The sequence below is a fragment of the Campylobacter concisus UNSWCS genome, from assembly GCF_000466685.1.
In the GTDB taxonomy this organism is placed as follows: Bacteria; Campylobacterota; Campylobacteria; order Campylobacterales; family Campylobacteraceae; genus Campylobacter_A; species Campylobacter_A concisus_A.
Genome location: NZ_ANNG01000003.1, coordinates 1 through 57671 on the forward strand (window position 1 = coordinate 1; position 57671 = coordinate 57671).

Annotated in this window: 49 protein-coding genes and 1 pseudogene (1 of these 50 running past the window's edge); 18 read left to right on the plus strand and 32 right to left on the minus strand. The window is 39.4% G+C overall.

The genetic code is table 11. From position 1 onward, the window contains the following. Window positions 1-311: 311 nt before the first annotated feature. From UNSWCS_RS00075 to lpxD, 3 genes are read left to right on the plus strand one after another with little or no spacing between them, the layout of a single operon-like run. The gene (locus UNSWCS_RS00075) at window positions 312-2006 is read left to right on the plus strand and encodes an acetolactate synthase large subunit (protein WP_235044373.1); all 1695 of its coding nucleotides are present in this window, start codon (window positions 312-314) and stop codon (window positions 2004-2006) included. A 2-nt stretch (window positions 2007-2008) separates the two neighbouring features. Next, window positions 2009-2470 carry an acetolactate synthase small subunit gene (ilvN, locus tag UNSWCS_RS00080; protein ID WP_223155267.1) on the plus strand — a complete coding sequence of 154 codons (462 nt, stop codon included), beginning with the start codon at window positions 2009-2011 and terminating at the stop codon, window positions 2468-2470. Next, entirely contained in the window at window positions 2470-3423 is a 954-nt protein-coding gene (gene lpxD, locus UNSWCS_RS00085; protein ID WP_021086839.1) for a UDP-3-O-(3-hydroxymyristoyl)glucosamine N-acyltransferase, read from the plus strand. Before ilvN ends, lpxD begins: the two co-directional genes overlap by 1 nt. A 176-nt stretch (window positions 3424-3599) precedes the next feature. On the opposite strand, the gene UNSWCS_RS00090 is transcribed toward lpxD, so the two are convergent. Further along, on the minus strand, window positions 3600-5138 hold the full coding sequence (locus UNSWCS_RS00090; RefSeq protein WP_021086805.1) for an inorganic phosphate transporter: 1539 nt from the start codon (window positions 5136-5138) through the stop codon (window positions 3600-3602). A 130-nt stretch (window positions 5139-5268) separates the two neighbouring features. Between UNSWCS_RS00090 and UNSWCS_RS00095 the strand changes: the two genes are divergently transcribed. Both UNSWCS_RS00095 and UNSWCS_RS00100 read left to right on the plus strand, forming a co-directional pair. Beyond that, on the plus strand, window positions 5269-6171 hold the full coding sequence (locus UNSWCS_RS00095; protein ID WP_021086773.1) for a phosphatase: 903 nt from the start codon (window positions 5269-5271) through the stop codon (window positions 6169-6171). A 30-nt stretch (window positions 6172-6201) separates the two neighbouring features. After that, the gene (locus tag UNSWCS_RS00100; RefSeq protein ID WP_021086769.1) at window positions 6202-6633 is read left to right on the plus strand and encodes a GatB/YqeY domain-containing protein; all 432 of its coding nucleotides are present in this window, start codon (window positions 6202-6204) and stop codon (window positions 6631-6633) included. Between the two features lie 476 nt (window positions 6634-7109). Here the strand turns inward: UNSWCS_RS00100 and UNSWCS_RS12700 are convergent. The 16 genes and pseudogenes from UNSWCS_RS12700 to UNSWCS_RS00180 all read right to left on the minus strand — a co-directional run. Further along, window positions 7110-7787: pseudogene (locus UNSWCS_RS12700) on the minus strand (methyl-accepting chemotaxis protein); the annotation flags it as partial. Window positions 7788-8367: 580 nt separating this feature from the next. Further along, window positions 8368-8868 (minus strand): PAS domain-containing protein, encoded by a 501-nt coding sequence (locus UNSWCS_RS00110; RefSeq protein WP_021086788.1) that lies wholly within the window; start codon window positions 8866-8868, stop codon window positions 8368-8370. Window positions 8869-8895: 27 nt separating this feature from the next. Next, window positions 8896-10131 carry a type II secretion system F family protein gene (locus tag UNSWCS_RS00115; protein ID WP_012001751.1) on the minus strand — a complete coding sequence of 412 codons (1236 nt, stop codon included), beginning with the start codon at window positions 10129-10131 and terminating at the stop codon, window positions 8896-8898. Beyond that, window positions 10128-11879, minus strand: coding sequence for a GspE/PulE family protein (locus UNSWCS_RS00120; protein WP_021084618.1), 1752 nt, complete (start codon window positions 11877-11879; stop codon window positions 10128-10130). Before UNSWCS_RS00120 ends, UNSWCS_RS00115 begins: the two co-directional genes overlap by 4 nt. Continuing rightward, window positions 11879-12418, minus strand: coding sequence for a hypothetical protein (locus tag UNSWCS_RS00125; RefSeq protein ID WP_009293846.1), 540 nt, complete (start codon window positions 12416-12418; stop codon window positions 11879-11881). Before UNSWCS_RS00125 ends, UNSWCS_RS00120 begins: the two co-directional genes overlap by 1 nt. Continuing rightward, window positions 12415-13290, minus strand: coding sequence for a CDC27 family protein (locus UNSWCS_RS00130; protein WP_021086789.1), 876 nt, complete (start codon window positions 13288-13290; stop codon window positions 12415-12417). The genes UNSWCS_RS00125 and UNSWCS_RS00130 overlap by 4 nt, the downstream gene beginning before the upstream one ends. Beyond that, window positions 13283-14110 carry an ATP-binding protein gene (locus tag UNSWCS_RS00135; RefSeq protein WP_021086796.1) on the minus strand — a complete coding sequence of 276 codons (828 nt, stop codon included), beginning with the start codon at window positions 14108-14110 and terminating at the stop codon, window positions 13283-13285. Before UNSWCS_RS00135 ends, UNSWCS_RS00130 begins: the two co-directional genes overlap by 8 nt. Next, entirely contained in the window at window positions 14103-15629 is a 1527-nt protein-coding gene (gene mshL / locus UNSWCS_RS00140) for a pilus (MSHA type) biogenesis protein MshL (protein ID WP_021086812.1), read from the minus strand. The genes UNSWCS_RS00135 and mshL overlap by 8 nt, the downstream gene beginning before the upstream one ends. Continuing rightward, entirely contained in the window at window positions 15607-16017 is a 411-nt protein-coding gene (locus UNSWCS_RS00145; RefSeq protein ID WP_021086822.1) for a hypothetical protein, read from the minus strand. The genes mshL and UNSWCS_RS00145 overlap by 23 nt, the downstream gene beginning before the upstream one ends. Continuing rightward, window positions 16017-16664 (minus strand): hypothetical protein, encoded by a 648-nt coding sequence (locus tag UNSWCS_RS00150; RefSeq protein ID WP_021086813.1) that lies wholly within the window; start codon window positions 16662-16664, stop codon window positions 16017-16019. The genes UNSWCS_RS00145 and UNSWCS_RS00150 overlap by 1 nt, the downstream gene beginning before the upstream one ends. Beyond that, window positions 16661-18184 (minus strand): hypothetical protein, encoded by a 1524-nt coding sequence (locus UNSWCS_RS00155; RefSeq protein ID WP_021086837.1) that lies wholly within the window; start codon window positions 18182-18184, stop codon window positions 16661-16663. The genes UNSWCS_RS00150 and UNSWCS_RS00155 overlap by 4 nt, the downstream gene beginning before the upstream one ends. A 59-nt stretch (window positions 18185-18243) precedes the next feature. After that, a complete protein-coding gene (gene era / locus UNSWCS_RS00160; RefSeq protein WP_021086775.1) occupies window positions 18244-19113 on the minus strand; it encodes a GTPase Era in 870 nt (289 codons plus the stop codon). After that, window positions 19110-20432: an HslU--HslV peptidase ATPase subunit gene (hslU, locus tag UNSWCS_RS00165; RefSeq protein WP_021086799.1), complete on the minus strand. Its 1323-nt coding sequence runs from the start codon at window positions 20430-20432 to the stop codon at window positions 19110-19112. The genes era and hslU overlap by 4 nt, the downstream gene beginning before the upstream one ends. 8 nt (window positions 20433-20440) lie before the next feature. Further along, a complete protein-coding gene (gene hslV / locus UNSWCS_RS00170; protein WP_002940451.1) occupies window positions 20441-20974 on the minus strand; it encodes an ATP-dependent protease subunit HslV in 534 nt (177 codons plus the stop codon). Next, window positions 20975-21421 (minus strand): 50S ribosomal protein L9, encoded by a 447-nt coding sequence (rplI, locus tag UNSWCS_RS00175; protein WP_021086217.1) that lies wholly within the window; start codon window positions 21419-21421, stop codon window positions 20975-20977. It lies immediately after the preceding gene. 23 nt (window positions 21422-21444) lie between these two features. Further along, window positions 21445-22668, minus strand: coding sequence for an argininosuccinate synthase (locus UNSWCS_RS00180; protein ID WP_021086801.1), 1224 nt, complete (start codon window positions 22666-22668; stop codon window positions 21445-21447). Window positions 22669-22884: 216 nt separating this feature from the next. Between UNSWCS_RS00180 and UNSWCS_RS11610 the strand changes: the two genes are divergently transcribed. From UNSWCS_RS11610 to UNSWCS_RS00215, 6 genes are read left to right on the plus strand one after another with little or no spacing between them, the layout of a single operon-like run. Then, entirely contained in the window at window positions 22885-24981 is a 2097-nt protein-coding gene (locus tag UNSWCS_RS11610) for a TonB-dependent receptor domain-containing protein (protein WP_021086794.1), read from the plus strand. Beyond that, a complete protein-coding gene (locus UNSWCS_RS00195) occupies window positions 24975-25802 on the plus strand; it encodes an alpha/beta hydrolase (protein WP_021086807.1) in 828 nt (275 codons plus the stop codon). Before UNSWCS_RS11610 ends, UNSWCS_RS00195 begins: the two co-directional genes overlap by 7 nt. A 33-nt stretch (window positions 25803-25835) precedes the next feature. Beyond that, window positions 25836-26081: an RNA-binding S4 domain-containing protein gene (locus tag UNSWCS_RS00200; protein WP_002940508.1), complete on the plus strand. Its 246-nt coding sequence runs from the start codon at window positions 25836-25838 to the stop codon at window positions 26079-26081. Then, a complete protein-coding gene (tsaE, locus tag UNSWCS_RS00205; RefSeq protein WP_021086803.1) occupies window positions 26081-26479 on the plus strand; it encodes a tRNA (adenosine(37)-N6)-threonylcarbamoyltransferase complex ATPase subunit type 1 TsaE in 399 nt (132 codons plus the stop codon). The genes UNSWCS_RS00200 and tsaE overlap by 1 nt, the downstream gene beginning before the upstream one ends. After that, window positions 26472-27200 carry an LPS export ABC transporter ATP-binding protein gene (lptB, locus tag UNSWCS_RS00210; RefSeq protein ID WP_002940487.1) on the plus strand — a complete coding sequence of 243 codons (729 nt, stop codon included), beginning with the start codon at window positions 26472-26474 and terminating at the stop codon, window positions 27198-27200. Before tsaE ends, lptB begins: the two co-directional genes overlap by 8 nt. A gap of 3 nt (window positions 27201-27203) precedes the next feature. Beyond that, entirely contained in the window at window positions 27204-28454 is a 1251-nt protein-coding gene (locus UNSWCS_RS00215) for an RNA polymerase factor sigma-54 (RefSeq protein ID WP_035142336.1), read from the plus strand. Here UNSWCS_RS00215 and UNSWCS_RS00220 read toward each other — a convergent pair whose 3' ends face one another. Further along, window positions 28455-29213, minus strand: coding sequence for a hypothetical protein (locus tag UNSWCS_RS00220; protein WP_021086770.1), 759 nt, complete (start codon window positions 29211-29213; stop codon window positions 28455-28457). Between the two features lie 117 nt (window positions 29214-29330). Here UNSWCS_RS00220 and UNSWCS_RS00225 point away from each other — a divergent pair, with 117 nt between their 5' ends. Further along, entirely contained in the window at window positions 29331-30065 is a 735-nt protein-coding gene (locus UNSWCS_RS00225) for a hypothetical protein (protein WP_021086825.1), read from the plus strand. Here the strand turns inward: UNSWCS_RS00225 and murG are convergent. After that, entirely contained in the window at window positions 30057-31079 is a 1023-nt protein-coding gene (gene murG, locus UNSWCS_RS00230; RefSeq protein ID WP_021086790.1) for an undecaprenyldiphospho-muramoylpentapeptide beta-N-acetylglucosaminyltransferase, read from the minus strand. The two genes, UNSWCS_RS00225 and murG, sit on opposite strands and share 9 nt — an antisense overlap. Next, window positions 31076-32236 carry an FtsW/RodA/SpoVE family cell cycle protein gene (locus UNSWCS_RS00235; RefSeq protein WP_009293817.1) on the minus strand — a complete coding sequence of 387 codons (1161 nt, stop codon included), beginning with the start codon at window positions 32234-32236 and terminating at the stop codon, window positions 31076-31078. The genes murG and UNSWCS_RS00235 overlap by 4 nt, the downstream gene beginning before the upstream one ends. Window positions 32237-32327: 91 nt before the next feature. On the opposite strand from UNSWCS_RS00235, the gene murI reads away from it, so the two are divergent. Beyond that, window positions 32328-33116, plus strand: coding sequence for a glutamate racemase (gene murI / locus UNSWCS_RS00240; protein ID WP_021086786.1), 789 nt, complete (start codon window positions 32328-32330; stop codon window positions 33114-33116). 70 nt (window positions 33117-33186) lie between these two features. Here the strand turns inward: murI and UNSWCS_RS00245 are convergent, their stop codons facing one another. From UNSWCS_RS00245 to pbpC, 8 genes are all read right to left on the minus strand, one after another. Beyond that, on the minus strand, window positions 33187-33777 hold the full coding sequence (locus tag UNSWCS_RS00245; protein WP_021086797.1) for a DedA family protein: 591 nt from the start codon (window positions 33775-33777) through the stop codon (window positions 33187-33189). Window positions 33778-33933: 156 nt separating this feature from the next. After that, entirely contained in the window at window positions 33934-34713 is a 780-nt protein-coding gene (locus tag UNSWCS_RS00250; RefSeq protein ID WP_021086831.1) for a MetQ/NlpA family ABC transporter substrate-binding protein, read from the minus strand. Window positions 34714-34788: 75 nt separating this feature from the next. Then, a complete protein-coding gene (locus UNSWCS_RS00255; RefSeq protein WP_021084583.1) occupies window positions 34789-35571 on the minus strand; it encodes a MetQ/NlpA family ABC transporter substrate-binding protein in 783 nt (260 codons plus the stop codon). A 258-nt stretch (window positions 35572-35829) separates the two neighbouring features. Then, the gene (locus UNSWCS_RS00260) at window positions 35830-36504 is read right to left on the minus strand and encodes a methionine ABC transporter permease (RefSeq protein ID WP_021086223.1); all 675 of its coding nucleotides are present in this window, start codon (window positions 36502-36504) and stop codon (window positions 35830-35832) included. Then, window positions 36504-37460 (minus strand): methionine ABC transporter ATP-binding protein, encoded by a 957-nt coding sequence (locus UNSWCS_RS00265; protein ID WP_035143299.1) that lies wholly within the window; start codon window positions 37458-37460, stop codon window positions 36504-36506. The genes UNSWCS_RS00260 and UNSWCS_RS00265 overlap by 1 nt, the downstream gene beginning before the upstream one ends. Then, the gene (locus UNSWCS_RS00270) at window positions 37457-40084 is read right to left on the minus strand and encodes a valine--tRNA ligase (protein ID WP_021086821.1); all 2628 of its coding nucleotides are present in this window, start codon (window positions 40082-40084) and stop codon (window positions 37457-37459) included. Before UNSWCS_RS00270 ends, UNSWCS_RS00265 begins: the two co-directional genes overlap by 4 nt. Before the next feature lie 121 nt (window positions 40085-40205). Further along, window positions 40206-45329 carry an alpha-2-macroglobulin family protein gene (locus UNSWCS_RS00275; protein WP_021086830.1) on the minus strand — a complete coding sequence of 1708 codons (5124 nt, stop codon included), beginning with the start codon at window positions 45327-45329 and terminating at the stop codon, window positions 40206-40208. 1 nt (window position 45330) lies between these two features. After that, on the minus strand, window positions 45331-47499 hold the full coding sequence (pbpC, locus tag UNSWCS_RS00280) for a penicillin-binding protein 1C (RefSeq protein ID WP_021086833.1): 2169 nt from the start codon (window positions 47497-47499) through the stop codon (window positions 45331-45333). 65 nt (window positions 47500-47564) lie between these two features. Here pbpC and UNSWCS_RS00285 point away from each other — a divergent pair, with 65 nt between their 5' ends. Genes UNSWCS_RS00285 through UNSWCS_RS00305 form a run of 5 tightly spaced genes read left to right on the plus strand, consistent with a single transcriptional unit; the run spans window position 47565 to window position 54634 of the window. Continuing rightward, window positions 47565-49598 (plus strand): ATP-dependent helicase, encoded by a 2034-nt coding sequence (locus UNSWCS_RS00285; RefSeq protein ID WP_021086829.1) that lies wholly within the window; start codon window positions 47565-47567, stop codon window positions 49596-49598. A 53-nt stretch (window positions 49599-49651) separates the two neighbouring features. Further along, complete coding sequence (locus tag UNSWCS_RS00290; protein ID WP_021086785.1) at window positions 49652-50848, plus strand: efflux RND transporter periplasmic adaptor subunit; 1197 nt, start codon at window positions 49652-49654, stop codon at window positions 50846-50848. After that, window positions 50849-52777: a MacB family efflux pump subunit gene (locus UNSWCS_RS00295; RefSeq protein ID WP_021086826.1), complete on the plus strand. Its 1929-nt coding sequence runs from the start codon at window positions 50849-50851 to the stop codon at window positions 52775-52777. It abuts the gene before it with no gap. Between the two features lies 1 nt (window position 52778). Then, complete coding sequence (locus UNSWCS_RS00300; RefSeq protein ID WP_021086814.1) at window positions 52779-54125, plus strand: TolC family protein; 1347 nt, start codon at window positions 52779-52781, stop codon at window positions 54123-54125. Between the two features lie 17 nt (window positions 54126-54142). Then, complete coding sequence (locus UNSWCS_RS00305; RefSeq protein WP_021086784.1) at window positions 54143-54634, plus strand: hypothetical protein; 492 nt, start codon at window positions 54143-54145, stop codon at window positions 54632-54634. Window positions 54635-55554: 920 nt separating this feature from the next. Here UNSWCS_RS00305 and UNSWCS_RS00310 read toward each other — a convergent pair. The 4 genes in view from UNSWCS_RS00310 to UNSWCS_RS00325 are tightly spaced (each overlapping or abutting the next) and all read right to left on the minus strand, a layout consistent with a single transcriptional unit that may run on beyond the window. After that, on the minus strand, window positions 55555-56052 hold the full coding sequence (locus UNSWCS_RS00310) for a SixA phosphatase family protein (protein WP_021086783.1): 498 nt from the start codon (window positions 56050-56052) through the stop codon (window positions 55555-55557). Further along, entirely contained in the window at window positions 56049-56861 is an 813-nt protein-coding gene (locus UNSWCS_RS00315) for a ferritin-like domain-containing protein (protein ID WP_021086798.1), read from the minus strand. Before UNSWCS_RS00315 ends, UNSWCS_RS00310 begins: the two co-directional genes overlap by 4 nt. Next, window positions 56848-57423 (minus strand): rhomboid family intramembrane serine protease, encoded by a 576-nt coding sequence (locus UNSWCS_RS00320; protein WP_021086817.1) that lies wholly within the window; start codon window positions 57421-57423, stop codon window positions 56848-56850. The genes UNSWCS_RS00315 and UNSWCS_RS00320 overlap by 14 nt, the downstream gene beginning before the upstream one ends. Next, on the minus strand, window positions 57407-57671 hold the final stretch of the coding sequence (locus UNSWCS_RS00325) for an NlpC/P60 family protein (protein WP_021086816.1). Its footprint extends 416 nt past the window's final position; only the last 265 of its 681 coding nucleotides appear in the window; its start codon lies off the right edge, out of view — the gene reads right to left on this strand; it ends in the stop codon at window positions 57407-57409. The genes UNSWCS_RS00320 and UNSWCS_RS00325 overlap by 17 nt, the downstream gene beginning before the upstream one ends.

The window sequence follows — 57671 nt, forward strand, 5'->3', positions numbered from 1 at the left end:
TGGCTGGTTGGCTGGTTGGCTGGTTGGCTGGTTGGCTGGTTGGCTGGTTGGCTGGTTGGCTGGTTGGCTGGTTGGCTGGTTGGCGTCCCTCCGCTTTTTTCTAAATTTTGCTCCAAATTTGCCAAATTTATCAAAATACTAAAAATAATATGCATAAATATATGTAAAATATTTTGTATTTTTTGCTTTTTTAACTCAAATTTTTTTCAAAAAATTTAAGATAACGCCCAAATTTCGCTAAAAAGTTAAAAAGGATTTAAAATGCTTTGGGATATAATTTGCGATAAATTTATCAAAAGGCTAAAGTGATGATAAAACAAATTTCTGGTTCACAGATGATAAGCGAAGCCTTGCACGAAGAGGGCGTTGAGATAGTTTTTGGCTATCCTGGCGGTGCAGCTTTAAATATCTACGACGAGACATATAAACAAACTTATTTTAAGCACGTCTTGGTTCGCCACGAGCAAGCAGCCGTTCATGCAGCAGACGGATACGCTAGGGTTAGCGGCAAAGTTGGCGTGGCTTTTGTGACAAGCGGCCCTGGCTTTACAAACGCAGTCACTGGTCTTGCCACAGCTTATAGCGACAGCATCCCAGTTGTGCTTATAAGCGGTCAAGTACCAACCTTTATGATCGGCACAGATGCCTTTCAAGAGATCGATGCAGTCGGCATTTCACGCCCCTGTGTCAAGCATAACTTCTTGGTTAATAGCGTCGAAGAGCTACCTCGCATCATAAAAGAGGCGTTTTACATCGCAAGATCAGGCCGCCCAGGACCAGTTCATATCGATATCCCAAAAAACGTCACTTCAAGGCTTGGTGACTTTGTCTATCCAAAAGAAATTTCTATCCCAAGCTACAAGCCGACATATAAAGGCAACTCTAAGCAGATCAAAAAAGCAGCAGCTGCGATAAATGAAGCAAAAAGACCACTTCTTTACATCGGTGGTGGTGCGGTCGCATCAAATGCAAGCGAGATCATACGTAAATTTATGAAAAAAACTGGCATCCCAGCGGTCGAGACGCTTATGGCTCTTGGCGTGCTTGATGCAAAAGATGAGCTAAATTTAGGCATGGCGGGCATGCACGGCAGCTACGCTTCAAATATGGCTCTTAGCGAGTGTGACCTTCTTATCTCGCTTGGCGCTAGATTTTGCGATAGGGTCACAGGTAAAACTGACGAGTTTGCCAAACATGCTAAGATCATTCACATCGACATCGATCCAAGCTCTATCTCAAAGATCATAAACGCGCACTATCCGATAGTTGGCGACCTTACAAACGTGCTAAGCGAGCTTTATGAAGAGGTGAAAGGTGAGCCTAAAAACTATGCGCCTTGGAGAGAAATTTTAGATAGATATCAAAAGCTAAATCCACTTGGCTACACAGATAGCGACAAGGTCTTAAAGCCTCAATGGGTAGTTGAAGAGACCGCAAAGATAGTTGGCCCTGAGGCTATCATCGCAACTGACGTCGGTCAGCACCAGATGTGGGTGGCGCAGTTTTATCCATTTAACCGCGCAAGACAGCTTGTCACAAGTGGCGGCCTTGGCACGATGGGATACGGCCTGCCTGCAGCGATCGGCGCAAAGTGTGCGATGCCTGAGCATTTGGTTGTAAATTTTACAGGCGATGGCTCGATACTTATGAATATCCAAGAGCTAATGACCGCTTATGAGACAAATGTCCCTGTCATAAACATCATCTTAAACAACAACTTCTTAGGTATGGTGCGCCAGTGGCAGACATTTTTCTATGAAAAGCGCTACTCATCGACTGATCTTAGCTTGCAGCCTGATTTTGTCAAGATCGCTGAGGGATTTGGTGGCGTTGGCTTTGTATGCAAGAGCAAAGATGAGTTTAAAAAGGCTTTAAAAGAGGCGATCAAGAGTAAAAAATCAGCTCTTATTGACGTTAGGATCGACCGCTTTGAGGACGTGCTTCCTATGGTTCCAGCAGGGGCTGCGATTTATAATATGATATTAAAGAGCAAGGAAGAAAAATGAGTATCAGAAGAACGATTTCGGTTATAGTTTTAAATGAACATGGCGTTTTGGCTAGAATTTCTGGGCTTTTTGCGGGCAGGGGCTACAACATCGACACGCTCACAGTCGCTCCGATACCTGAGAGCAACTTCTCAAGGCTAAGTATCGTCACAAGCGGCGATGAGAGGGTTTTAGAGCAGATCGTAAAACAGCTTCACAAGCTCATCCCAACATACAAAGTCATAGAAAGTGGCGAATTTGTCGAAAAAGAGATGGCTCTTGTGAAAATTCCGCTTGGTGAAAATTTCGCCGGCCTTGAGGCGATACTAAAGACATACAATGGCATCGTCACAAACACAAACGAAAACTACATCGTCGTCATGGTGGCTGACGATGCGAGCAGGATAGAGAGCTTTTTAAAGTCAATAAAGAAATTTAACCCAGTTGATGTCGTACGCGGCGGATCTGTGATAATGGATATATAATGAAACTAAGCGAAATAGCCTTAAAAGTAGATGCTACTTTTAACGGAGAAGATCTTGAAATTTTTGCTCTAAATTCTTTAAAAAATGCAAATAAAGCTGAGCTAACATACTGCGATGGCGAGAAAAATGCTAAATTTATAAGCACTTCAAACGCTGGAGCTATCTTGGTGACAAAATCGCTTTTGGATTTGGTGCCAGCTGGCATGGTAGCGCTTGTGTGCGACAACCCACACCTTGCATTTGCCATCCTTAGTAAAATTTACGCTAAGCCGCTTTTTTGCGAGCCAAAACCATCAAATATCGCCCAGAGCGCCACTATAATGCCAAATGTCTATATAGGTTCAAACGTGAGCGTTGGCGAAAATACGATAGTGATGGCTGGGGCATTTTTGGGCGATAACGTAACTATCGGTAAAAACTGCATCATCCACCCAAACGTCGTCATCTATAACGACTGCGTCATCGGCAATGAGTGCCACCTGCTAGCAAACTGCGTTATAGGCAGCGACGGCTTTGGCTACGCGCATACAAAAACTGGCGAGCATGTGAAAATTTATCACAATGGCAACGTTGTTTTGGGCGATTTTGTCGAGATCGGCGCTTGCACTACGATAGATCGTGGCGTTTTTGAAAGCACGATGATCGCAAACTACACAAAGATAGACAATCTCGTTCAAATAGGTCATAACTGCGAGCTTGGAAATGGCTGCCTCATCGTCTCACAAACTGGTCTTGCTGGCTCAACAGTGCTAGGCAGAAATGTCGTCATGGGCGGACAAAGTGGCTCAGCTGGTCATGTAAGTGTCGGAGATTTCGCTCAGATCGCAGCACGCGGCGGCGTTAGCAAAGACCTACCTGGTGGCAAAAAATACGCTGGAGCTTATCCGATAATGGAGCTTTCAGAGCAGTTTAAGCTACAAGCAAAGATATTGAGATTTTTTAGAAAAAACTAAAATTGGATTTAGTAGGTTTAATTTTCTAAATTGCAATAACGTGGCGATGAGATTATTATTAATAAAAAATAACTTCAAACTTACTTGGCAGGTTGGATCAACTTGCCAAGCTTTCATATAAAATTTATACAAAAAAATATCTAGAAATAGGGCGGTTTAGCTATTTAAAAATATGACTAAACACCTAAAAATTTAGCAAGGGCAAAATAAAATATAGCCGATGATATTGCAGCTGCTGGAAGCGTGATGAGCCAAGCTAGGATGATAGGTCTTACCATTTTCCAGTTTGCATTTTTATTTACGATGCCGATACCCAAAACCGCGCCTATTAGGATATGCGTCGAGCTAACTGGTATGCCAAGCTTTGTAGCTAGAAGTATGACGATACTTGAGGCAAGCTCCGCGCTAAAGCCAGTTGTAGGTAAAATTTCAGCTAGTTTTGAGCCAATAGTAGTGATCACCTCTTTGCCTAAAAACCAAAGTCCAACGACAAGCGAGATGCCAAAGGTTACCATTGCGATACTTGGGATCGGCGAGCTTTCATTTATAGAGCCAGTCTTTAGCACATCAAGCACAGCGGCAAATGGTCCAACTGCGTTTGCGATGTCGTTTGCGCCGTGTGAAAACGCAAAAGATGAAGCGGTAAAAATTTGAAACCATGAGAAAATTCTATTGATGCTCTTTTCGCTATCGTTTTTGCTCATGACATTTATGATGGCAAGGCTTGCAAGATACGCTAGGGCACCGATAACAAAGATGATCCAAACTGTTTGGATGATGCTAAAGGCTAAATTTATGTGTTCAAGCCCTTTAAAAAGCATCATTGATGAGATGACCATTGCGGCAAATCCAGCGATGATCGGGATGTGCTTTTTCATCGCTTTAAAGGTGTCTATCTCTTTTTCGCTATCTTTCATGATGCGAATTTTTGAGCGATATTCGCTATATTCAGTGGTTTCGATCTCGTCCTCATCGATAACTGCGATCTTTGAAAGAGTGGCTATCTGCTCCTCAGCTGGCTTTGTTTTGAGCGCTTTTATGAAGCTTTCTTTATAAGCTTTTCTCTCAGCTTTTAGCGCTTTTAAATTTGTCTTTAGCTCGTGCGTTGGCTCGATTATTTTACTCTTTACATAGCCAAATATAATGTAAGACATCACGCCGCCAAGCAGTGGTGAGATCACCCAACTAACGGCGATCCTGCCGATCTCACCCCAAGAGACCATATTAAATGGTTCAGGATCTTTTATCATAAATCCCATAGCAAGTCCTGCACCAACGATGCCACCAACTATCGAGTGAGTGGTCGAGACTGGCAGACCTTTTTTGGACGCGTAAAATAGCCAAAGACCTGAGCTAAGAAGAGCTGAGATCATGATGATGACAAATTTCATCGGGTTTAGATCACTTGGAAATTTCACGATCTCGTTTCTAATGGTATTTGTAACCTCAGATCCTGCAAATATCGCGCCGCTAAGCTCAAAAATGGCTGCGATTACAAGAGCTTGTTTTAGTGTGAGTGTTTTTGCGCCGACGCTTGTGCCAAAGCTGTTTGCAACGTCATTTCCACCGATATTAAACGCCATAAAAAGACCAAACATACCAGCGATTAAGAATAAAAAGTAGTTATTTGTCGGGATGTATTGATAGCCCCAAACGAAAAATCCAACGCTGCAAATCGCAAAAATAACTAACGCCAAGAAGTTATCTCGAAGCAATCAAGCCCCCTTGTAAGAGTTTTTGGTAAAATTATATCTTGAAAATTATTAAAGTTTTTAGAATTTTCTCACTTTAAATGATACTAAATTATCATATGTTAGAATTTGGCAAAAACATTAAGGATAAATTTTGGTTATAGCGATCGATCTTGGCTCAAACACCTTTCGCGTGGCACTTATAAAAAAAGAGCAAAATGGCTTTACTAATGAGCAAATTTATGAAAAGATAGTTGGAGCTGCAAGGGGCTTAAACGAAAGTGGCAAGATAGGCTTGGAGGCTAAAAATAGGCTTTTTGAAGCGATAGCGGAGGCTAAAAGCAAATTTGACTTTACTAAATTTAAATACGTGGCAGTCGCAACTGAGGCTTTTAGAGTAGCGTCAAATAGTGAAGAAATTTTTAGTGAGATAAGAGAGAAATTTGGCATAAATTTTCATATCATTGATGGGCAAGCTGAAGCAAAACTTACATTTTTAGGCGTGCAAAATGCATTAAAAAAGCTTGGCATAAATGATAAATTTAGCATCATCGACATCGGCGGTGCAAGCTCCGAGATAGGTGAAGAGGGAAAATTTATAAGCTTTAAATTTGGCATCATCACCTTTTACGAGAGGTTTAAAGCGCTTGATCTGATGCAAGAAAATACAAAAATTTATACAAAAGAGGCAAGTAAATTTCTAACAAGCCTTGACAATAGACTTATTGTTATAACTTCTGGCGTGCCAACCACCATCGCAGCACTAAAGCTTGGGCTAAACTACGAAAGCTACGACCCCAAAAAAGTGAGCGGATATGAGCTTAAAAATGATGATCTTGCTTGGTTTGTAAATGAGCTTTTAAAGATGGATGACAGAAGCGCTGACGTGGTGGTTGGAAGAAGTAGAAAATATCCGCTCATCGCTGGAACGCTGCTTTTAAAAGAGCTTTTAAGCGGGCAAAATGCGAAATTTATAGTAATAGACGATGGGCTTAGAGAGGGCGTTGGGGCGGCTTATTTTAAAGGCATATTTCAAGAAATTATCACAAAATTTTAGTTATGATTTCAAAAATTTAAAGGAGAGAAAATGAGCATAAGAGAGCAAATTTTAGCCGATATAAAAGAGGCTATGAAAGCAAAAGATGAGTTTAAAAGAGATGCCTTAAGGACGCTAAATGCAGCACTTAAGCAGGTCGAAGTCGATCAAAGGATCGAGATGACCGACGAGGTCGTGCTTCCGCTACTTCAAAAAGAGATCAAAAAGAGAGCTGACTCGGTTGAGCTCTATCTAAAGGGAGCAAGAGATGACCTAGCCAAAAAAGAGCAGAGCGAGATCGAGCTAATCAAGGCATATCTGCCAGCTCAGCTAAATGATGATGAGTTAAAAGAGAAGATAAAAAGCATAATTGAAAAGGTTGGTAAAAATTTAGGCGCTGTGATAAAAATGGCAAAAGATGAGATCGGAGCGAGCGCTGAAGCAAAACGCATAAGCATGATCGCAAAAGAGCTTTTGGCATAAATTTAATATACACTTTCTTAAAGCCTGTATTTTAAATTTAATGTGCAGGCTTTAAAACTACTTCATCTTACATCAAATATTAATTTTGAGAGAGATAAATTTCTAAATTTAGGCTAGGGCGATTTGCTAAATTTAAATTTATATTTTAAAGCAGGGATTCAATTTAATCTTTTACTTTAAAACTAGAAATAAAACCTTGCAGATTTTAAATTTGAAAAAATTAAGGAAGTAAAATTTAAAGTAGAAAGTTGGCTAAATTTGAGCTTCTTATCTCGTTATAAATAGCAAATCCAAAAACAATTATAAAAACAAATCTAGATAAATTTTTTAGCCTTGTTTTCGGTGACATTCTTGCTAAAATAAGTAAATTTTAAAAATCTTTAATTTTTCAAAATACCCTTAAAAACACAATAAAAAAAGAATTTGATATATAAATTTAAAAAGCTAGACCCGAAGCGAGTCTAGCAAATTTGAAGTTATTTTGAAGCGACCATTTCGTTGTATGAGTTAAATATCTCTCTGCTAAGATCCTCAAGCTTTCTAAACTCAGTGACAAAATGTTTTAAATTTTTTTCGTTATAGCCCTTGCCAGCTTCTGTCAAGATGGCTTTGATGTTTTTGTTAAACTCATCTACCAAATGGCGTGATTTCTCGTATGTTTTAGTGTGGCTAAAGCTCTTTGCACACTCATTTTCATACCACGCTACAAGATCGTCTGCGTCTTTTGCTATATCATCGCCGTAACCTTGCTCATTTACAGTGTCTGAATAAACGCCCACTTTATAGACGATGATAGCTATCTTTGCGATGATGCCAAAGGTCTTATCTTCTACATATTTTGATCTTTGGGCTGTCTCTTTTGCATTTTGGTTAAAGCTAGCTAAAGTTTGTTTGAAATTTTCAACATTTGCTGTGGCGATCTTTGAAATTTCATCTATCTTTTTAGAATTTTCATCTATATCTTTGGCTTCTTGCTGAAGTGTTTGGATATTTACACCGATCTCATGTGTCGCTTTTTGGGTATTTTCAGCTAGTTTTCTAACCTCATCAGCGACAACTGCAAAGCCGCGTCCATGCTCGCCTGCGCGTGCTGCTTCGATAGCTGCGTTTAGAGCTAGTAAATTTGTCTGCTCAGCTATATCTTTTATCAAATTTACAACCGAAGTGATGTCATCTGTTCTGCTATTTAGCGTGCTTATAGCGTGGCTTGAGCCCTCTATTAGCTCCTCAAGTGAGCTCATATTTACGCTTAGTTCATTGATGCTTTGCGTCGTATCCTCAGCGATCCTAGCCGTATCTTTTGCCATGAGTGCCATTTGGCTAAGGTTTTTGATACTCTCATTTAGATCGTTTCTAACATCTTCTATGCCGTCGTTGCCATTGCCAAGTGTGTCAAGCTCTTTTGAAAGTAGGCCTCTTACTTTACTTTTTTGACCTTCTTTTATACCAACAACACCATGGCTCATAAAGGTAGCATTTTGTTTAAAAGTCCCCCTAAATCCCTCTGTGAAGATATTTCTATATGTTAGTCCGCTTTGAGCAGCGTCTATTGAGGTTGAAATTTCTCTTTGGAGCGCCTCAACTTGATCAAGCAAGTCATTTATACCAAGTGCTACTTCATAAAGTGGGTCATTTTCTTTTACATTTACTATCCTAGGCTCTAAGATGCCGTTTCTAGCTGAGCCTACCACGCTTAAAATTTCATTTATAGAGTCAAGTTTTTTTCCAAACATCTTATAGCCTTTGTAGGTTATTTACAAATTCATCATAACTTAGATTTTTTTCGTTTAAAAAATCAGTTAAAAATTTCATCGAAGCATCCATGCCACCGCTCTTTTCTACCGATAACAACTTTTGATATATAGGCTCTATCACTTCAATCGCCTTTGGATTTGGCTTGCGTCTAACTGAGTAGTAACCAACTGCGTTATTGCGGTCATCAACTGAGGCTGTAATGTTTGCAAAGACCCAGTAGTATCCACCATCAAAGCTTTTGTTTTTTACATAAGCAAAAATTTCTTTTTTATCTTTTATATGCTCCCAAAGTAGCTTAAAAATAGCTCTTGGCATATCTGGGTGCCTTACGATGTTGTGAGGCTTGCCCAAAACTTCAGCTTGCTTTGCTCCAACTATCTTTAAAAACGGCTCATTACAATACGTAATACGTCCTTTTAAGTCGGTCTTTGAGACCAAAAAGGCGCTCTCTTCGACCATGTGTTCTTTGTTTTCAGACATCTTCTCTCCTTTAAGATTTTAATTATTTTAGTTTTTAACGGCTTTTGATAGATCCCACATCGGCAAAAATATACCAAGAGCTAGTAAAAGCACCATGCCCGCTATAAAAACAAGCAAGATAGGCTCTATATAGTTTGAGATGTTATCAATAATATCGTTAAATTTCATCCTGTAATAGTCAGTTACTTTTCCAGTCATATCGTCTAAACTACCGCTTTGCTCGCCAGCGCTTATCATCTGTATGAGCATATTTTCATATAAATTTGTATCTCTAAAAGCTTCCGTTAGGCTAACACCCCTACCAACAAGTATCTTAACGCCGCTTAGCTTCTTTTTGATATCCTTGTTTGAAACCGTTATCACAGCTGTATCAAGGGCATCTGCTATAGGCAAACCAGCTCGAACAAGCTCTGTAAAGATGAGGTTAAACCTGCTCATATTCGAATAAAATATGATCTTGCCGATGAGATAGACTTTCAAAAGGTATTTATCGACCTTATCTTGAAATTCTTCACTCTCAAGGTAGTATTTTCTAAGCAAATATCCGATAAACGCAAGTGCTCCAAGGATATAAAAGCCGTAGTTTGTCATGACGTATTCGATATTTAGCAAAATTTTAGTTGGCAGTGGTAGCTCTGCATTTAACTGCTCGAAAATTTCTCTAAACTGCGGCACAACAAGTATCATAAGGATGACAAAGGCAATGATGATCGCGCAGATGACTGTTATCGGATAGCGGATAGCTTTTTTAAATTTTTGCTGATTGTCCCAGACCTCTTGCAAGATAGAGGCAAGCTTTGCAAGCGCGTCAGCCATATTACCAGTGCTTTCCCCTAGTCTTATCATCGCTAGCGTCACGTCGCCTAGCTCTTCTTTAAAATTTTCTATACTATTTGTAAGGCTTGAGCCTTGATTTAGCTCCTCATCTATAGTTTGAAATATAAATTTAAGGCGCTTATCTTCAGTAGAGTTTGCAACCTCTTTAATGCTATCGTGGATAGAAATTCCAGCATTTGTCATAACGCTAAGCTGCCTTATGGTGGCTACTAAATTTGGGATTTTCACCTTTGGATTAGTAAAAGCCTTTGCGATTACATTTTGTAAATTTTCAAAGTTATTTATGCTAGAAGTTTGCGTCTCTTTGATCTTTACGATCATGCCAGTGACATTTGCTTTATCTTTGATCTCACTTTTATTGTTCGCTCTTAGGCTCATCTTATGGCGTTTGCCGTTTTGAATGTACTCAACCTCAAAGTATTTCATATCTTAGCAACCCTATAAACTTCTTCAAGCGTGGTTATGCCATTTGCTGCTCTTATGACGCCATCATGAAACATATCTATAAAGCCCTCTTCGTAAGCTACGCTTTTAAGCTCATCTTTAGAAGCACCATTTGCAACCATGCTTGCTATATGGTCGCTAATAGGCAAAATTTCACTTATCATCTCACGTCCTAGATATCCTGTTTGTGAGCATTGCGGGCATCCTACGCTTTTATAAAACTGGTAGTTTTCAGGGACAAATTTCTTAACCTCGTCAAATGCCTTTTGAGATAGAGTGATCTTTTGTTTGCAGTGTGGGCAGAGCTTTCTAACAAGCCTTTGAGCCTCTATGCAAACGAGCGCACCACTTACTAGATAAGGCTCGATACCCATATCTATCATACGAGGAAGCGCGCTAATGGCATCATTTGTGTGAAGCGTAGAGAAAACCAAGTGACCAGTAAGTGCCGCTTGTATCGCTATGCGAAGCGTCTCTTGATCCCTGATCTCGCCTATCATTATGACGTCTGGATCTTGCCTCAAGATAGAGCGAAGAGCCGAGACAAAGGTAAGACCAGCTTTTTCATTTACATGCACTTGTTGGATCATATTTAGCTGGTATTCGACAGGATCTTCAACTGTGATGATCTTAGTTTTTACGCTTTTTATATCATTTAGTGCGCCGTAAAGCGTAGTTGTCTTACCTGAGCCTGTTGGACCAGTGACTAGGATGATGCCATAAGGCGCTTTCATGCTCTTTTTAAATTTAGCGAAGTTATCTGGATGCATGCCAAGATCTTCTAAATTTATAATGACCTTTGACTTATCAAGAATTCTTAAAACTATACTTTCGCCGTTTAAGATAGGTAGCGTCGAGATACGAAAATCATACTCTTTGTCTAAAATTTGAGCTGAAAATCTACCATCTTGTGGGCGGCGGCGCTCTGCGATGTCCATGTTTGAAAGTAGCTTCATACGGCTAACCATCGGCGGATAGATATCTTTATCAAATATAAATGTTTCGCTTAGCATACCATCGATCCTGCTTCTTACGATGCAGTTTGTCTCGGTCGGCTCGATGTGGATGTCACTGGCTCTGCTTTGGATAGATGTTTTTAAGATGATCTCTATTAGTTTTAAAATTCCAGAGTTTTCAGTGTTTTGACCTTGACTAGCTGAGCTTGAAAGCTCTCTTCTGATCTCTGTTATCACATCTTTTATGCTCTCATTTAGCGCTAGCTTGCTTATATATTTTTCTATCTGGGTTGGCTGAGCGATGGCAACTTTTAGTAGTTTTCTATTAAATAAATTTTGCACCTTATCTTGAGCGATAACGTCAAATGGATTTTTAAAAGCGACATATACGCTTATCTCATCTTCTTTTACTGGGATCGCGCTATATGTCTTTAGTTGAGCGGTGCTTAGCTTCTCGCTGATGCGGTAGTCGATATCGATATCATCAAGGTCAAAGTATAAAACCTTAAATTTCTCGCTTATAAATTTAACAAAAGCCTTTATATCAAGCTCAAGATCGTTTGAAATTTCATCGATATTTACATGCCCTCTTCTGTAAATATCAGACAAAATTTCCATAAAATCTTCATCGTTTATTAAATTTTCATCTCTTAAAATTTTAACAAGACCTTTGCCTTCTTGCTCGCTTATCTGCTTTATCTTTTCTATATCTGATGTGCTTAGTTTGCCGTTTTGTTCTATATTTTTTAAGATTACATTTTCTACGTTTTTCATTATCTATACTCTATTTGTGATTTCAGGTCGTTATTTTTAAAAATTTTAAGCACAAGCTTTGGTATTTGCCCATTTGTTGGGCTTATCTCATATCTTGTGTCAGAGTTTGGCTCTTCAAAGATAAATGTACCAAGCTCTTCTACATACTCTTTTTTTACAAATTTATCAAACAAAAATGAAAGTATATAATCACTCTTTGGAAGCCTGATATAGCTTATATCAACGCCATCTATCATAGCGTGAAATAAGAGCTTTTTCTTAAACAAGATGTCAGCAAAATAGGCAGCATTTTCTCTTGATTTTTCGCTCTTTACTAGCTTATCGATCGGAGTTGCTAGCCTGTTTAGATCGTTCATCTTTATGCAAGCGATGCCAAACATAGAAATTTGCTCTTCGTTATTTTGTGTTTTTAAAAATTCCTCAACCTTTTGGTTGCAGACTTTTGCATAGTTTGCGCTGTTAAAGTCATCCCTTATCTCAGTCAGGCTAACAGCAAAAACTTCACAAACAAAAACCAAAAAAATAACAAAAAATTTCATAATGTTCCACTTTTTATCTTATTTATAAGCTCATTTATCGAAGCTTTGTTTAAGTTTTTATTATACTCCCTTAGAGCTTTGACGGCATCATCGCTTTGTTTTAACTTATATTTTGACTTTGCAAAGATGATCCATGACTCCTCTAAGCTATTATCTATATCGTTCGCAGCAAGCGACCACTTTATAGCTTCTTTGAAATTATTATTTCTAAAATTTAATCTAGCAAGCTCGAGTGCGATAGTTGGATTGTTTGTTTTTAAAAATTGCTCCCTTAGCACGCTCTCTTCATTTGATGCTGAAGTTACTTGTATATTTACACGCTTTCTAGCTGGTTTTGACTCAAGGTCTATCACTTCATCTTGTGGCACGCTCATGCCGTTTATGCCATTTTGTTCGCTATGTGGCTCTTCATCAGGGATGTTTAGCTTAAGCCAACCTTGTGAGTTTCTTTGCCTTTTTGGCTCATTTTTTGAAGTATCGTTTGTCTCGTTTATCTTTACAACCTCTTCGAGCTTTTTAGCTATCTTGTCAGCTAGCTCATCTTGCTTTTTACCCTCTTCAAATTTAGCCTTAGCAACCTCGCTCTTTTGCTTTAGCTCACTAAGAACGCTTACATTTGTCTCATTTTTTTCTACCATTTTTACTGCGGTTGCATTTTTGGCTAAAACTTTATCGCTTTTACTAGCAAGACTTGGAGTTTTCTCTATGCTTAGCGCTATCAATGCAGCCAGCAAAATGATGATAAGCAAAAGCTCAATGATTAAAATTTTAGAGTTTTTGGCATTAAAAATTTTATGCAAAAAACCGCCATTTTTTTTCTTGTAGCTCTCATAAAGCTTTTCTAGTCTTTGAATTTCTTGTGGTTCAAGCATCGATTAGCCCCGCATCAAGTGCAGCCATGGTGAGTATCATGATATTTGCCTTATCACCGCTAAGCTTTGAAGGCTGATACTGCTCGTAATATTCGCAAATTTCATAGAATTTATACATGATCTTGTTTAGTGTTCTTAAATTTCCACCGCAAAATGAGTAGGCACACTCGTAGTCTTTTTTATCAAATTTAAGGTATTTATCATAATTTTTTTGACTAAGCTTTCTTTGCAAGTATATGATGATCTCATTTACATCAGCGCTACTTAACTCGATACTCTCCCAAATTCTAGTCTGAAAATAATCTTTTGCCAAAATATCTTCGTTTTCGGTTTTGTGTATCGTAAAGAGAAATTTAAACATCCTAGTATCAGCCATAAGCCTTATCTTCTCGATAAGCTCAGTCGGATAGAGCTGCGCTTCATCTAGGATAACCGTCATTTGATTTTTTAAAATTTCATCTTTACTGCTAAAGTCTTTTGAGTAAAATTTTATAAAGCTCTCAAAGTTGTTTATATCTTCAAGCTTTTTTCCATAAATTTGCTCACAAAGTGCCTCGATAAATGTCGCCTCGCTAAAAAATGGATGTGGAAAAAAGATGAGGCTTTTATCTTCTTTTAAATCATTTGCGATCTTGTTTAGCAAAAAGGTCTTGCCGCTACCTGGCTTACCATAAAACAAGATGAGCTTTAGTGACTTTTTTAGAGCTAAAACTATCTTGTTGTAGCAGCTTATAGAGTTGTCTAAATTTACGAAATTTAAACTCTCGTCTTCATCTATGAAAACATCTTTTATATGTGTATAAATATTTTCGTTACTCATAGATCGATTTAGAAAATCCTAGATCTTTTAGCGACTGCTGAACTGGTTTTGGATCTTCAAGATCAACAACTCTTGGCGTGATGACAAAGATAAGCTCAGTAGTTCTTACGCCATCTCTTGTGCTTTTAAAGACGCTTCCTATCAAAGGTATGTCGGCTAGAAGTGGCACAGCTGTGTTTTGCTTATCTTTGGTCTGTCCGATAAGTCCGCCAAGTATGATCGTATCGCCGCTATTTACCTGAACTACTGTTGAGAGTTTTTTCTGAACTGTATCAGGGGCGATCTCTCTAATGGCTGTATTTTGTGATCTTGTGTCATCTTCTGCATACTTAAAGCTGCTTAAGCTTGGATTGATGCGAAGCATGATCTTATTGTTATCTGAGACTTCTGGGAGTAAATTTAACAAGATACCGATAAATACAGAGTATTGTTTATAAGTTGTTGTAAGCCTGTTGTTATTGTTATTGTTGCTACCATTATCTGTCTCTTCCATTACGCGGTAGTTTATATTATCGCCCACAGAGATTAGCGCTTGTTGGTTGTTTAGAGTGGTTACTTTTGGACTTGAAACGACCTTTGTTTTGCCATTTGTTTCAAGGAAATTTATCATACCATCAAGGCTAAAGTTTAAATTTGCAGCGATATTTAGTGTGCGACCAAAGCCATCGCTTAAGCTGTTGCCCTTGTTTGTCCAGCTTGCACTTGAACCGGTGCTAGAGCCTTGGTTGCCGATATATGAGTTAAATCCGAGCTCAAATTTACTCCAATCAACGCCTTGCTTATACTCGTTATTTAGATCAACTGCGATGATAGAAACGTCGATGATTACTTGTTTTTTAAGTCTTCTTTGCATCTCAGCTATATATTTTTCGACGCGTTTTAGCTGTGACGGGGTCGCTGTAACAGTAATAAGTCCAGCATTTTGGTTTATGATAGGATCTGGCGCTGTGATGTGCTCACTGCTATTGTTTAAGATAGCTTTTAGCTCAGCATCAAGCTTCTCCCAAAAGTCAAATTTCTCAGTTGTTCTTATCAAGTTGTTTTCATTTTTTATGTCGTTTGAGCTAGTGTCACTACTTGAGCTATTGCCTACTTCTGATGGAGAGGCATCAACCGAAGCTTTTGTGATGGCTGTGCCCTCACGGATAGAGGTTATATAGTCTATTTTAAAAATTTTTGTTTGAAGCGATGAGATTTTTAAGACATTATTTGAAAACTCATAGCTTAAATTTTTTTCGTTTAAAAGCAGATCAAAGACCTCGCTTAGGCTCATATTTCTTATATTTACGCCAAAGACTTTATCGTCAAGCTCTTTTTTACTATAAGCATCTTTTGCAACGATACTAAAATCACACATTTCAGAGAGCTGATTTAAAACATCTCCAAGACTTATGTCGTCTGTGATCTTCATACTAAAATTTTTACTCAAGCATGTGCTTGGTTTTGCCATTATAGGGGTAGCTAAGAATGAAGCCAACGCCACAGCTATAATAAATTTACTTAATTTTGATACCAACATTTTTACTTCCATTTTTAAGAGTTAGTTCTTGTTTTTCATCATCTTTTACGATGATAACCTTATTGCCATAAACACTTGTGATATTGTAATCATCAATCATATCTCCCACTTTATACCACTTGCCATTTATATTTGCTTTATTTAGCAAAATGGCCTTTAGCATAAACCCCCTTGCAGAAGAGTATTTTGTAGTGTTTTGATCGCCTTTTGGAGCAACTGGCAAATTTAGCTTGAAAGGATCTTGCAAGCTAGAAATTTCACCACTGTTAAGCCCCTTTCTTTGCTCCTTTATCTTAACAAAAACTTCATCATAGTTTTTCATCTCGCCTTCAAACTCATTGCCAAATAGGCCTAGAGCTAAAATCAAAAATAAACCAAATTTTTTCATCAGTACTTCATACCCCACACAGAGATAGAGAGCTTAGCTCCTAGATCTTTTTGAGTGGAATTTATATCCATTTTGTGAAGATCTACTACGAGTTTTGACTCTTCAAGTCCGTTTATATAGCTAAGCATATCTTTAAAATTTCCAAGGCAAGTGACATCTATATTTAAAATTTGCTCTATCTTTTGGAAATTTGGCTCTTTTATATCGCTTTTAAGCTCTAAAATTTTTATATTATTTTGTTTTGCCAAAAGCACGATACTATCTATATAGTTTGCCCAGTTTTGATTGTCAAAAAGCAAAAATGAAAGCTCTTTAAGCTTTGAATCAAAATAGGTATTAAATTTCAAAATATTCGTGTAGCGAAGTTTTAGATTGCTTAAATTTCTATTTTCTTCATTTATCTTAAAATTTCTATCGCCATCAGGGGAGCTCACTGAGGCTAGATAGTTTCTAGTATTTTCTAGTTTTGTAGAAATTCTCGTATGTTTATCAAGCTTTTCATCAAAGAAATTTTGTGCAGGATCAAAGCATAGCATATAGACAAGGTAAGCTATGATAAGCGCTGAGCCAAGAAAAATGAGGTTTGTTTCGTTTGGCTTTTTGTTATCAAAGTATTGATCTATTTTACTTAAAATATCTTGTTTCATTGTCTAATCTCTATGCTTATATTACTTTCATACTCGTGTTTAGCGTCATCTGAGCGAATTTTTTTAGTATTTACCAAGTATTTTTCATCTTTGCTGATATCTTTGATCAACTGGGTTATCCTTTTTTCATTATCACTAACCGCAGTTATGGTCAAATTTCTATCGTTATTTACGATGTTTGTGATATGAACTGCATTTAGATTTAAAATATCGGTAATTTTAAAAAGATTTAAACCCTTCATGGCGTAATTATCTTTTTTATTTTCGATCTCAGCAAGCAGACCTTTTCTGAAATTTAGCTTTTCATTCTCTTTTTGAGTTTGCTCTTTTACCGCCTCTTGTTCTCTTGAAATTTTAGCTAGCGTCTCTTTTATCTGCATCTCTTGGGCGTTTAGGACGCTATATTCGTCATTTAGTCTTGCGCTGTCTTTTTCTAAAACAAGACCAGCTATGTAGTTGTAAGCTGGATACAACATACTTAGTGCAAATGCCGCAGCGCAAGTGAGCAAAAATTTACCACTTTTTCTTTTGACAAATGGATCTGGACGGAGCATATTTGAGAGGTTAAAATTCTCATAAAATGGCTCTTTGGTATAAAATCTACCAAACAAAGCCATAACGTTATAACGCTCATTTATAGTATAGTTTTTGTTATTTATCGCAACTTTTATGTTTATATATTCTGCATCCAAGCCAAGTTTGGTTGAGATAAAATTTGCAAAATTTTTGATCTCATAGTCACAATCTATGTAAATTTTCTTTATGGCTATGCCATTTTGGCTATTTATAATGTTTAAAATATCGTTAAAGTAAAAGATATAATCTTCAAAAACTGTGTTTAGATCGTAGTTAAAGCCATCATCATCTTTATTTACAAGTCCTCTTTGAGACAAAACTTCGATAAATTTTTCATCACTCAAGCGATCGCCGCTTTGCTCTAAAAATTTATCTTTAAGATAGTTTAAGTTATAGCGAATTTCTCTAGCAGTAAAAAAATCACCATCTAAATATATACTTAAAAATGATTCATCTTTTCTAAGCGCTATAAAGCAGTCTGCTTGTGTGCTTGGCAGCAAGCCCTTTTTATAAATAGCAGAGTAGATCAAAGGCTCAGGCGCAAGATAGTCGATATATGGGACCTTTTTTGCAACTGCTTTAAAGGTCGAATTTAAATTTTCACCCGTGACAACAAAAGCGGTAAAAACTCTTTTTTCTTTTTTTATATGGTTCTCTTCTGAGAAAAATAGCCTATTATCAAGCGCAGGATCTAGCGAAAGCTCTGCATAGACCTTTGAATAAAGCTCCTCGTAAAGGGAGTCTTTATCAACGCTTTTAGAGACTAAAATATTTACTGTTTTTAAATCTTTAAATTTGATGTATGAGATAAAAAAGTCGCGTTTATTGACTGTTTTTGAAAAGTTAAAAGCATCTACATTGCTGTTGTGATAACGAAATCCTTTATAGTCATACGGGTCTATTGCAACTATAGAAATTTCACTATTTTTTTTAATATTCATCATGAATTTAAAACCTTCTTAAACGCTTAAGTACGGTATTTTAATATCTTTCTAATAAAAAATCAATAGCCGATTATCTTATTTAGGCTTTTCTCCTCTTTACTCCACCCTTTTTTCACGACTACATCGAGCTTTAGAAAGACCTTTGTGTTTGTTAAATTTTGTATTAACTTTCTTGCAAAAATTCCAATTCGTTTAATGGTTTCACCATTTTTTCCGATGATCATACTTTTGTGGATGTCACGCTCCGTGATGATGCTAGCATAAATTTCAGTTATGCCTGTTTTTTCTTTTACGCTTTTTATGATCGCATCGCTAAGATATGGGATCTCATCGCTTAAATTTTCATAGATCGCTTCAAGTATAAATTCTCTAAAAATTTCCTTCTCATTTGTCGGTGTGAGAAATTCTGGATCATAAAAGTACTCATGCTCTGGCAAAAGCTTGCAAATTTCATCAAGAAGCGGCTTTTTATAGGTAGGCTGCTTGGTGCTAAAAGTAAGAAGTGCTGCAAATTTATCTTGAAATTTTTGATACTGAGTGATCTTTTCAAGCACTTTTGCGTTTGAGCTCTCATCGACTTTTGTTAGCACTAAGATGTGTGGTTTTTCAGGATTTAAAGCTAGAAATTTCTCGTAGTCACTTGTGTCATCATGGATAGGCGCTAAAAATACGATGAGATCGCAGTCTCCCATCGATTTTATAGCTTGGCTAATTAGCAGTTGATTTATCGCTTTGTTGCTCTCGTGAAGCCCTGGTGTGTCGGTGAAGATGATCTGATCTTCACCGTTCATCACGATGCCATTTATCTTTCTGCGAGTTGCGTTTTGCTTGTGCGAGACAATGGCGATCTTTTCGTTTAATAAGGCATTTAAAAACGAGCTTTTGCCAGCATTTGTGCGTCCTATGATGCTAACAAAGCCTGATTTCAAAGTATATACCTCGCTAGATCTTGATCCTCAACCACGTCTTTTAGGCGCTCTTTTACAAGCTCTTTTGTCACATTTATCTTCTCGCCGCTCTTTTCGCTAGCTTCAAAGCTGATATCTTCTATCACGCGCTCGATCACCGTATGAAGGCGTCTAGCACCGATGTCTTCCATCTTTTCATTTGCTGCATGAGCGATCCTTGCTATCTCTTTTATCGCTTCATCATCAAAATCTAGCTCGACATTTTCAGTTGAAAGAAGTGCGATATATTGCTTTAAAAGCGAATTTTTTGGCTGGGTTAAAATTTGATAAAGCGCGTCCTCATCAAGGCTATCAAGCTCGACCCTTAGTGGAAAACGGCCTTGAAGCTCTGGGATGAGATCGCTTGGCTTGCTTATATGAAAGGCGCCAGCTGCGATAAATAAAATGTGATCTGTCTTCAAATTTCCAAATTTGGTATTTACATTTGAGCCCTCAACGATAGGTAGCAAGTCTCTTTGCACACCTTCTTTGCTTGGGTCTTGCCTATTTGAGCTACCTGAGCCAACGGCTACCTTATCGATCTCGTCTATAAAGATGATGCCCTCGTTTTCAGCTCTTCTTAAAGCCTCTGTTTTTACGCTCTCAAGGTCTAAAATTTTATCATTTGCTTCGCTTTGAAGGGCTTTTTTGGCGTCCTTTACCTTCATCTCTTTTTTGATGTTCTTGCCACCGATACCAATTATCTTGATAAAGCTCTCTTGCATCTGTGCCATGTCAGGTGGCACATTTGAGCCAGCTTCAAGTGGGTTTTGCTGCACCTCGATCTCGATACTTAGCTCGTCAAGCTCGCCGTTTCTTAGCCTATTTAGCATTTTTTCATAGCTCTTTGCGTACTCTGCTTGCTTCTCTTCGCTAGCACCTTTTGGAAGTGGCGGAAGTAGCTTTGAGACGATCTTTTCTTCGATATAGGCATTTATCTTGTCTTGGTTTTTCTCGCTTTGCTCGTTTTTTACGAGATTATATGATGCCATAGCAAGGTCTCTTACCATACTTTCAACATCACGACCAACAAAGCCAACCTCAGTATATTTGCTAGCTTCTACCTTGATAAAAGGTAGTCCCATCATCTTTGAAAGACGCCTTGCGATCTCGGTTTTACCAACGCCAGTTGAGCCGATCATCAAGATATTTTTTGGCATGATGTCATCTTGCAGGCTCTTTTCAAGCTTCATACGGCGGTAGCGGTTGCGAAGTGCGATCGCTATGATCTTTTTGGCGTCCTTTTGACCGATCACATAGTCATCTAAAAATTTAACAATTTCTCTTGGTGTTAAGTTCATTTTTTCTCTTATTCTAAAACATAAGTTTTGATGTTTGTATTTGTATAGATGCAAATTTCGCCGGCGATCTTGAGGCTCTCTTTGACTAGCTCCTCTTCGTCGATATCGGCAAATTTATCTAGGGCACGGGCCGCTGAAAGGGCGTAGTTGCCGCCACTTCCGATAGCTGCTATCTTGCCATCTTCTGGCTCAACAACGTCTCCTGTGCCACTAAGTAAGAAAATTTTATCCCTATCAAGCACAAGCATCATCGCCTCAAGCTTTCTTAGATACTTGTCTTTGCGCCACTCTTTGCTAAATTCTATCACCGCCTTTAGCAAGTCCCCCTTTGTATGTTCTAAATTTTTCTCAAACATATCAAAGAGATTAAACGCGTCAGCAGTGCTACCAGCAAAGCCAGCTAGGACTTTGCCGTTGTGAATTTTGCGGATTTTTACGGCATTGCCCTTTAAGACGGTGTTGCCAAAGCTCACCTGTCCATCGCCGCCGATGACCGCTTTATTTTTGCCTTTGTAGGCTAAGATGGTTGTCGCATGAAACATCTACTCTCCTTGCACATCAACCTTTAAGGTCGCATTTATCGAGTGTCCAAGCTTTATAGAGACATCATAAAGACCAACTGCTTTTAGGTGAGTGTCCAGGTCGATAGCCTTTTTCTCAACTACCAAATGATGTGTCTTTTCAAGCTCTGCTGCGATCTCCTCTTTTGAAACTGAGCCAAAGAGCGAGCCATTTGCACCAAGAGTTTTCTTGACGACGACTGTCACTTTTGCAAGCTCTTCTTTAAGCTTTTCTAAATTTGCGATCTCGTATTTTAGCTCTTCAGCCTTTCTTTTTTGAGCTGCTTCGTATTGACGAAGGACATCTGGAGTAGCTGCTTTTGCAAAGCCTTTGCCGATTAAGAAGTTATTGCCGTAGCCGTCTTTTACCTCTTTTATCTCGCCAGCTTTGCCAAGTGCCTTTACATCTTTTATTAGTAGTACTTTCATTTTTATCCTTTTAAATTTTATTTTTAATCAAATTTTCGCCCATTTTTACGTGCGATTATAAAGCGAAGTGCATTTAGTTTGATAAATCCTTCTGCATCTTTTTGGTCATAAACGCTGTCCTCTTCAAATGTGCAGTACGCCTCGCTAAATAGATTATCATCTTTGCTGTTTCTACCAAGTATAATCACATTACCTTTATAAAGCTCAACTTTAACAGAGCCATTTACGTGCTCTTGGCTCTTGTCGATGAGCGCTTGGAGCATATTTCGCTCAGGCGACCACCAGTAGCCGTTATAAATTAGCTCGGCATATTTTGGCATGATCTCATCTTTTAAGTGAGCTGCGCCGCGGTCAAGCGTGATGCTCTCGATCGCTCTGTGAGCTTTTAGCATTATCGTTCCACCCGGAGTTTCGTAGCAGCCGCGGCTCTTCATACCAACTGAGCGGTTTTCTACAATGTCAAGTCTGCCGATGCCGTGTTTTGCGCCAAGGCGGTTTAGCTCGGTTAAAATTTCAGCTGGGCTCATTTTTTTGCCGTTTATGCTCACTGGATCGCCTTTTTCATAGCCGATCTCTATGATCTCACTCTTATCTGGAGCATCTTTTGGGCTTACTGTCCATCTCCACATATCATCTTCTGGTGCGTGGCTCGGGTCTTCAAGCACTAAGCCTTCGTAGCTTATGTGAAGTAAATTTGCGTCCATTGAGTATGGGCTTTTACCTGGTTTTTTGGTGATATCTATGCCGTTTTTCTCAGCGTATGCCAAAAGTTTTTCACGGCTGTTTAGATCCCACTCGCGCCATGGGGCGATGATAGTTAGATTATCACCAAGTGCGTAGTAGCCAAGCTCAAAGCGAACTTGGTCGTTGCCTTTGCCTGTTGCTCCGTGGCTCACGCCATCAGCGCCAACAAGTCTTGCGATCTCGCTTTGACGTTTTGCTATAAGTGGGCGCGCGATTGATGTGCCAAGTAGATATTCGCCCTCATAGATTGCGTTTGCTCTAAACATTGGAAATACATAATCACGTACAAATTCTTCTCTTAAGTCTTCTATAAAAATGTTTTCAGGTTTTACGCCAAGTGCTAGGGCTTTTTTACGTGCAGGCTCTAGCTCTTCGCCTTGTCCGATGTCAGCTGTAAATGTGACTACTTCGCATTTATATTCGTCTTGAAGCCACTTTAAAATAATACTTGTGTCAAGTCCGCCTGAGTATGCTAAAACAACTTTTTTTACATCTTTTTTCATAGCTGTCCTTTTGTTGAAATGGTCGTATTTTAGCCTAAATTGATTAATCTTTAATAAATTAATCTATTAAGTAATGTAAGTATTGTTTTATAAAAATTGCTTTTATTGTGTTTAGATAAATTTTATTTTTGATAATTAATATTGTTTTTATGCTTGCTTTGTTAAATTTGCGTTTCGCTTTCATTATCAAAAATTAAATTTAACAAAAGGATATCCGTGAATAGATCAAAATTTATCGCCATTTGCCTTAGTGCTTGTGTGGCAAATTCTCTCTATGCAGTAGAAAAAGAGAACAACGAAACTAAGCTAGATGGCGTCGTAGTAAGTGCGAGCGGCTTTTCGCAGCAGATAAAAGAAGCCCCTGCAAGCATAAGCGTAATAAAGGGCGAGGAGCTAACAAAAGATAGCTTTACCTCGCTTCACTCTATCGCGCAAAAAGCGCCAGGCGTAAATGTCGTTGGCGGCGAGGATGGTCCAGCTAGTGGTATCTCGATACGCGGCATGGAAAAATCTCAAACTCTAGTTTTAATTGATGGCAAAAGAGTAAATTCAAGCAGCGCAAATCCAAAGGGCGGAGCAGGGGACATGAACTCAAATTTCATCCCGCCAGCCGAGGCGATCGAGCGTATAGAGGTTATCCGTGGCCCTATGAGCTCGCTTTATGGTAGCGACGCGGTTGGAGGCGTTATAAATATCATTACCAAAAAAGACTTTTCAAAATTTAGCGGCAACGTCGGCATCTCAACCACGATAAACACTCACAAAGGCATAGGCGATGGCAGGCAGGGCGACTTTTATCTAAATTTACCTCTTTATAAGGACCTTTTCGCGCTTCAGCTTTGGGGCTATAAAAAGCTAAGAGATGAGGATAATTACAAAGGTGGCTATCAAGAGAGCGATAAGAGAAATTTAACCGCAAAACTTTGGATCACTCCAGATGAGCATAATAAATTTTTCATCCTTGGCTCAAACGAAAAACACGACTATTCGCGAACAGTCGGCAAAACAGCCACTATAAAGACAAATAAGGTTTTAAACGCCTATGACTACGAAAAAAAGAGCTATGGCGTGGGCTATCTTGGTGAATTTGATAGCCTAAATGCCGATCTTAGCTACATTTATGACCAGACGCAAAGAACGAGCCTTTTTGATAAATTTATACCAGCAAAAGCCAAAAATCACAACTTCAACTCTAAATTTACAACCTTTTTTGGCGCACACACTCTAACTTTTGGTTATGACTTTAGTAAGCAAAATGTCGGCACGACATTCATCGTCTCAAACGCCTCAAGAAACGGCTTAAAAGATCCAAAGACCTACTCGATGAGCGAGCATGCGGGATTTATCGAGGATGAGTGGCAAATTTTAGATGAGAAGCTCTTTTTAACGCTTGGCTCAAGACTTACGCACAATGAATTTTTTGGCAACCACCTCTCGCCAAGAGCCTACCTAGTCTATAACGCCACAGATACGCTAAGCTTAAAAGGCGGCGTAGCAACTGGCTATAAAACACCAAATGTCAATCAAATTTCCCCAGAAGTAGGCACTATTCAAAAGGCTTGGAGTATAGTTGATTTTGGCAACAAGGACCTAAAACCAGAAAAGAGCACGACTTATGAAGTAGGGGCATATTATGACAATCAGGCTGATTTTAGAGGCTCGGTAACGCTTTTTAGAAATGAATTTAAAGATAAGATCCTAGACACTGATGGCAGCAAAAGAGTAAATGGAATTCCAGCCTTTGGCACTTGCACAAATGCACCAGACGTTACTTGCCCTGGTTGGGGAACTTACTTTAACATAGAAGGTGCGACCGTTTGGGGTGTAGAGCTAAGTGGCGACTACGACATCCTTTCAAACCTAAATTTAAGCTCAAACTACACCTATAATAAGTCAAAGATAAAAACTGGCAACCCAACGATAAATACGCCAAATGGCCCTATGAAATTTAGCCAAACTGGGCTTAACAGACTTGATGGCAAAAGCCTAACAGCAACGCCAGAGCACACACTTCACGCCACGCTTACATATAAGCCTGTAAAAAGCGTCAAGACATTTTTTGGCGCAAACTACGAGAGCAAGCTAACAAGCGTAAATTTCGGTGCTGGCAACAGAGTAAGAGAGAACACAAAAGACCTACTCACCTTCGATACAGGCGTCAGTTGGGATGCAAACAAGCACCTAACTCTTAGCCTAAATGCATACAATATCTTTGATAAGGTAAGATACGATGAGGCGCTTGTGGGCGATACATACTACTTTTATCCGCAAGAGGGTAGGAGGTTTTGGTTTAAGGTCGCTGCAAAATGGTAAGAGCCTTTAAATTTTTGCTTTTTACGCTTGGTGTGACGCAAATTTTACAAGCAGCTCCGCAACAAACGCCTGATCCATTAAGCGAGAAAGCTGCTAGTAAATTTGAAATTTCAACCTTTAAAATGAGTGCAAATGATGAAATTTATAAAATTTTCACAGCCAAGCTAAAGGGGCAAGATGAGTTTAAAAACGTGCTTTTCTTGCTTGACGCAAACGCCCAGTTCAACATGATATTAAATGAATTTGATGCCACGACCGCACCGCTAATAATAGGCATAGGATATGACACAGACAAAAGCTACGAAGTAGAAAAACGCACAAGAGATCTCACACCAAAGGCAGAGGGCGAGGAGTTTAGCAAAGGTGGCGGCGCAGATGCGTTTTACCACTTTTTAACTAGAAATTTAGTGCCGTTAGTTGATGAGAAATTTAACGTGCAGGGCAGTCAAAAAAGCCTTTATGGACACTCTTTTGGCGGCCTTTTTACGCTCTACGCTTTGCTTAAAAATGAGGGCATATTTTCAAATTTCTTTATCGCTTCGCCATCTCTTTGGTGGGGCGAGTCTGAAATTTTAAAGCAAAATGTGAATGATGGTAAATTTAAAGAGAAACTAAAGGCTAAATTCGTCTTTCTTAGCGTTGGCGAGCTTGAAAAGAGAAAGGGCAAAACTGACAAAGCTGGCATTTTAAAGGCGAGTGATCTGGCTGGGATCTTAAAGCAAAGTGGGGTAAATTCTCACTTTGAGCTTTTTAAAAATGAAACCCACGGCAGCGTCATACCTCTAAATTTAAAAGAACTTTTAAAATATCTAAAGGATTAAAAATTTAAGGCTATTTTTGTTAAAATCCGCCGCATGAGAGTAGATAAATTTTTAAACGTGGTAAATATAACCAAAAGGCGTGCCGTTAGCGAAGATATGTGCAAAAGCGGCGTTGTGAGCATCAACGGCGTGCAGGCAAAAGCGGCAAAAGACGTAAAGATAGGCGACGTGATCACTATCAAATTTCTAGCTCGTGAGGCAAGATATGAGGTGTTAGCGATCCCAACTACAAAAAGCATACCAAAAAGCGCTCAAAGCGAATACGTAAAAGAGCTTTGATGGTTTTTGAGCTTTTAGAAAATGAGCTTGATGGGCTTGTGCGGGTGCTTCCAAAAAGTGGCGTGGTGCTACTAAGTGGCGATCTAGCAAGTGGCAAAACGACGCTTGTAAAGGCGATCATCAAGGCGCACGGCATAGAAGATAGCGTGACGTCGCCGACATTTTCTTTGATGCAAATTTATGGTAAAGATATCTACCACTACGACATTTATCAGATCGGATTTGACGGAATGGCAAAAAATGGCCTTTTTGAAAATTTGTTTGAAGAGGGGCTTCATCTAGTAGAGTGGGGCGATGAAAATTTAGAAAAAGCTCTAAAGAAAAACGGCGAGAGCTATACGTTAGTAAAAATTTCTCCTAGCGAAAATGGCAGAAAATACGAGGTTATAAGTGCATAAACTAGAAGTAAAAGATCTAAAAAAGACGATTAAGAAAAGTGAGATCATAAAAGGTATATCTTTAGAGGTAAATAGCGGCGAAGTGGTGGGGCTTCTTGGGCCAAATGGCGCTGGAAAGACGACCACTTTTTATATGATCTGCGGGCTCATCTCACCAACTAGCGGAGATGTTTTTTTAAACGACGAAAAGATCACAAACGTCCCGCTTCACAAAAGAGCGCATCTTGGTATTGGCTATTTGCCGCAAGAGTCAAGCATATTTAAAGAGCTAAGCGTAGAGGAAAATTTACTCCTTGGGGCTGAAATTTTAAATCAAAGCAAAGAAGATATCTCCAAAAGAGTAAATGAGATGCTAAATATGCTAAATATCGAGCCTATCCGCCTAAGAAAGGGCGTTAGTCTAAGTGGTGGCGAGCGCAGACGCTGTGAGATCGCTAGAAGCCTCATTATAAAGCCAAAATTTTTGCTGCTTGATGAGCCATTTGCAGGCGTCGATCCTATCGCAGTTAGCGACATCCAAAGCATCGTTAGAGACCTTAAAAAGCTAGGCATAGGCGTTTTGATAACTGACCACAACGTCCGTGAGACACTAGCCATTTGCGACAGAGCCTACGTCATCAAAGATGGCTCGCTGCTAGCAAGCGGCAGTGCGAGCGAAGTGGCAAACAATAAGCTCGTTAGAACGCACTATCTTGGCGAAGAATTTAAGCTGCTTGAGTAGATGATGCTAAGGCAAAAGCAAACTTTAGCGCCAAAGATCAAACTAAACCAAACGCTAAGAAGCTGGCTTCCTATCCTTCAAAGCGGGCTTGACGAGCTAAAAGAGACGCTTGAGCCTTTTATAAAAGAAAATCCATTTGCCACGATTGAGCATAAAAATTTAGAAAAAAGCGAAAAAAAGCGAAATTTTTTCGAGCAGGTTAGCAAAAACTCGGTTAGCGAAAGTATCGAGGCTTTAAGCATATATAAAGAAAGCCTCTATGAAAAGCTCGTTAGCCAGATAAATCCACCACTTTTCCCCACACAAAAGTCCCAAGATATCGCATATAAGATCATTGAGTGCTTAGATGATGAGGGCTATTTTTCTTATGATGATGAAATTTTTACGGATTTTAATGAGAATGAGGTGGAGCGGGTTAGAGCGAGATTTGCCTACCTTGAGCCCTGTGGCGTGGGCGCAAAGGATGTTAAAGAGAGCTTTTTGTTTCAGCTTGGCGAGGCAGAGGCGAGTGATGAGATCATCGAGTGCGCAAAAAAGATCATCTTAAATTTTGAAAATATAGAGAAGCTTAGAAAGCTTAAATTCTATGACGACGCGCTAAAGATCATAAAGAAATTTAAAAATCCCCCAGCTATTGAATATCTTGAAGATGAAAAAGAGGCGGTACCTGACATCTTCGTGCTAAGCACAAGTAGTGGCATAAGCGTGCAGATAAATGACGACTATTATCCTGAAATTTCTATCGACACCGAGGGACTAGACGAGAAAGAGGCCTTTGTAAGCTCGCGCATAAAAGAGGCTAGCGAGCTCATAGACGCCCTTGAGATGAGAAAGGCGACGCTTTATAAGATAGGGCTCATGATAGTTGAGTATCAGTATGATTACTTTTTGGGCGGCGACATAAAGCCTATGAAGCTAAAAGACCTAGCTGACGAGCTTGGACGCAACCCTTCAACCATCTCAAGAGCGATTGCGAACAAATATCTAAGCTCTTCAAGAGGCACGGTCGCACTTAAAAATTTCTTCGCAACTGGCTTTGACGAGGAAACTTCAAACGCCGCGATAAAGGAATTTTTGCTAGAGCTTATCAAAAATGAATATCACAAAAAGCCACTTTCTGATCTAAAAATCCAAGAGCTAATCCAAGCTAAATTTAACATCCAAATCGTTCGCCGAACCATTACCAAATACCGCAAAATCCTAAACATCGGCAGCTCAAGCCAGCGAAAAAAGATCTATCAGATAAACGGCTAGCTACCACTCATTTATGGCAAAAAGAGTGGCTTTTCGCATCTGCGTAAAAAGCTCACTGCTAAGCTCATCATACTCTTTGCCTCGTCTTTTATGCTGCGCCAATCCTGCTGCGTCGTCGTTCCAAGAGCCCATGCCACCAAAGACATCTGCCGCGCTTGCCGCAGTAAAAAGAGCTAAATTTAGCTTTGGCATAAGTGGCGCATTTAGGATATTTTGCTCTATATTTTCTGGCTCGTTTAGCGCTTTTAGCCCTTTTCTAAAGCAGTCGCCAAAGTTCTCACACTCTATCTCATCTGCAAATTTAGTGATCCTTATTAGGATATCTTTAAATTCCAAAGTGTTGTCACTAAATTTTTGAATTTCTGGCGTGCCATTTAGGCTAAATTCTCTATAGACTATATCCCAGCCCTTTTTATCTTCTTCAAAGCTCCAGTGCGGCACGAAGTAGCTCATCTTGTCTTTATAAATGCAAAGGATTGACTTGTGGCTTACATTTGAAAAGCCTTGCAGAGAGCGCTCCTTTGATGAAACCGTCAAATTTGTAGCAAATCTCACGTCACTTAGCCTAAGCTTTTTAGCGTGCTTAAACCACTCATTTATGCTAGCTTGCTCTCTTTTTTCTTGATCATCCTCCAAAATATAGTCAAAAACTAGGCTTTTTATATATTTTTCGCCTTTGTAATCTAACTCTAAATTTGACCTTAGAGCTTGCTTTATGGAGGCTACGATAATGCAAGCATTAAAAACTTCACCATTCATTTTTGCTCCTTTTTTGAGATATTTTATTAAAAGAAGCATAAATTTATCTCTTTAAGGATTGCAAGCAAAAACTTCAGCTTTTTATAGTAAAATAGCCAAAAATTTCAAAGAGGCAAAATGGATTTTAATGAGATTGATAAGCTGATAAACACGCTTAAGAAAAACTTGGAAGTTATCGAAAACAACGGCGTTGTCGAGCCTGAAACAAAGATCGATGCGCTCAATTTTAATAAAAATGTCGAAGAGATCAAAAAAAGACTTTATAGCACAACAGACGAGGGCAGTTTTTTTAAAAATGTCTTTAATACTGAAGATTACTACGAAAACATTAGCTCATACCTCGAGCAGACAAACAAAAGCCTATACTACAAGATAGAAAAGGCTGGTGTGAGCCTAAAGACTAATCAAAATTTGCAGGAGAGCCTGACAAGCATCTCAAACATCATGCAAATTTTAGTCGCTGAATATCAGATACAAAATAAAAAAAAGAAAAAGAGTATCTTCTCAAGAAGTGGCGACACAGCGATGATAAGAGGGCTACTTGCAGAGCTTATGGAGCTGCAAAATAGGATGAATAAAATTTTACATCTCGACTCTCAGATCGTCTCAAACGTCGTTTTGGAAAATTTTAAAACTATCTACACATTTTTTTATAACTGCATAAGAGTGGCTAAACAAAGGGGTGACGAGCTACTTTTGGTTGAGATCGCTGGCATCACAGATAGGATCATCGAGATGATAAGACCAGTGCTTTCAGGCAAGAGCCTAAAGACAAATGAGCTTATCTATCACTATCTAATCTACGAGCTACGAGAGCTAAAAGCTTACGCTATAGGCGAGGATCTAGCTTAAAATTTTATCCACTATCTCTTTTGCCCCATTTGGCAAAAGGATATCTTTTAGAGCTTTGCTGCTTTTGTTTAGATCAAAGCTCTCGATCATTTTTATGACTTCATCTTTGTCTAAATTTTCGCCATTTTGCAAGCAAATTTCAGCTATGCCTTTATCTTTTAGAAATTTAGCGTTATAAAACTGGTGATTGCCAGCGGCATAAGGAAATGGCACAAAGATAGATGGTAGGGCGTTTGCGCAAAGCTCCCAAAGCGAGCTAGCTCCAGCTCTTGATATGGCAAGATCAGCCTCACTCATCTTCTTTTCTATCTCTTTGCTAAAGTCAAAAATTTCTAAATTTGCCTCGCTAAAGCCAAGCTCATCATATCTTTTTTTAAGCTCATCAAGGGCATTTTTGCCGCATTGATGAATGATTTTTATCCCTTTTTCTTTAAGATATGGGGCTAAATTTATAGCCAGCTCGTTTATAGCTTTTGCACCTTGTGAGCCACCTAAAAATAGTATCGTTTTTAGCTCATCTCTTGTTCTTTGGCTTTCAAAAAATTTATTTGCCACAGGATAAGGGCAGGGCGAGAGCTCATCATAAGAGCTAAAAAAGCCCTTTGCGTATGGCTTTAAAATTTTATTTAGCTTGCCGGTTACGGCATTTTGCTCGTGGATGAAAAGCGGCGTTTTTGAGATGATGGCCGCTATGGCTGCTGGTGCTGCTGAGTAGCCTCCCACGCTGATGACTGCTTTAACGCCATTTTCTTTAAAAATTTGCCTGCACTTTAGAGCTAGGCTTATGATATTTGTTAGTGATTTTAGCTTGGCAAGGCCTCTTTTATTTACGACGCCACTGCTTGGTAAGAAGAATTTTTGTGCAAATTTATCATCATTTTCAAACCAAAATTTATCCTGACCGCTAGTTGAGCCGATGAAAATAGGCTTTATGCCTCGTCTATTTAGCTCCTCGCAAAAGCTTCTAGCGATCGCCAAATGTCCGCCAGTGCCGCCACCACAAATAACTATCATAGTTTTGCCTTTTTACTAACCATCAAGACCATGCCGATGCCGATGCATATAGCAAGCACGGAGCTACCGCCGTAGCTAAGAAATGGCACAGCGATACCTTTTATAGGCGTGATCGATGTGATGCCGTAGCTATTCATCAAAAATGAAAATGACAAGATAAGACCGATACCAAGTGAGAATAGGTGATAGACCTTATTTTCGCTCCTAGCCGAAATTCTAAATATCCTATAAAGTAGCGTGATAAAGATCGCTGTGATGCATAAAATGCCAAAAACGCCGACCTCTTCAGCTATGCCAGCTAGCACGAAGTCTGTATGCACCTCGCTTAAAAAGCCAAGCTTAAATATCCCAGCTCCAAGCCCCTCGCCAAAAAACTCGCCGTGTTTAATTGCATTTAGTGAGTGAGAAATTTGATATGGCTCTGGCGCATCTGCCACTCTAAGCACGTTTGCCACGCTATCTGGCAAGAAAGAGAGAACCATATTTTGTATCGTGCCCCACCATGACTTTATACGCAAAATTCTGTGCTCAGAGCTAACTATCGCCACCGTCATGACAAAGGCAGCGCCCAAGATACCGATACCAAAGAGCCTAACGCTAGCCCCTGCAAAAAGCGCCATCGTCACAAAAGTAAGTGCCAAAACTACAACCTGACCAAGGTCGTTTTGCATAACGGCGATAAGAAAGATAGCGATACCAAAAAGAATGATATAAGGCAAAAGTATCTTTAGCTCAGCCATCAAAGTCCTCTTGCCGTCGCTAAATTTTCTAGTAAAACTCCACGCCAAAAAATAGACAAAACCGACTTTGAAAAACTCAACAGGCGCAAGTGAGAAGCCAGGCAACCTGATCCAGCGTCTAGCGCCTCCAGAGTCAGTCACCATCGAAGCTGGCAAGGCGTGCATGAGCCCCATAGCGATACCGCACGAGATAAGAAGTCCAAAACCTATCCAAACGAGCGCTTTGTCTGGATTTAGCCTTGAGAGCCACCACATGAGAAAAATTCCTATGCAGCCGACTGCAAACTGGCGGATAAAAAAGTGAAATTCGTCGTAGTTAAAAAATAAAACTGTAAAAACTGGCAAAGATAGTGAAAAAATGATGCTTATGGCGATCAAAGTCGCGCAAAGATAGAAAATAACCTTATCAACTGCCAAATTTAGCTCCAACTTTAAAATGAGCCAAAGTATAATAAAAAACGGCTTACAAAGATATTATTTGCTATAATTGCAGGCTTTAAGGATGGGCATGAAGATAGGTATATTTGACTCGGGGCTTGGCGGACTTAGCGTCTTAAATGAAGCTTTAAGCAAGCTTAGCGAGCATGAATTTTTATATTACGCAGACGTGAAAAATGTTCCATACGGACAAAAGAGCAGAGATGATATCTTAAAATTTAGCTTTGGTGCGGTGAAATTTCTTATAGAAAATGGCGCAGAAGCTGTCGTGATAGCGTGCAACACAGCTACAAGCGTGGCGATAAAAGAGCTTAGAGCAAATTTAAGCGTGCCGATCATCGGCATGGAGCCAGCTGTAAAAAAGGCTCACGATCTAAGCCATGATGATGCCCTAAAAACGCTTGTCATCGCCACTCCAGTCACCGTAAATGGTGCAAAACTAAAAGAGCTAATCACAAATTTAAACGCAAAAGATAAAACCGAACTGCTTGCTCTGCCTCGCCTTGTAAATTTCGCTGAAAAGGCTGAGTTTGAGAGCGAAAACGTGAAGTCATATCTAAAAGATGAGCTAGGTAAATTTGATCTAAGTAAATTTGACTTTTTGGTGCTTGGCTGCACGCATTTTAACTATTTTAAAGATAGCTTAAGAGAAATTTTGCCCTCAAATGTAAGTATAATAGACGGCAACGAAGGGACGATAAAACGCCTCATAAGCGAGCTTGGACTTGCGGTTTCAAGTGTAAATTTAACTCCAAATGTGAAATTTTTCTACTCAGGTGAGAAGGTTTGCGAGCAAAGTGAGCTAGAGAAAATTTCAAGAAATTTAGCTAGATTAGAAAAAATGAGAGCTATCTGTTAGGTTAAATTTAGCTAAAAATTTGAGCCAAATTTAGTAAAATACATTAAATTTTTATGTATTTTTATATGTATTATCTCTTTTTTTGCTTTAATATATAGATAGCACTTATTATCGCAACCACTGCTAAAAGTGCTATCGTGATCGTTAGAAGTGTCTGTTTGTCAGGATTTGTGCCTAGAAAGTAGCCAACTCCAAGCAAAACCGCGCACCAAATCCCAGCACCAAGTGTGGTAAATAGGCAAAATCTAAAAATGTTCATCTTAGCAAGCCCAGCTGGCAGGCTGATATATTGACGAATTCCTGGGATGAGGCGTGAGTTAAATGTTGAAATTTCGCCATGTTTATTAAAAAATGCTTCAAATTTATCCATCTTTTCGTGAGTGATGCCAACAAATTTGCCGTATTTTAAGACGATCTCGCGTCCAAAAAAGTAGCAAAGATAGTAGTTAAAAATGGCTCCAAGTAAGCTACCAAGCGTGCCTGAGATAAAAGCAAGCGCTAGGCTCATCTCACCTTTGTGAGCTAGATATCCAGCTGGTATCATCGCCACTTCGCTTGGAAATGGAAAAAATGAGCTCTCCAGAAACATCATCACAAATATGCCAGCATATCCCCAGCTGCTCACGCTTGATACGATAAAATCAATAATGTCATGTAGCATTTTTACTCCGAAATTTATCTTAAGTGAGGCATTGTAGCAAAGCTTTATTTACTAATAGTAACTAACAAAAGCGATAAATTTTAAAAAAGATAGTTAAAACGAAAAGCTATAAGGTTTAAATTTAAAGGTAAAAGTAGGGCGAAAGCTCGCCCCGTTTTAAAATGCAGGTATGACCTCGCCTTTGTAGCGAGTGATGATGAAATTTTTAGTATCAGGGCTAAGTACCGCATCGACTAAAGCTTTGATCTTTGGATTGTTCTCGTTGCCAGCTCTTGTGACGATGATGTTAGCGTAAGGGCTGTTGGCATCTTCAAGCAAAAGTGCGTCTTTTGCCACGCTCATGCCAAGGTCAAGGACGAAATTTGTGCTAATAGCAGCTATATCGACATCATCAAGCGTTCTTGGGATCTGAGCGCCTTCTAGCTCGACAAACTGCAAATTCTTAGGATTTTTAGTTATGTCATTTACAGTTGCAACTTTTACGTTTTTATCGATCTCTATAAGACCAGCTTTTTCTAAAATTCTAAGCGCTCTGTTGCCATTTGATGGATCGTAAGCGATCGCTACTTTTGCACCATCTTTTAGATCTTTTATGTTTTTTATCTTTTTAGAGTAAAAGCCAAGTGGTTCTACGTGCACGCTTGCAACACTTACAAGATGCAGGCCTCTAGCCTTGTTTTGCTCCTCAAGATATGGCAAATGCTGAAAAAAATTTGCGTCTAAGCTACCATCCTCTGTGGCGACATTTGGTATCGAATAGTCTGAAATTTCAGAGATAACAAGATCATAGCCTTTATCTTTTAGCTTTGGTTTTACAAATTCTAAAATTTCAGCGTGTGGCACTGGTGAGACGCCAACAATGATAGTGTGGTCCTTGTCGGCTGCGTGAAGGCTTAGAGCAACTAAAGATGCGGTTAAAAGTTTGATAAATTTCATTGTTTTTCCTTTTTTTGTTTTGGTAAAGCGACGCTAAAAAGGTAAAAGCTTTTACGTCGCTTTTTATAAATTTAATTAAAACGCTGGGATGATAGCGCCGTTATATTTTGTCTCGATAAATTTCTTAACTTCTGGTGAGTTGATCGCTTTATCAAGCGCTTTAGTTTTAGGGCTATTCTCGTTGCCAGCTTTAACAACTACGTAGTTTACGTATGGGCTATCTTTGCTCTCGATCACAAGCGCGTCTTTTGTTGGATTGAGATTTGCATTTAGCGCGTAGTTTGTGTTGATAACTGCGATAGTAACGTCATCAAGTGTTCTTGGCACTTGAGCAGTCTCGATCTCTTCAAATTTAAGCTTCTTAGGGTTATCAACTATATCAAGCGGGGTTTTTAGTGGGTTGTTGTTTAGCTTGATAAGACCAGTACTTGCTATGATGTCAAGTGCGCGGCTCTCGTTTGTTGGGTCATTTGGTATAGAGACAACTGCTCCATCTTTTAGCTCTTTGATATCTTTGATCTTTTTAGAATAAACGCCCATTGGTTCGAGGTGTACGCCAACTGTTTTTACAAGGTGAGTGCCTTTGTTTTTGTTAAATTCTTCAAGATATGGGATGTGCTGAAAGAAGTTTGCGTCAAGGTCGCCGTCTTCTGTCGCAAGGTTTGGCGTGGTGTAGTCGTTAAACTCTTTGATCTCAAGTGTGTAGCCATCTTTTGCCAAAATAGGCTTTACAACCTCTAAAATTTCAGCATGTGGGATAGGTGTAGCACCGACGATTATTGTTTTTGACTTGTCAGCAGCATTTGCGCTAACGCTAAGGCCTAGGGCGACTAAAGAGGTAAGAAGTAGTTTTTTCATTTGTTATCCTTTTTTAAAATTTGCCAAGCACCAAAAAAGGATAAATTTAAACTAGAAGGTTAAATTTCTTTTTAAGTGCTTAAGCTAGTTCTAAGCACTTAAAAAGAAATTCTGTGCTTAGAGATTAGTCTTTCGACGACGCATTTTTTAGTAGGCGGCACATCTGGCACATATCTGATTTCATCTTTTGTCCTTTCAGCTAAAATTAATTTGGCAATTTTAAGGAAAAAAGCTTAAAATCAGATAAAAAATATGGCCTTATTTTTTTGAAATTTTATAGAGATAGTTGCCTAAAACTTGAAAAATTTGAACCATTATGATAAGAATAACCACGGTGTAGAGCATGATATCTGGGCGAAATCTCTGGTAACCATAGTTTATAGCAACAGATCCTAGTCCACCACCGCCAACTGCACCAGCCATCGCTGAAAAGCCGATGTTTACTATAAGTGTTAGCGTAAATGCCGAGATGATGCCAGGAAGCGCCTCTACAAACATCACGCGAAATATGATCTGAAATTTCGAGCTACCAAAGCTTTGAGCAGCTTCGATGATGCCTTTATCAACCTCTTTTAGAGCATTTTCAATGAGCCTTGCCACAAACGGAGCCGCTCCGATAGTTAGCGGAACGATCGCAGCTGTGGTGCCGATACTCGTGCCTACGATCATTTTTGTAACTGGAAAGAGCACGATGATGAGAATGATAAACGGAAAGCTTCTAAGCACGTTTATAACGATATCAAGTACAAAATAAAGCTGTTTGTTTGGCTTTAGCCCGTCTTTGTCCGAAAGGATGAGTAAAACCGCAGGTATGAGGCCTATGGCAAAGGCGAGCAGGGTAGAGACTATGCTCATATATAGCGTCTCGCCGATAGCTGGCAAAAGTATCCTAGAAAAAACATCTGGAAATTTAGAAAAATCAATACCAAACATCAAGCAACCTCCCACAAAACGCCACTTTGCTTGATATAGTTAAGCACGTTTTCTTTATCTTTTTCATCTATGTTTATGACAAGTGAGCCAAGGACGTTGTCATTTAGCTTCTCAAGCTTGCCCCAGACTATGTTAAAGTCGATATTTAGGCTTCTTGCCATGTGCGTGATCACGCTGTTTTGAGCCACTTCTTTTGGGAAAAATAGCCTAATATTTGTGCCAGTGCTTGGCAAAATTTCAACTTCGCCCAAAAACTCTTTCATCTTCTCATCTGGCTTTAAAAATAGCTCTTCGATGCTTCCAGAGCCTATGATCTTGCCGCCTTCTAGCAGTATCGCGCGTTTTGCGATCGATTTTACCACCTCCATCTCGTGCGTGACGATGACGACGCTGATGTCTAACTCTTTGTTTATCTTTTCAAGCAGCTCTAAAATTTGATTTGTCGTGTTTGGATCAAGAGCCGAAGTCGCCTCGTCGCTTAGTAAAATTTTAGGATTTAAAGCAAGCGCTCTGGCGATCGCCACACGCTGTTTTTGACCGCCACTTAGCTCGCTTGGATAGCTTTTTGCCTTGCTTTCAAGGCCGACTAAATTTAAAAGCTCTCTCACTCTTTTTTCAGTTTCATCGCTTTTGTAACACCAAAATTTAAGCGGAGTGGCGACGTTTTCAAAGACGTTTTTTCTAGCCATCAAGGCAAAATGCTGAAATATCATCCCAACATCTCGCCTTAAATGTCTCTGCTGTGTCTCATTTAAATTTTTTATCTCTTGATCAAAGACTTTTAGGCTGCCGCCTTGATAGCTTTCAAGTCCGTTTATGCACCTTAAAAGCGTTGATTTGCCAGCACCGCTGTGCCCCACGATAGCAAAAATTTCGCCCTTTGCAACCTCTAAATTTACATCATAAAGGATCTGCGTATCACCATAAAATTTGCTTAAATTTTCTATTTTTATCACCATTTTTCTCCAAGAGCCTCTAGCTCTTCGCATACTTTTTTAAATTTAGCCTCAGCACTCTCTAGCGCCTCTTTGTTTGTCTCTATGACTTCTTTTGGTGCGTTTGCTACGAAATTTTGGTTATTTAGCATGCCTGAGAGCTTGGCTACCTCTTTTTCAAGCTTTGTCTTTTGAGACCTTAGCCTTGTGATGATACCGCTCATATCAAGCCCTTCAAGCGGGACAAATGCCTCTAAATTTTCGCTCACATCTCTTATTGAATTTTCGATCTTTTCATCTACAAAGCCGATCTCCTCGCATTTTGCAAGCAGCTTGATATACTCTTTTACCTCGTCAAGATCTATTTTTTCGTTAAATTTAACAAAGGCTTTTGCGATCTTTGAGTTGCCAAGATCGATAGTAGCTTTTGCGCGGCGAATAGCCACGATCGCTTCGATAACTAACTCAAATTTCTTTTCAACTTCTAAATTTCGCTCTTTTACCTCTGGATAGCTCATAACCATTATTGATTTTGCATTTTCAAGCTGTGTGCCGCTAAGCTCTTGAAATAGATACTCTGAGAGAAACGGCATGAAAGGATTTAGCAGCTTCATCGCCTCTTTAAATATACTTCCAAGCTCTTTTACGTTCGCTTTATCAGCCTTGCTAAGCTCGATGCCCCAGTCGCAAAACTCATCCCAAAGGAATTTATAAAGTGTGTTTGCAGCGTCGTTAAAGCGGTAGGCGTCGATGTTTTCACGCACCTCTCTCACGCACTCGTTAAAGCGGCTATTCATATAAATTCCAAGCTTTGTTTGAAGCTTGATATCCTCTAAATTTGGAAATTTGCTCTCATTTAGCATGAGATATTTGCTCGCGTTATAAAGCTTGTTGGTGAAATTTCTTACCTGCTTCATCTTAGCGTCACTTAGCTTGATGTCGCGTCCTTGAACGGCTAGAAGCGTTAGCGTAAAGCGCAAGATATCGGCGCTATACTCATTTATGCTATCAAGTGGGTCGATGACGTTGCCAAGGCTTTTGCTCATCTTTCTACCAAACTCATCTTTTACAAGCGCGTGCAGGTAGATGTCGTCAAATGGTAGCTTACCAAGGGCGTTTTCACCCTGAAACATCATCCTAGCAACCCAGAAAAATAATATATCAAAGCCAGTGATTAGTAGGTTGTTTGGATAAAATTCAGCCAAATCGCCTTCAAACCATTTTTCATTTTTTAGCTCATTTTCATTGCCCCAGCCAAGCGTGCTAAATGGCCAAAGACCAGAGCTAAACCACGTATCTAGCACGTCTGGGTCTTGGTGGATGTTTTTACTTTTGCACTTTTTGCACTCGCACGGCTCTCCCTCGTCAGCCCACATGTGACCGCAATCATCGCAGTAAAATACTGGAATTTGATGCCCCCACCAAAGCTGGCGTGAGATACACCAGTCTCTTAGCTCTCTCATCCACGCGTTAAAGCTGTTTATCCAGTGTGGCGAGTAAAATTTAGCAAGACCCTCTGAGACTTTTTGTATCGCTTCGTCTGCGATCTCTTTTTTTACAAACCACTGCTTCGAGATGTATGGCTCGACGACGTTTTTGCAGCGGTAGCAGTAGCCTACTTGGTTTTCGTAGTCTTCTATCTTTTCAACATTGCCAAGTTTTTCAAGCTCGGCTACTACGATATCTCTAGCCTCAAGCCTCTCAAGTCCTGCAAATTTATCGCACTTGTCGTTTAAGATGCCCTTTTCGTCAAAGACAGTGATAAACTCAAGGTTGTGTTTTTTGCCAACCTCGTAGTCGTTTTGATCGTGCGCAGGCGTGACCTTAACAAGGCCTGTTCCAAACTCCATATCAACATGCTCGTCTGCGATGATCTCAATCTCTCTGTTTATGATAGGTAGCACAACTTTTTTGCCGATTAAATTTTTATAGCGCTCGTCGTTTGGATTTACCATTACGGCCGTATCGCCAAAATATGTTTCTGGTCTGGTGGTCGCAACAACAACAAATTCGCTCGGCTTGTCTGCAAAGTAGTATCTCAAATGATAAAGCTTGCCTTTATTTTCCTTGTGTTCAACCTCGATGTCAGAGAGTGCGCCATCGTGCGTACACCAATTTATCATGTAGTTTTTCTGGACTATTAGCCCTTTGTCGTATAAATTTACAAAGGCTTTTTTCACAGCTTTTCTTAAACCCTCATCCATAGTAAATCTCTGGCGTGACCAAGCCGGAGTGATGCCAAGTTTTCGCATTTGATGAACGATCATGCCGCCACTTTTTTCTTTCCACTCCCACACTTTTTCTACAAATTTCTCACGGCCAAGCTCTTCTTTTTTGATCCCTTGAGCTAAAAGCTGCTTTTCAACGACGTTTTGAGTAGCGATACCAGCGTGATCAAGCCCTGGCTGCCAAAGTGTCTTGTAGCCGTCCATCCTCTTGTAGCGAGTCACGATATCTTGAAGTGTGAAGGTTAGGGCGTGTCCGATGTGAAGCGAGCCAGTCACGTTTGGAGGTGGCATCATAATGCAAAATTTACGTCCATCTTTTTGGATATCTTTGTTTGCGTCTATCTCGAAATATCCGCGTTCTTCCCAAATTTTATAAAATTTGTCTTCTATCTCTTTTGCATTGTAAAATTCTGCCACTTTTATCTCCTCAGTTTCGTTTAAAAAATGCTTAATGTTATCTAAAATTTGTTTAAAAAAATCTTTGCAAAAGTGGGGAAATATGGGCTTGGGGCGGTTAAACGCCCCGAAGTTTAAATAGCTATTTGACGTTAAAGCTTCTCACGGCTAGGTCGTAGTCGTTTTGTCTTTCGTTATACATATTTTCAGTTGTGACTGCACCAAGCGAGCATTTACCGCCAAGTCTTACTCTATAAGGTGTGTAAAGCACGGCGTCTTTTTCGTCGCTACTTAGTGTGTAAAAGCTTAGCACACGGTCATCTTTTATGCTTTTATACTCTACTTGCAAGCTGTTTTTTAAGCTCTTGCTAAAGTTGCTTAAATTTTCATTTATCGGCTCAAAGCAGCTACTTACGATCTCGTTTATAACGCCGTTTTTAACCATTGTTTTTGAGTTTATCACCACTTTTGAGTAGATGACGTCATTTACTTTTAGGCTGTCAAGACCCAGCTCTTTGCCTTTTTCATCAACAAAAACGCGGTAGATATCAAGCTCTTTTGGCTCGATTTTGTGTTTAATCTCAAGCGGCAAGTAAGCGTAGCTTAAGATAGTTGCATAAAGCTTATTTGAGCCTAGTGGAGTGATGCTAAATTCGCCATTTTTTGTAGTAAATGACGTGCTTAAAAGACCGTCAAATTCTTTACTTTCGCCGTTGTAGCTAAGCTTAAATTTGTTATTTTTCTCGCCGCTATCTTTGCCAAAGTAGGCATTTAGCGCTCTTAGCGTAAATGCACGCTCCTGCGTTGAGCTTAGCTCATTTAAATTTACTATCAAGAAATTTGCAAGGTCGTCTGAGTAGTCGTTTTTCTCAAAGTATTTTGCGTGCAGATACAAGATAAAGGCGTTATCTCTTACTTTTGAGCTAAAATCAGATGGATTTTCTTCGCTTGTTTTAGCATTTTTGATATCTTTTAGCGCGACTTTTGCCTCGTCATTTAAGCCGTTTAGCTTTAAAGCCGCTGCCATTAGGTATTTACTTAGTGCTGTTTTATTGTAGGCTTTGTCGTCATAAATTTTATTTAAAACCGATCTATCAGCCATATTTACACGTGAGCTTACATAAAGGGCGTAAAGTGCCTCAAGGTCATTGTTTGCGTATTTTAAGAGCGAATTTAGAGCATTTTGTTTGACGCCTTTGCTTACTTCATATCCAGCCTCACTAAGATCAAGAAGCACGTCTGTTGCAAAGATACTTGCAAACGCGTTTGTCTCGCCTAGATCGCTCCAGTAGCCAAAGCTGCCATCTGGCTTTTGCATCTTAGTTAGCTCATCTATGCCGCTTGCGATAAATCTCTTTTGATCGCTTTTTTCAAGCTCATCTTTTGGTTTTAAATTTAAAAGTGCAAGCAGTCTTGAGCTTCTTTGCTCCGCGCATCCGTAAGGATACTCTACTAAATTCTTTGAAGCTGCTAAAAGAACGCTTGAGACCGAGCTTGAGGCATCAACGCTCACATCGTGGTAGCCTTTTGGTAGTGAAATTTTACTCTCTTTGTCAAAGACGCTGCTCTTTGCGTAGGTGCTGATCGTATAAGGGCTAACGACGTCTAGTAAATTTTGAAGCGTTTTTGAGCTATTTTTGTCGCTTATTGTGACATTGTATTCGCCAGCACCTGTTTCAAGGGCTGAAATTTTAAGTACAAATGCCTTGTTTTCAAACGGCTTTAGGTTGGCATTTTCTTGCGTTTTGATGTTTAAATTTTTACTTGATGCTACATTTATAGTAAGGTTTTTGTCCGTATTTGTCGTATTTATGAGCCTTAAGTTTGCGCTTAATTCATCGCCTTTTAAAAGATAGATCAAAGCACTTGGCTTAATGATCACATCATCTTTTACTTTTATCTCGCTATTTACGGCGTTCATTGCAGTTGCGTCATTTGCCACAGCATCTACTCTAATGGCGCCGTCAAAGCCATTTGGCGTTTTAAACTCGTAAGAAATTTCGCCTTTGTCGTCTGCTTGAAGGCTTACTAAATTTGCATAAGTTTTTACATTTTTGCTATCAACTGGGCTTGCATGCTTTGCCATTTTTGCAGCCACTGCCATCGCCGCAGCATCACCACCAAAGCTTAGCGTTTTGCCCTCGACCTTGTAATTTGTGAGCATATTATATATGTCGTAGTCAAAGACGCCATCAGGTAAAATTTTGTCAAAAAACTTAAGCGGATCGGCTGGTTTTTGCGAAGTGATATCAAGCACACCAACATCTGTGATAAATAAATTGACATAAGCTTTTGGCTTTGTTTTTAGTGAAATTTTGATATTTTCATCGCTCTTTGCGCTTTTTGGCGCTTCTAAGCTAAGATCTATCTTTCTTGAAGATTTATCGCCGTTTGCATAGACCTTGCCGTAGGTTCTAAACGGAGTTAGTCCAGCGTCAGTCATGCGGTAGATATTTGCACTCACGTAAAGGCCATTAAAGTCAAAGTCAAGTTTAAATTTAACATTTGCTGAGTTGTTTTTGATCTTGATGACCTTGTAGGCTTTGACACCTGCGTCCTCAAGCGTGACAAGCGCGATGCCTTCTTTTATCGCTGAGCTGATATCTGCGCTTAGCTCGTCGCCTTTTTTATAGACGCTTTTGTTTAGTTTTATCTGAGACTTGCTAAGCTCTTTTGTAGGCGCTAGGGTTGAGTAGTTGTAGCCGCTTACATCGATGTCTAGGCTCGTGCTTGCGCCACTTACTAAATTTGTAGCGGTGATGACGTATGAGCCACTTTGCGTAAATTTATAGCTAAACTCGCCACTATTTTTATAAAAACTATCCACGTCTTCAAGCGTTTGGATCCATTTTATATAGCCATTTGCGTCCCTTTGATACTGCCATGTGACACGTTTTATATCAAATTTCAAATTTGACTTCACTGCCTTTTGGCTTGGCATATCAACAACGACTGTTCTTATCTTTACATCTTCGTTTGGATCAGCAAATGCCGTGCTAGCAGCGATGCCAACCATATCTTTGTAAGGATAGAGTGTAAAGCTTTTTGCGTCACTTACATTTTTGCCATCGTCATTTACGTTGAAATTTATGACGCCTTTTATGATAGAAGGTGCGTTTTTGGTGTTAAAGCTAAGATCTATCATCTGGCTTGATTTGCCATCTTTTGAAAGAGTTAGATCATTTTCTATGCTTGGATAAGCAGCCGCTTTTAGGGTGTCATTTTTAAATTTATACTCTTTAAATTCGCTATTTTTATACTCATCGTCAAAGAAGCTAACCTGCATACTGCCAGCTAAGTCGCTAGCTGCTCCGCCAAAGAGGTAGCTACTTGTTAAATTTACCTTTACTAGCTCGTTTGCAAAGAATTTATCAGCGTCTATGGCTATGTCATTTTTTATCTTGTTTGGCACGAAGCTCTCGACGTAAAATGGCACACTCGCTATCACTTTGCTAGCGTAGATTATCTGCATGTTAAATCTACCGCTTAGATCGCTTAAAATTTCTTTTTCAAAATTTATCATGCCAACATCATTTGTATTTTGCGTGATTTGGGCGCTACTTTTGCCTTGCGGATCGATAAATTTGATCTTAACTGGCATATTTTTAAGCGGGTTAAAGTCCCTATCTCTTAGATAAATAGCACCTTTTAAGCTCTCGTTTGGTCTTATGATATTTGAGGCAAAATGCGTGTAAGCATCAATGCTCTCGCTTGGATTTTGACTGATGAGCTTTGCCTCATTTAGCGCTTCGCCATCTTTTATGATGAGGAAATTTTGCTCCTTGCCAAGTGAGACGACGACTGATGAGATCTCTTTGCAGATATCTTTTTTGTTAAATTTAAATACACCAACATCATTTGTCGCGCCAACTGCGATCTCTTCGTTTCTTTTGCCATAAATTTTTACATTTGCGTTTGGCAGCATTGTGTTTTCGCCGAGGCGGTTTGCAAAGACGAAAATTTCATCCTTGCCAAGCTTTGCATTTATGGCGATGTCGCTTAGATAGACGACCTTTGAGACGCTCTTATCTTTGCCGTAGTTTAAGCTTATCTTATAAACTCCGTCTCCTGCTCCTGCAAAGTCAAGCTTGATCTTATTTAGTGAAATTTCATTTAATGCACCCTCTAGCTTGTAACTTTTGTTTGCTACTTTTGAGCTAAAGTTGCTTAGATCTTCGCTAGTGTCGTTGAAATTTAAAAAGTATCTAAAATTTTGATCGCTTAACTTTTCAACGCTTACATTTAGCTCAGGTAAATTTGCACTTCTAATGCCGATCTCGCCAACGCTTGAGATATAAGGCTCTTCATTTGTGAAATTTGCAAATGGAGTGAAGTTACTAGCGACCACCTCATAGGTTTTAGCCTCCCTTACGACATTTCTATCATCTCCAAAGCCTGACTTTATCGTGATCTCGTAGCTATTTTGTGGCTTAAACTCATCGCTTGTGATATCGATGTAATAATCATACCCATCAAGCTCAGAATTTGGCGCGCCATTTTCATCATCATTTTTATATGCCACGTCGCTTATGCTAAAGCTTTTTACGCCTTTTATCTTTATAAATTTCTTTAGATTATTATCATCACTTAGCCACTCTTTTAGATAAATTCTAAATGCCAAGATGCCATTATCTAGGCTTACTGGATAAATTTTAGCTATCTCAAAGCTTTTAGCTTCAGCGCTTATATTTACGCTCTCATCGCTTGCTTGCTCGCTAAATTTCACCACGCCATCGCCTGCAAGCTTAGCGCCAAATTTACTCTCAAAATTTTCTCCAAACTCAAAAGTAGGCTCGCTTATATTTTTATCAAGATCAAGCTCAAAGCTGTTTTGAGAGAGTTGCAAGGCATTAAAGCTTGCACCTTTTACGGCTATTTTTTTCACAAGCTCTTCACTAACTTCGTCATTAAATTTAAGGATAAATTTGCTATCAGTGAGCTTTTCTATCTTCTCAAGCGCAAATTCTTTCGTCTCAAAGCTAGCGCTGCTGCCATTTTCTAACTTACAGCTGTATTCAGCACCTGCGTGCATATCTTTTGTAAAAAGCGTAAGGCTTTGAGCGTTAAATTTCACCGTGCCACTTAGTGCTGGCTCGCACGAGATAAGCTTTTTCTCGCTTAGCGTGCCTATGAGATTTTTGCTAACATCATCTTCTAGTCCAAATTCCACGCTTAAAGGCGACTTTACCTCGGCGGTGCCATTTAGACTTAAAGCATATAAATTTACTGCTCCTAAAAGTGCTAGAAGTAGCGCTTTTTGCTGCATTTTATCTCCTTAGTTTTATTGTTATTTCACTTTGATTTGAGTTTTGATCAAGGCATTTTAAAGTGTGCTCGCCAAGAGTTAGATCTAGCCTTTTTTCGCTCGCGTTTTCTATCTTAGAAAAGTTCAAATCATCCACTTTCAGGTAAATTTCATCACCTAAAAACGCGTAGCATTTTAGCATAATTTGTGTTACATTTTCATCTGTCACAATCTCTTCGCCGTCATACGGATAGGCAAAGACTGGCTTTTTATCTTTAAAAACTTCAGCACAAGGGCTATTTTTGACCTCGTCTTTGTCTAAAAAGCCATTTTTTATCAAAAACTCAAGCTCCTCGCCTCTTAAACTCTCGCACTTATCTTGCAGTTTAACTCCAACTATCCTATCATCAAGCGCCGTTTTTTTGCACGTCTCATAACTAAAAGCATCAAGGCAGGTTGGCACTTTTTCGATGCCCTCTGGCTCGCTCATAAACTCTAAATTTTGCCTTTGCGCTGTGATCTTAAACATGTCAAAAACGATTTTTGAAACGTCATTTAGCCCAGTTAGTTTGTCAGTTTTTTCGGCGTTAAAGTTGCCCACCCAGACGGCTATTGTGTAGTCTTCATCAACTCCTATGGCGTAAAGATCGCGTGAGTTTGCACTTGTGCCTGTTTTAAAGGCGATCTTTGGCGTGTTTTGCGCGTATTGCCAAGCATTTTTTAGATACGACCTTGAGGCCTCGCTCATCATTTTGGCGGTTAGATATGCGCTTTGAGGCGAGATGAGGGTTATATTTTTATCTTCATTTTTGTAGTTTTTGCCAGCAAACTCAAGTGGCCTATAAACCCCGCCATTTGCGTATATCGTATAAAGATGCGCAAGATCAAGCAGGCTCATCTCAGCACTGCCTAAAACTATCGAAGAGCCGTAAAACTCCTTGTTTTCATCAACTAAATTTACCTTTTCAAGCAGCTCATAAAGTGAGTTGTCTTTTAGCTTTAAGTCTAAATTTATAACTGGGATATTGAGGCTAAAATTTAGAGCGTCCTTTGCGCTTACAAGCCCTAAAAAGTCATTACTAAAGTTCTTTGGCACATATTCATTCAGATAAATTTGTGTATCGATTAGCTGTGAGCTTGGCGTGATAAGCCCACTATCAAGCGCAAGCGAGTAGATAAAAGGCTTTAGCGTGCTGCCGGTGTTTCGCTTCATATTTAGGGCTGAGTTTTTGCCATCACGTGCGCGCTCATCGTGTGAGCCGATAAAGGCAACAACGCTCATTTTTTTGTTGTCGATGACCACGGCAGCGGCGTTGTTTGCGTTTTTAGCCTTTAGTGAAAACATCGCATCTTTTAAAATTTTAAGCATATCTTTTTGCAAATTTAGATCCAAACTCGCCTTTGAAATTTGGTTTTTAAAAGCGACATTTGCGTAGTCGCTAGCATTTACGACGGCTCTTATCCTTACATTTTTAAATGGCTCAGCTTGAGCTCTTTTAAATGCGCTAAGATCGATTAAATTTGCCTTATAAAGCATCTTTATGACCCTGTTTTTTAGGGCATTTATGTTTGAAACTCTATCAAGTCTATTTTTATTTGGATTTTTGGGTATTGTGCTTAAAAGTGCGGCCTGAGCGTAGCTAAGCTCATTTAGCTCCTTGCCAAAGTAAAAGAAGCTTGCCGCCTTTGCACCCTCGATATTGCCGCCATAAGGGGCTAAATTTAGGTATAAATTTAAAATTTCATCCTTGCTAAAGTGAAGTTCAAGCTGAAATGCTCTAAAAATTTCTCTTATCTTATTTTTATAGCTCCTATCACTTGGCTCAAGCATTCTTGCAACTTGCATCGTGATAGTGCTAGCTCCTATGCGGTTGTCGCTTTTTATGTTGTGAAAAAATGCTCTAAAAATGGAGGCAAAATTTACGCCAAAATGGTAGTAAAAGTATCTATCCTCAAAGAGCACGACGCATTGTTTTAGCGAGTTTGGGAAGCTTTGCTCGTGAAATCTCCAAATTCCGTCGCTACTAAGCTTCATATTTATGATCTCGCCATTTTTATCAAGCAAAATTTTGGCTTCGTCTTTTTTGAGCGCATCTAAATTTAGTGGATAAATTTGATCCAGTATCAAAAAAATAGCAACCATTAGAGCCGAAAATAGGGCAAGAAATTTTAGAAATTTAAACTTTTTCATTCGCGTGATTATAGCTGTTAAAGTTTAAGTAGCTATAATTAGGCCTTTTTAAAAAAGAGGAAGACATGCCCTTATCTAGGTTAAACAAAGAACAATACACCGCTGCAACTGCGCCATTTGGACACAATCTCATCATCGCTTCAGCTGGCACTGGCAAGACTAGCACGATTGTCGCTCGCATCGCTCATCTACTAAATTTAGGCATTTCGCCAGAGAAAATTTTGCTTCTAACTTTCACCAACAAAGCAGCCAGCGAGATGATAGAGCGCTTAAATAGGTATTTTGACAAGCAAATCACCTCCAAAATCACCGCAGGCACCTTTCACTCGGTATCATTTTCGCTTTTAAAAAGCCTTGATAAAGGCGTCACGCTAAAGCAGCCAAGCGAGCTAAAGACGCTTTTAAAAAGTCTTGTTGAGAGGCGTAAATTTTACCATTTAAGCGACGTCAAGCCTTACGGCGGGGCCTATCTATACGATCTTTACTCGCTATTTCAAAACAGCGAGCAAGGCACAACTTTTGGCAAATGGATAAGCGATAAGAGCGAAGAGCAGGGCGTTTATGCTGAAATTTATGAAGATGTTTTAGAGGAGTTTGAGGCTGAAAAGGCTAAATTTGCCTACGCTGACTTTAACGACCTTCTCATAAAAATGCGCGACGAGCTAAAAAAGGGAGCAAATTTAGCTTATGATGAAATTTTGATCGACGAGTATCAAGATACAAACACCCTTCAAGGCAGCCTAATAGACGCATTTAGGACAAAGAGCCTCTTTTGCGTGGGCGATTTTGACCAGAGCATCTACGCATTTAACGGCGCAAATATCGAGATCATTGGCTCATTTAAAGATCGCTTTCCAAACGCAAACATCTACGCTTTAAATGTAAATTACCGCTCAAGCTCAAGTATACTTGCCCTTGCAAACAAGGTCATAAACAACAACCCAAGGCTTTATGAAAAGCACCTCACAGTTAGTCGTGAGGGAAATTTCAAGCCTCCAAGGCTGCTTGTCTATAACGAGCTTTTTGATCAGTATCAAAACATCGCTGATATCATCTCGCTCTCGCCATTTAATAGAGAAAATATCGCCATAATTTTTAGAAATAACTCATCAGCGGACGGCATCGAGGTCGCGTTAAAAGAGCGAGGTATCGGCTCAAAGCGAAAGGGCGGGGTGAGCTTCTTTGAGAGCCGCGAGATCAAGGCGCTCATCGACATCATGGGAATTTATGTCAATCCAAAAGATATAATGGCATTTATCCACATCTGCGAATACGCAAAAGGCGTTGGCAGCGCAGTTAGCAAAGAAATTTTTGACGCACTGCTTAAGCTTGGACATGGAAATTTGATAAAAGGGATAGTTGAGCCAGATGAGAGCGTAAATATCTCATCAAACAAAAGGCGAAACTACCAGCTAGGACTTTTTGACGACCTTGATGAATTTGCCGAAGTTTCAAGGTTTTCTAAGCTTGGCTTTAGCGATAAATTTCTAGGCCACCCTGTGCTAAAACTACAAAAGCTAAGTGAGAGTGGGGCGCAGTTTTTATATGAAATTTACAACTTTTTACGAGGCATGAGAAATATCTCAAAGCCAGCTACGATGATAAATGAGATAAAAACTAGCAAAATTTACTCACTAATCGTCGAAAACATCAGCACAAAAAGAGCAACACTAAAAAATGGCAACGTTGATCTTGCCCTAAAAGAAGAGGTCAAAGAGCGCATAATGGCAAAGAGCGTGGTGCTAAGCGAGCTAGCTAAAAAATATCAAGATATCAGTAAATTTTATAACTTCTTAGCCCTTGGAAGCAACGAGATGAGCGAAGGGCAGGGCGTTAGCCTGCTTAGCGTGCATGCGAGCAAGGGGCTTGAATTTGACCAAGTTTTCATCGTCGATCTCGCGCAAAATCGCTTTCCAAATTTAAAGCTAATGAGCATGGGCGGCAGCCTAGAAGAAGAGAGGCGGCTCTTTTATGTGGCAGTTACTAGAGCAAAAGACGAGCTTTATCTTAGCTATGCAAAATACGACAAGATAAAGAAGGTGACCTACCAACCAAGTAGGTTTTTGATAGAGGCTGGCATGGCAAAAGAGGAAGCTTAGAGAGTATTTACTCTTGTAGAGTAGAATTTACCAATTTTTTACAAAGAGAAGCGATGAAAAAAACTAAAATTTTAATAATCCTGCTTATTTTAGGCGTTGGCGGATACTTCGTCTATGATAAATTTTTCAAGGTAAAAGAAGAAGAGGTGGAGTTTATCACCAAAAAGGCAAAGAAGGGCTCATTTAGCAAAAAGGTCGATGCGACTGGAGAAATTTTCGCCACCGAGCTAATCGACGTTGGCGCACAGGTTAGCGGTCAGATAAAAAAGCTATATGTTAAGCTTGGGGATCAGGTAAAAAAAGGCGATATGATCGCAAGTATCGATAGCTCGACCCAGCAAAATAGCATTGATAATAAAGAAGCCCAGCTTGCCATCTACAAAGCCCAGCTAGAAAGCGCAAAAGTGGCTCTAAATATCGCTAAAACGCAGCTTGATAGAGAAAATGCACTATTTGCCAAAAACGCCACTTCAAAGCAAGAATTTGAAAGCGCAAAAAACACATATAGTGCAAATAGCGCAAAGATAAAAGAGCTTGAAGCGCAGATCAAGCAGACAAATATCGAGCTAAGCACCGCTAAGATAAATTTAGGCTACACAAAGATCATCGCGCCAAGAGACGGCACTGTTGTAAGCGTGCAGGTCGAGGAGGGTCAGACTGTAAATGCCAACCAAACTACACCAACTATCGTAAATATCGCCGATCTTAGCCATGTAAAGATGAAGATGCAAATAGCAGAGGGCGACATCACAAAGATCAAAGTCGGCACGCCAGTTGAGTACTCGATCCTCTCTGAGCCAACGAAGAAATTTCAAACGACTGTTAGCTCGATCGACCCGGGGCTTACCACACTAAGTGATGGCAGCTACGGCTCAAGTAGCAGCAGTAAGTCTTCATATTCAAGTAGCTCTAGCAGCAGCTCGGCGGTTTATTACTACGCGCAAAGCATCGTTGATAATAAAGATGGAATTTTAAGAATAGGCATGACCACACAAAACGAGCTTTTAATAGCAAACGTCGAGGACGCCATCATCGTGCCAAGCATCGGCATCAAAAAAGATGAAAACGGCACTTTTGTCTATGTGCTAAAAGATGGCAAGCCGGTAAAAACAGCGGTCAAAACCGGCATAAAAGACAACCTTGATACGCAGATTATTAGCGGTATAAACGAGGGTGATGAGATCATCACATCTCAAGGCTCATCAAGCGAGATCGCTAAGATGATCGCAAAAGAACATAAGAAGTTTTAAGTGATAAGCCTAAAAAACATCACCAAAAGCTTTAAGCTAGGTGACAATGAGATAGAGATCTTGCATGGCATAAATTTAGAGATAAAAAAGGGCGAGTTTATAGCCATCATCGGTCAGTCTGGCTCTGGTAAATCAACCCTGATGAACATCCTTGGCTGCTTAGATAGCCCAAGTGGTGGGCAGTATCTGCTGGACAGCAAAGATATATCAAAATTTGATAATGACGCCCTTGCTAAGCTTAGAAGGGATAAATTTGGCTTTATCTTTCAAAGATATAACCTGCTTAGCACGATGAATGCCCTTGAAAACGTAGCGCTGCCTAGCATCTACGCAGGGGCAAACAAGAGCGAGCGAGAGAAAAGAGCTAATGAGCTTCTTGGCTCACTTGGACTTAGCGAAAAAGCGAAAAATTTACCAAATAAACTTTCAGGCGGACAACAGCAAAGGGTCTCCATAGCAAGGGCGCTGATGAACGGTGGCGAGATCATTTTAGCAGACGAGCCAACTGGCGCGCTTGATAGCAAAAGCGGACTAAGGGTGATGGAAATTTTAGTTGATCTTTATAAAAAAGGCCACACCATCATCATCGTCACGCACGACCCAAAGATCGCAGAGTATGCGAGTAGGGTGATCGAGATAAAAGATGGCAACATCGTAAGTGATAATGTAAAAAATAGTGAAATTTTTGAGGCCAGCAAGCAAACCCAGCCAGAAAAAAGCAAATTTACTTATTATAAAGACCAGCTAATAGAGAGCTTTAAAATGTCGGTAAATGCGATGCTAGCGCACAAACTAAGATCGCTTTTAACGATGCTTGGCATTATTATAGGTATCACCGCGGTTATTAGCGTCGTAGCCCTTGGCAAAGGCTCGCAGGAGCAAATTTTAGCTGGTATCAGAAAGATCGGCACAAACACGATCGACATCATGCCAGGTAAAGGCTTTGGCGATATGCTCTCAGGCAAGGTAAAAACGCTCTCCATTAGCGACGCAAACATGCTTGCCAAGCAGTCCTTTCTAGACTCAGTCACGCCAAATACAAGCACTTCAGGCGTGCTAACCTATGAAAATATCTCGCTAAGTGCGAGCTTAAAAGGTGGCGGGGTAGGGAGCTTTGACGTAAATGGGCTAAAGCTAGAAGAGGGCAGAATTTACGATGATGACGAGGTTTTAAACTCAGCTTCAGTCGCACTAATCGATCAAAACACCAAAAATAGCATCTTTAAAAATGATGATCCTATCGGCAAGATCATACTTTTTAACAAAATGCCACTTCGCATCATAGGCGTTTTGCAAAAGGATGATTTTAAGATGGGCGACTCAAGCACGCTTAAAATTTACGCTCCATACACGACCGTGCTAAACAAGGTCACTGGAGATAAATTTATAAGCTCGGTCACTGCCAAAGTAAATGAAGGTGTCAATGCGCAAATCGCCGAAAAAACACTAACCGAGCTTTTAGAGATCAAGCGCGGCAAAAAAGACTTTTTTACAAGAAACTCAGACAGCATCAAGCAAACGATCGAAGAGACCATCTCGACCATGCGCCTTCTCATCTCAAGCATCGCCGTCGTCTCGCTCGTAGTTGGTGGCATAGGCGTCATGAACATCATGCTAGTCTCAGTTACCGAGCGCACCAAAGAGATAGGCATAAAAATGGCGATCGGAGCCAGACAGAGCAACATTTTGCAGCAGTTTTTGATAGAGGCCGTGCTACTTTGCCTTATCGGCGGAGCCATCGGCATCGTCCTATCCTACGCTATCGGCTACATCTTTAACAACTTCTTAAACGGCTTTAGCATGATCTTTTCAAACGGCTCGATCGTGCTTGCACTTGTCACGTCGATGGCTATTGGCATCATCTTTGGCTACATGCCAGCTAAAAACGCCTCAAAACTAAATCCAATAGATGCGCTTTCAAGGGAGTAATATGAAATTTATAAGCCTAGCTTTAGTGCTCATTTTAAGCGGCTGCGCTGTTAAAAATATAGATGAAAACTACAAACAAATTTTACTTGAAGATAACGCAAGCCGTGAGCTAAATTTAGACACTTCTTGGTGGAAGCAGTATAAGCAAAGCTACCTTGATGAGCTTGTAGAACTTGCTCTTAAAAACAACACCGACCTTGCAAAAGCCGCGGTAAATGTAAATAAAGCGCTCGCTCAAGCTGGCGTTTTGCAGGCAAATTTGATCCCTAGCTTTAACGCTGGTTTTGAGGCAACAAGTAGCAAAAACATAAAAGAGGGCGGCGCGGTCACTAGAAGTTTTGGCTCAAGCATAGGGCTTAGCTATGAGCTTGACCTTTGGCAAAAGCTAGCAAATAGCAAAGACGCGGCGATGTTTGAAGCGGATGCTACTAAATTTGATCTGGAGGCTGGCAAACTAAGCGTGATAAACTCCGTGGCAGACGCTTATTTTCAAATTTTATATCTAAACGAGAGCATCAAAACTTATGAGCAAATTTTAGAAATTTATAACAAGCTAAATGAGATAGTTGGGCTTAAATTTAAGCTTGGCAAAGAGGAGGCGCTAAGCCTAAAACAGATAAACTCACAGCTTTTAAGCGCTCAAAATAAGATAGAAAGTGCCAAAAAAGAGCTTGTGAGTGCTAAAAAAACGCTTAGGATTTTACTAAATGAGAGGCCAGAATTTGAGCTTAAATTTGAAGGCCTCACGCTAAGTCCCGTTAAAAGAGTGGGCGTTGATCTAGATGTGCCAACAAGCGCCATAGCAAACCGCCCCGATCTAAGAGCGGCCATTTACCGCATAGAGGAGGGCATCTTAAACTACAAAGCGAGCCAAAAAGAGTTTTATCCAAGCATCACGCTAGGAGCCAGCCTCAAAAGCAGCACCGACAAAAAAGAGGAAGCCTTTAGCCTTAAATTTCTAAATGGCAACATTGCTCTGAATTTACCATTTTTAAACTACCACAAGCTAAAGTCAAATTTAAAGGTTAGCGAGGCAAATTTTGAGCTTGCAAAGCTAAACTACATAAGCACTCTAAATAGCGCATTAAACGAGATAGACGCATTTTACAAAGGCTATTTGTCCGACGAAGCACTACTTGCAAACTACCAAGAGCAGATAAAAAACTACGAGGAAATTTCAAAAATTTACGAGCTAAAATACTCCTACGGCAAGGTCGAGCTAAAAGAGTTTTTAGAGGCTAAAAACAGCGAGCTAGAGGCCAAAATAGGGCTACTAAAAGCGAAATACACGCTTTTACAAGATGAGCTAAATGTCTATAAAGCCATGGCAGGCAAATTTAATAAATAAATTTAATAGGTAAATTTATGAGCTCAGCTTGGGACTACGAGGCAAACGCGTGTAGCAGTGATGGCAAATTTAGCGCCAAATTTGAAGGCTGTGAGGTCGCCATGGGCGCTCCAACCCTTGGCGAGCTAAGGCTTTTTATAAATAGTGAGCACTGTCTAAATTTAGAAAATGAGCTTTCAAACCACGTAAAAAGACTATTAAATTTGGATCAAAATTTAGCTAAATATGGCAGTGCCGATCAAATTTTGCTTAGCGAGAGAGCGACTGCTTGCTTTTTGTTTTCAGACGACTCTAAATTTCTAGCTTTTTCTGAATGGACGGCAGATAAAATGCAGATCGTAAAGGTAGTGCGCCTAGCCGATATGAGCATAAAAACTGACAACAATCGCAAAAGAGTAGTGGAATTTCTCTCGTTTGATGATGGCGTACTTAAAATTTTAGACTCACCGATCTTTATGCCCAAAAACTACGCACTAGATATCCGCACACTTTTTAACGATAAAATTTAATTCACGCACTTTAGCTTGAAAAATAGTTTTAATGCGTGTTTTCACAGCAAATTTAACTACTAGGTCTTAAATTTAGCACACAAGATCACTCGACTCTAAAAAGATAACCATTGGCACAAAAGACAAACATTGGTTTTATAGTTGCTTTTGATAGCAAATTTAACCCATTGTTTCAAAATTTAACGCACAAGATCACTATTTGGCGTATAAAAACAGATATCACGCTTTTATTCTATTTTATTATGCTGCTCTTAAATTTATCACGTATAAGATTGCTTTACTAGCTTTTAGAAAGACAAAAAACTTGGGATTAAATTTACATCCAAAAACGCCAGCTTGAGCGAGCGTTATACTTAACACTTATCCATCGCTTTTTCAAGGGGTCGGTGCTCTGCGTTTAAAAGCAAGAACAACAAACTCCAAAGATAGCTCTTGCTCACATTTTCAAAATAGGGTAGATCAAATTTTAAGTTATATATAAGATAAATACAAATTTCACAATTTTTGAAAAGTGTAAAATTTAACTAATTTTCTTACAAATATTTTTACGCCAAATTTAATGGATAAATTTAGATCACACAAAAGATAAAATGCAAAAGCTAACCAAATATAGCCATTTAAAACTTTGAAAAGTGCAGAATAAAGATTTTAAAATATCAATTTGAAAATTGCAGTTTTCAATACAAAATATATAAAATATCTTGCATTTTACCTTTTGTCATATTTTGGCATTGCAATTATGGTTGATTTTAAATTTGCTTTTATACTTGGTGATTTGGACTTTAATTTAAAAGTTTCTTAGCGAGGCAAATCAAAAAATTAGAGCAAGAGTTTAAAAGTAATTAGCAGTATAAAACAAAAACAAGCTGATAACTATTTTTTTACTTTTCTAAAATCAGTTTTGTAGCGTTTTTTAAGAATTATCTTTGATGTTTCTTTGGGTGGTCAAAGAACAGAGCTTTTGCACTGCCCTCTTTTAGCTCTTTAAATTCAGACTCAAATTCTATGCAAAAAATGCCTGAAGTTGGGATATTGTCAATCGATGAGTCGCTTAGGTATTCGCAAATTTCTGTTATGCTAGGATTGTGCGTAATGATGAAGATTTCATCTAAATTTTCATCTAAATTTCTTACAAACTCCAAAAGATCCTCAAAGCTTATGTCGTAAAGCTCATCTTTTATCTCTATGGATTTTTCTTTAAATTTTAAAGTTTTAGCGATGATTTTTGCTGTTTGCTCGCATCTTTTAGCACTGCTTGAAAAGATAGCTCCTGGCATCACGTCATACATTTTTAGCCTGCTAGCCATAAATTTAGCGTCCTCTTTGCCTTTTGGACTAAGCTCTCTTGAAGCGTCTTTTGCGCCGTCTTTGTTCTCATCAACTGCTTTTGCGTGCCTTATGAAGTAAATTTTGCTCATGATCTCTCCTTTGAGAAATTCTTTATCCAACTAAGCTCTTCCTCGCTAAATCCAGCCTTTAAGCGGTCCTTTTCGTTGATCTCTCTCATACTTTTAAATGAATTTGGATATAAATTTAAGATGATGTCAAAGTAGCTTTTCTCATTGACGCCCTCTTTTTTGCAGGCAAATTTAAACCACTTATCGCCCTTATAAACGTGAGAGACTTCCTCTTTTAAGATGACTTTTAGGCACTCAATGAGCTCTTCTTGCCCGCCCTCGCCTTCTAGTCTTTTGATGATGTGAGCGTTTGCATCAAGCCCATTTGCCTCCATATATCTTGGCAGTAGCGCCATGCGACTAGTGAGCTTGTCTGAGGTCTTTTGAAGTGCGATAAAAAGGCCATCATGCACACTTAACTCGCCATATCTGCCGCCCTGCTTTGTGAGTAAATTTTCTATCATGCAAAAGTGCCTGATCTCATCCTCAGCCACCTCCAGCCAGTCCTCGTAAAACTCTCTTGGCAGCCCTCTAAATCTATAACAAGCATCAAGCGCGATGTCAATGGCGCTAAATTCGATGTGAGCAACCGAGTGGATGAAATTTAGGTTTTTATCTTTTGGTTTTACCTTTTTGTTTAGCTCTTTCATGCTAACGACGTCGCAAAATTTAGCGTAACATGGGGTAGTTAGCTCATTTGGCGCAGAAATTTCATCAAAACAAATATCCAAATTTGATCTAAATTTCTCGTAAAATAGCTCAAATTTTAAAAATTTAAGCTCCACGTCGCCATCGTTTAAAATGTCCCAGATCTCATCAAAAAATCTCATCTGCTCTCTTTAAGTAAAATTTAGCATACAAACAGCCGACAGCCCAGCCTATAAAGTGCGCATACCATGCGACATTTATGCCCATAAGTAGCGGCAAAAAGCTCATGGCGACAACTATGGCAAAGTAGCCAAACCACGCCTTTTTATCAGAGTAAAGCACCGAGGTCGCCAGCATACCAAAGAGCATACACAAAGCGCCGCTTGCACCGACTAAATTTATAAATTTCTCATTTTCAAATGCAAAATATATATAAATAAAGCTTAAAATTTGCGTCAAAACGCCGCCAACGATATAAAAAATGATAAATTTTTTCGTGCTAAGATATAGCTCGCTCATCGTGCCAACTTGATATAAAAAGAGCATATTCATAAGCAAGTGACCTGCGCCTGCGTGCATAAAGATAGATGTGAGGGGCTGAAATAAATAGAGTTTTTCTAAAAAATAGATATTTAAACCAAGTGCTAGCCATAGCTCACGCGAATGCAGAAAGGTGAGGCTAAAAAATGCAGCTAAATTTAAAAGGATAAGCGCAAATGTAGCTGGGCTACTTAGCTTTGCCATACCCAGCAAATCTGTTTGCCGCTAGGCAGCTAGCGTTTGAGCACCTTACAACGTAGCTATTTATCTCTTTATCGCCCTTTAGGTGTGTGTTTTTTTGTTTTAAATTCATATAGCTGTGGATTATCCTGCCGCCAGAGTTGTGGATAAATTTCACCGTTTCATCTGGAAGTATGGCTGTCACGATGCCAACGTGAGTGACGTTTTTCTTGTCTTTATTTTTTTGTATGCCTTTGCCAAGGGTGTTTGAA

Excerpts from the sequence above, each read along its gene's own strand:
- UNSWCS_RS00315 (WP_021086798.1), bottom strand. The coding sequence starts at position 56,861 with ATGAGATTTTTTGATGAGATCTGGGACATTTTAAACGATGGCGACGTG.
- UNSWCS_RS00285 (WP_021086829.1), top strand. The coding sequence starts at position 47,565 with ATGCCCTTATCTAGGTTAAACAAAGAACAATACACCGCTGCAACTGCG.
- UNSWCS_RS00120 (WP_021084618.1), bottom strand. The coding sequence starts at position 11,879 with ATGAAAAACGTAGAAAATGTAATCTTAAAAAATATAGAACAAAACGGC.
- UNSWCS_RS00220 (WP_021086770.1), bottom strand. The coding sequence starts at position 29,213 with ATGAATGGTGAAGTTTTTAATGCTTGCATTATCGTAGCCTCCATAAAG.
- UNSWCS_RS00155 (WP_021086837.1), bottom strand. The coding sequence starts at position 18,184 with ATGATGAATATTAAAAAAAATAGTGAAATTTCTATAGTTGCAATAGAC.
- UNSWCS_RS00125 (WP_009293846.1), bottom strand. The coding sequence starts at position 12,418 with ATGAAATTTTTTGTTATTTTTTTGGTTTTTGTTTGTGAAGTTTTTGCT.
- hslV (WP_002940451.1), bottom strand. The coding sequence starts at position 20,974 with ATGTTTCATGCGACAACCATCTTAGCCTACAAAGGCAAAAATAAAGCG.
- UNSWCS_RS00300 (WP_021086814.1), top strand. The coding sequence starts at position 52,779 with ATGAAATTTATAAGCCTAGCTTTAGTGCTCATTTTAAGCGGCTGCGCT.
- UNSWCS_RS00135 (WP_021086796.1), bottom strand. The coding sequence starts at position 14,110 with ATGAGTAACGAAAATATTTATACACATATAAAAGATGTTTTCATAGAT.
- UNSWCS_RS00100 (WP_021086769.1), top strand. The coding sequence starts at position 6,202 with ATGAGCATAAGAGAGCAAATTTTAGCCGATATAAAAGAGGCTATGAAA.
- UNSWCS_RS00250 (WP_021086831.1), bottom strand. The coding sequence starts at position 34,713 with ATGAAATTTATCAAACTTTTAACCGCATCTTTAGTTGCTCTAAGCCTT.
- pbpC (WP_021086833.1), bottom strand. The coding sequence starts at position 47,499 with ATGAAAAAGTTTAAATTTCTAAAATTTCTTGCCCTATTTTCGGCTCTA.
- UNSWCS_RS00195 (WP_021086807.1), top strand. The coding sequence starts at position 24,975 with ATGGTAAGAGCCTTTAAATTTTTGCTTTTTACGCTTGGTGTGACGCAA.
- UNSWCS_RS00320 (WP_021086817.1), bottom strand. The coding sequence starts at position 57,423 with ATGGCAAAGCTAAGTAGCCCAGCTACATTTGCGCTTATCCTTTTAAAT.
- lpxD (WP_021086839.1), top strand. The coding sequence starts at position 2,470 with ATGAAACTAAGCGAAATAGCCTTAAAAGTAGATGCTACTTTTAACGGA.
- UNSWCS_RS00310 (WP_021086783.1), bottom strand. The coding sequence starts at position 56,052 with ATGAGCAAAATTTACTTCATAAGGCACGCAAAAGCAGTTGATGAGAAC.
- UNSWCS_RS00130 (WP_021086789.1), bottom strand. The coding sequence starts at position 13,290 with ATGCTTGAACCACAAGAAATTCAAAGACTAGAAAAGCTTTATGAGAGC.
- UNSWCS_RS00225 (WP_021086825.1), top strand. The coding sequence starts at position 29,331 with ATGGATTTTAATGAGATTGATAAGCTGATAAACACGCTTAAGAAAAAC.
- UNSWCS_RS00145 (WP_021086822.1), bottom strand. The coding sequence starts at position 16,017 with ATGAAAAAATTTGGTTTATTTTTGATTTTAGCTCTAGGCCTATTTGGC.
- mshL (WP_021086812.1), bottom strand. The coding sequence starts at position 15,629 with ATGTTGGTATCAAAATTAAGTAAATTTATTATAGCTGTGGCGTTGGCT.
- murI (WP_021086786.1), top strand. The coding sequence starts at position 32,328 with ATGAAGATAGGTATATTTGACTCGGGGCTTGGCGGACTTAGCGTCTTA.
- UNSWCS_RS00115 (WP_012001751.1), bottom strand. The coding sequence starts at position 10,131 with ATGAAATACTTTGAGGTTGAGTACATTCAAAACGGCAAACGCCATAAG.
- hslU (WP_021086799.1), bottom strand. The coding sequence starts at position 20,432 with ATGAACTTAACACCAAGAGAAATTGTTAAATTTTTAGATGACTATGTG.
- UNSWCS_RS00200 (WP_002940508.1), top strand. The coding sequence starts at position 25,836 with ATGAGAGTAGATAAATTTTTAAACGTGGTAAATATAACCAAAAGGCGT.
- UNSWCS_RS00110 (WP_021086788.1), bottom strand. The coding sequence starts at position 8,868 with ATGTCTGAAAACAAAGAACACATGGTCGAAGAGAGCGCCTTTTTGGTC.
- UNSWCS_RS00150 (WP_021086813.1), bottom strand. The coding sequence starts at position 16,664 with ATGAAACAAGATATTTTAAGTAAAATAGATCAATACTTTGATAACAAA.
- UNSWCS_RS00180 (WP_021086801.1), bottom strand. The coding sequence starts at position 22,668 with ATGAAAAAAGATGTAAAAAAAGTTGTTTTAGCATACTCAGGCGGACTT.
- UNSWCS_RS00260 (WP_021086223.1), bottom strand. The coding sequence starts at position 36,504 with ATGTTTGGTATTGATTTTTCTAAATTTCCAGATGTTTTTTCTAGGATA.
- UNSWCS_RS00305 (WP_021086784.1), top strand. The coding sequence starts at position 54,143 with ATGAGCTCAGCTTGGGACTACGAGGCAAACGCGTGTAGCAGTGATGGC.
- UNSWCS_RS00255 (WP_021084583.1), bottom strand. The coding sequence starts at position 35,571 with ATGAAAAAACTACTTCTTACCTCTTTAGTCGCCCTAGGCCTTAGCGTT.
- UNSWCS_RS00275 (WP_021086830.1), bottom strand. The coding sequence starts at position 45,329 with ATGCAGCAAAAAGCGCTACTTCTAGCACTTTTAGGAGCAGTAAATTTA.
- murG (WP_021086790.1), bottom strand. The coding sequence starts at position 31,079 with ATGATAGTTATTTGTGGTGGCGGCACTGGCGGACATTTGGCGATCGCT.
- rplI (WP_021086217.1), bottom strand. The coding sequence starts at position 21,421 with ATGAAAGTACTACTAATAAAAGATGTAAAGGCACTTGGCAAAGCTGGC.
- UNSWCS_RS00290 (WP_021086785.1), top strand. The coding sequence starts at position 49,652 with ATGAAAAAAACTAAAATTTTAATAATCCTGCTTATTTTAGGCGTTGGC.
- tsaE (WP_021086803.1), top strand. The coding sequence starts at position 26,081 with ATGGTTTTTGAGCTTTTAGAAAATGAGCTTGATGGGCTTGTGCGGGTG.
- UNSWCS_RS00245 (WP_021086797.1), bottom strand. The coding sequence starts at position 33,777 with ATGCTACATGACATTATTGATTTTATCGTATCAAGCGTGAGCAGCTGG.
- UNSWCS_RS00215 (WP_035142336.1), top strand. The coding sequence starts at position 27,204 with ATGCTAAGGCAAAAGCAAACTTTAGCGCCAAAGATCAAACTAAACCAA.